General features: G+C 60.3%; 56 protein-coding genes, 2 tRNA genes and 1 riboswitch (2 of these 59 only partly in view). Of the genes, 28 read left to right on the plus strand and 30 right to left on the minus strand.

The features are described from left to right. Positions 1-184: the 3' end of a lysozyme inhibitor LprI family protein gene (locus PW792_09155; GenBank protein ID MDE1162096.1), read on the plus strand. The gene continues 878 nt to the left of window position 1, outside the view; the window shows 184 of its 1,062 coding nt (coding positions 879-1,062); the start codon falls outside the window, past its left edge; its stop codon occupies positions 182-184. Between the two features lie 87 nt (positions 185-271). Here the strand turns inward: PW792_09155 and PW792_09160 are convergent, their stop codons facing one another. Next, entirely contained in the window at positions 272-670 is a 399-nt protein-coding gene (locus tag PW792_09160; protein MDE1162097.1) for a helix-turn-helix transcriptional regulator, read from the minus strand. A 47-nt stretch (positions 671-717) separates the two neighbouring features. Here PW792_09160 and PW792_09165 point away from each other — a divergent pair, with 47 nt between their 5' ends. Together PW792_09165 and PW792_09170 are read left to right on the plus strand one after the other, a co-directional pair. Beyond that, entirely contained in the window at positions 718-1,701 is a 984-nt protein-coding gene (locus PW792_09165; GenBank protein ID MDE1162098.1) for an SDR family NAD(P)-dependent oxidoreductase, read from the plus strand. A 130-nt stretch (positions 1,702-1,831) separates the two neighbouring features. Further along, a complete protein-coding gene (locus PW792_09170) occupies positions 1,832-2,596 on the plus strand; it encodes a GDSL-type esterase/lipase family protein (protein ID MDE1162099.1) in 765 nt (254 codons plus the stop codon). A gap of 45 nt (positions 2,597-2,641) precedes the next feature. On the opposite strand, the gene PW792_09175 is transcribed toward PW792_09170, so the two are convergent. From PW792_09175 to dnaK, 7 genes are all read right to left on the minus strand, one after another. Then, on the minus strand, positions 2,642-2,845 hold the full coding sequence (locus PW792_09175) for a hypothetical protein (GenBank protein MDE1162100.1): 204 nt from the start codon (positions 2,843-2,845) through the stop codon (positions 2,642-2,644). Positions 2,846-2,904: 59 nt separating this feature from the next. Then, entirely contained in the window at positions 2,905-4,128 is a 1,224-nt protein-coding gene (locus PW792_09180) for a J domain-containing protein (protein MDE1162101.1), read from the minus strand. Positions 4,129-4,138: 10 nt separating this feature from the next. Next, a complete protein-coding gene (locus tag PW792_09185; GenBank protein MDE1162102.1) occupies positions 4,139-5,242 on the minus strand; it encodes an acyltransferase in 1,104 nt (367 codons plus the stop codon). A gap of 127 nt (positions 5,243-5,369) precedes the next feature. Beyond that, a complete protein-coding gene (locus PW792_09190; GenBank protein ID MDE1162103.1) occupies positions 5,370-6,470 on the minus strand; it encodes an acyltransferase in 1,101 nt (366 codons plus the stop codon). Between the two features lie 95 nt (positions 6,471-6,565). Beyond that, positions 6,566-7,462, minus strand: coding sequence for an Fpg/Nei family DNA glycosylase (locus tag PW792_09195; protein MDE1162104.1), 897 nt, complete (start codon positions 7,460-7,462; stop codon positions 6,566-6,568). Positions 7,463-7,541: 79 nt separating this feature from the next. Then, positions 7,542-7,799 carry a hypothetical protein gene (locus PW792_09200; protein MDE1162105.1) on the minus strand — a complete coding sequence of 86 codons (258 nt, stop codon included), beginning with the start codon at positions 7,797-7,799 and terminating at the stop codon, positions 7,542-7,544. 166 nt (positions 7,800-7,965) lie between these two features. Further along, entirely contained in the window at positions 7,966-9,870 is a 1,905-nt protein-coding gene (dnaK, locus tag PW792_09205) for a molecular chaperone DnaK (GenBank protein MDE1162106.1), read from the minus strand. A 205-nt stretch (positions 9,871-10,075) separates the two neighbouring features. On the opposite strand from dnaK, the gene PW792_09210 reads away from it, so the two are divergent. From PW792_09210 to PW792_09225, 4 genes are all read left to right on the plus strand, one after another. Then, positions 10,076-10,879, plus strand: a complete 804-nt coding sequence (locus tag PW792_09210; GenBank protein ID MDE1162107.1) for a hypothetical protein — start codon at positions 10,076-10,078, stop codon at positions 10,877-10,879. A 236-nt stretch (positions 10,880-11,115) separates the two neighbouring features. Next, positions 11,116-11,198 (plus strand) — tRNA-Leu (locus tag PW792_09215). A gap of 43 nt (positions 11,199-11,241) precedes the next feature. After that, positions 11,242-11,562, plus strand: coding sequence for a DUF3467 domain-containing protein (locus PW792_09220; protein MDE1162108.1), 321 nt, complete (start codon positions 11,242-11,244; stop codon positions 11,560-11,562). A 127-nt stretch (positions 11,563-11,689) separates the two neighbouring features. After that, complete coding sequence (locus PW792_09225) at positions 11,690-13,258, plus strand: glycosyltransferase family 39 protein (protein MDE1162109.1); 1,569 nt, start codon at positions 11,690-11,692, stop codon at positions 13,256-13,258. 137 nt (positions 13,259-13,395) lie between these two features. Here the strand turns inward: PW792_09225 and PW792_09230 are convergent, their stop codons facing one another. The 7 genes from PW792_09230 to PW792_09260 all read right to left on the minus strand — a co-directional run bounded on the left by PW792_09230 (position 13,396) and on the right by PW792_09260 (position 18,758). After that, positions 13,396-13,866: a GNAT family N-acetyltransferase gene (locus tag PW792_09230; protein ID MDE1162110.1), complete on the minus strand. Its 471-nt coding sequence runs from the start codon at positions 13,864-13,866 to the stop codon at positions 13,396-13,398. Continuing rightward, positions 13,866-14,603 carry a FadR/GntR family transcriptional regulator gene (locus tag PW792_09235; GenBank protein ID MDE1162111.1) on the minus strand — a complete coding sequence of 246 codons (738 nt, stop codon included), beginning with the start codon at positions 14,601-14,603 and terminating at the stop codon, positions 13,866-13,868. The genes PW792_09230 and PW792_09235 overlap by 1 nt, the downstream gene beginning before the upstream one ends. A gap of 417 nt (positions 14,604-15,020) precedes the next feature. Next, a tRNA-Asn gene (locus PW792_09240) sits at positions 15,021-15,095 on the minus strand. 130 nt (positions 15,096-15,225) lie between these two features. Beyond that, complete coding sequence (locus PW792_09245) at positions 15,226-15,981, minus strand: CAP domain-containing protein (GenBank protein ID MDE1162112.1); 756 nt, start codon at positions 15,979-15,981, stop codon at positions 15,226-15,228. A gap of 33 nt (positions 15,982-16,014) precedes the next feature. After that, complete coding sequence (locus tag PW792_09250) at positions 16,015-16,947, minus strand: GDP-L-fucose synthase (GenBank protein MDE1162113.1); 933 nt, start codon at positions 16,945-16,947, stop codon at positions 16,015-16,017. A gap of 38 nt (positions 16,948-16,985) precedes the next feature. Then, the gene (locus PW792_09255) at positions 16,986-17,765 is read right to left on the minus strand and encodes a WecB/TagA/CpsF family glycosyltransferase (protein MDE1162114.1); all 780 of its coding nucleotides are present in this window, start codon (positions 17,763-17,765) and stop codon (positions 16,986-16,988) included. After that, entirely contained in the window at positions 17,766-18,758 is a 993-nt protein-coding gene (locus tag PW792_09260) for an NAD-dependent epimerase/dehydratase family protein (GenBank protein ID MDE1162115.1), read from the minus strand. Positions 18,759-18,880: 122 nt separating this feature from the next. Here PW792_09260 and PW792_09265 point away from each other — a divergent pair, with 122 nt between their 5' ends. Both PW792_09265 and PW792_09270 read left to right on the plus strand, forming a co-directional pair. Beyond that, complete coding sequence (locus PW792_09265) at positions 18,881-19,741, plus strand: ABC transporter permease (GenBank protein MDE1162116.1); 861 nt, start codon at positions 18,881-18,883, stop codon at positions 19,739-19,741. A gap of 7 nt (positions 19,742-19,748) precedes the next feature. Next, complete coding sequence (locus PW792_09270) at positions 19,749-20,207, plus strand: metallophosphoesterase family protein (GenBank protein ID MDE1162117.1); 459 nt, start codon at positions 19,749-19,751, stop codon at positions 20,205-20,207. 137 nt (positions 20,208-20,344) lie between these two features. Here PW792_09270 and PW792_09275 read toward each other — a convergent pair whose 3' ends face one another. The 5 genes from PW792_09275 to thrC (PW792_09295) all read right to left on the minus strand — a co-directional run bounded on the left by PW792_09275 (position 20,345) and on the right by thrC (PW792_09295) (position 25,538). Beyond that, the gene (locus tag PW792_09275; GenBank protein MDE1162118.1) at positions 20,345-21,262 is read right to left on the minus strand and encodes an ABC transporter permease; all 918 of its coding nucleotides are present in this window, start codon (positions 21,260-21,262) and stop codon (positions 20,345-20,347) included. Between the two features lie 26 nt (positions 21,263-21,288). Further along, entirely contained in the window at positions 21,289-22,671 is a 1,383-nt protein-coding gene (locus tag PW792_09280; GenBank protein ID MDE1162119.1) for a hemolysin family protein, read from the minus strand. Positions 22,672-22,775: 104 nt separating this feature from the next. Continuing rightward, complete coding sequence (gene trxA, locus PW792_09285) at positions 22,776-23,108, minus strand: thioredoxin (protein ID MDE1162120.1); 333 nt, start codon at positions 23,106-23,108, stop codon at positions 22,776-22,778. 133 nt (positions 23,109-23,241) lie between these two features. Beyond that, the gene (gene thrB / locus PW792_09290) at positions 23,242-24,159 is read right to left on the minus strand and encodes a homoserine kinase (protein MDE1162121.1); all 918 of its coding nucleotides are present in this window, start codon (positions 24,157-24,159) and stop codon (positions 23,242-23,244) included. Further along, entirely contained in the window at positions 24,156-25,538 is a 1,383-nt protein-coding gene (thrC, locus tag PW792_09295; GenBank protein MDE1162122.1) for a threonine synthase, read from the minus strand. The genes thrB and thrC (PW792_09295) overlap by 4 nt, the downstream gene beginning before the upstream one ends. Here thrC (PW792_09295) and modA point away from each other — a divergent pair. Beyond that, complete coding sequence (modA, locus tag PW792_09300; GenBank protein MDE1162123.1) at positions 25,538-26,344, plus strand: molybdate ABC transporter substrate-binding protein; 807 nt, start codon at positions 25,538-25,540, stop codon at positions 26,342-26,344. The two genes, thrC (PW792_09295) and modA, sit on opposite strands and share 1 nt — an antisense overlap. A 278-nt stretch (positions 26,345-26,622) precedes the next feature. Here the strand turns inward: modA and PW792_09305 are convergent, their stop codons facing one another. Further along, complete coding sequence (locus PW792_09305) at positions 26,623-28,620, minus strand: M1 family metallopeptidase (GenBank protein ID MDE1162124.1); 1,998 nt, start codon at positions 28,618-28,620, stop codon at positions 26,623-26,625. A gap of 58 nt (positions 28,621-28,678) precedes the next feature. Between PW792_09305 and modB the strand changes: the two genes are divergently transcribed. Together modB and PW792_09315 are read left to right on the plus strand one after the other, a co-directional pair. Next, complete coding sequence (gene modB, locus PW792_09310) at positions 28,679-29,350, plus strand: molybdate ABC transporter permease subunit (GenBank protein ID MDE1162125.1); 672 nt, start codon at positions 28,679-28,681, stop codon at positions 29,348-29,350. After that, entirely contained in the window at positions 29,343-30,056 is a 714-nt protein-coding gene (locus tag PW792_09315; GenBank protein MDE1162126.1) for an ATP-binding cassette domain-containing protein, read from the plus strand. Before modB ends, PW792_09315 begins: the two co-directional genes overlap by 8 nt. 18 nt (positions 30,057-30,074) lie before the next feature. Here PW792_09315 and PW792_09320 read toward each other — a convergent pair whose 3' ends face one another. Beyond that, positions 30,075-31,175 carry a UDP-N-acetylmuramate dehydrogenase gene (locus PW792_09320; protein ID MDE1162127.1) on the minus strand — a complete coding sequence of 367 codons (1,101 nt, stop codon included), beginning with the start codon at positions 31,173-31,175 and terminating at the stop codon, positions 30,075-30,077. 96 nt (positions 31,176-31,271) lie between these two features. Between PW792_09320 and PW792_09325 the strand changes: the two genes are divergently transcribed. Together PW792_09325 and PW792_09330 are read left to right on the plus strand one after the other, a co-directional pair. After that, positions 31,272-31,697 (plus strand): BrxA/BrxB family bacilliredoxin, encoded by a 426-nt coding sequence (locus PW792_09325; GenBank protein ID MDE1162128.1) that lies wholly within the window; start codon positions 31,272-31,274, stop codon positions 31,695-31,697. 137 nt (positions 31,698-31,834) lie between these two features. Further along, complete coding sequence (locus PW792_09330; protein MDE1162129.1) at positions 31,835-32,788, plus strand: sigma 54-interacting transcriptional regulator; 954 nt, start codon at positions 31,835-31,837, stop codon at positions 32,786-32,788. Between the two features lie 105 nt (positions 32,789-32,893). Here the strand turns inward: PW792_09330 and PW792_09335 are convergent, their stop codons facing one another. Then, positions 32,894-33,580, minus strand: a complete 687-nt coding sequence (locus tag PW792_09335) for a hypothetical protein (GenBank protein ID MDE1162130.1) — start codon at positions 33,578-33,580, stop codon at positions 32,894-32,896. A gap of 113 nt (positions 33,581-33,693) precedes the next feature. Between PW792_09335 and PW792_09340 the strand changes: the two genes are divergently transcribed. The 3 genes from PW792_09340 to PW792_09350 are packed head-to-tail and all read left to right on the plus strand — an operon-like array spanning position 33,694 to position 36,241. Further along, complete coding sequence (locus PW792_09340; protein ID MDE1162131.1) at positions 33,694-34,947, plus strand: GGDEF domain-containing protein; 1,254 nt, start codon at positions 33,694-33,696, stop codon at positions 34,945-34,947. Positions 34,948-34,975: 28 nt separating this feature from the next. Continuing rightward, a complete protein-coding gene (locus PW792_09345; GenBank protein ID MDE1162132.1) occupies positions 34,976-35,503 on the plus strand; it encodes a carboxymuconolactone decarboxylase family protein in 528 nt (175 codons plus the stop codon). 45 nt (positions 35,504-35,548) lie between these two features. Further along, positions 35,549-36,241 carry an ABC transporter ATP-binding protein gene (locus PW792_09350; protein ID MDE1162133.1) on the plus strand — a complete coding sequence of 231 codons (693 nt, stop codon included), beginning with the start codon at positions 35,549-35,551 and terminating at the stop codon, positions 36,239-36,241. A 3-nt stretch (positions 36,242-36,244) separates the two neighbouring features. On the opposite strand, the gene PW792_09355 is transcribed toward PW792_09350, so the two are convergent. Continuing rightward, a complete protein-coding gene (locus PW792_09355) occupies positions 36,245-36,595 on the minus strand; it encodes a (2Fe-2S) ferredoxin domain-containing protein (GenBank protein ID MDE1162134.1) in 351 nt (116 codons plus the stop codon). 44 nt (positions 36,596-36,639) lie between these two features. Here PW792_09355 and PW792_09360 point away from each other — a divergent pair, with 44 nt between their 5' ends. The 10 genes from PW792_09360 to PW792_09405 all read left to right on the plus strand — a co-directional run bounded on the left by PW792_09360 (position 36,640) and on the right by PW792_09405 (position 48,501). Continuing rightward, positions 36,640-37,101: a hypothetical protein gene (locus PW792_09360; GenBank protein MDE1162135.1), complete on the plus strand. Its 462-nt coding sequence runs from the start codon at positions 36,640-36,642 to the stop codon at positions 37,099-37,101. An 89-nt stretch (positions 37,102-37,190) separates the two neighbouring features. Then, positions 37,191-39,044: a single-stranded-DNA-specific exonuclease RecJ gene (gene recJ, locus PW792_09365; GenBank protein MDE1162136.1), complete on the plus strand. Its 1,854-nt coding sequence runs from the start codon at positions 37,191-37,193 to the stop codon at positions 39,042-39,044. 75 nt (positions 39,045-39,119) lie between these two features. Continuing rightward, the gene (locus tag PW792_09370) at positions 39,120-40,352 is read left to right on the plus strand and encodes an efflux RND transporter periplasmic adaptor subunit (GenBank protein MDE1162137.1); all 1,233 of its coding nucleotides are present in this window, start codon (positions 39,120-39,122) and stop codon (positions 40,350-40,352) included. Between the two features lie 14 nt (positions 40,353-40,366). Next, entirely contained in the window at positions 40,367-41,326 is a 960-nt protein-coding gene (locus PW792_09375; GenBank protein ID MDE1162138.1) for a hypothetical protein, read from the plus strand. A gap of 59 nt (positions 41,327-41,385) precedes the next feature. Next, on the plus strand, positions 41,386-42,723 hold the full coding sequence (locus tag PW792_09380; protein MDE1162139.1) for a TolC family protein: 1,338 nt from the start codon (positions 41,386-41,388) through the stop codon (positions 42,721-42,723). A gap of 75 nt (positions 42,724-42,798) precedes the next feature. Further along, entirely contained in the window at positions 42,799-44,286 is a 1,488-nt protein-coding gene (hpnJ, locus tag PW792_09385; protein ID MDE1162140.1) for a hopanoid biosynthesis associated radical SAM protein HpnJ, read from the plus strand. A 114-nt stretch (positions 44,287-44,400) separates the two neighbouring features. Beyond that, positions 44,401-44,829, plus strand: coding sequence for an EamA family transporter (locus tag PW792_09390; protein MDE1162141.1), 429 nt, complete (start codon positions 44,401-44,403; stop codon positions 44,827-44,829). A 176-nt stretch (positions 44,830-45,005) separates the two neighbouring features. Beyond that, positions 45,006-45,878, plus strand: coding sequence for an XRE family transcriptional regulator (locus tag PW792_09395; GenBank protein ID MDE1162142.1), 873 nt, complete (start codon positions 45,006-45,008; stop codon positions 45,876-45,878). A gap of 94 nt (positions 45,879-45,972) precedes the next feature. Continuing rightward, entirely contained in the window at positions 45,973-47,523 is a 1,551-nt protein-coding gene (locus tag PW792_09400; protein MDE1162143.1) for a CoA-acylating methylmalonate-semialdehyde dehydrogenase, read from the plus strand. A 3-nt stretch (positions 47,524-47,526) separates the two neighbouring features. After that, positions 47,527-48,501, plus strand: coding sequence for a hypothetical protein (locus PW792_09405; protein ID MDE1162144.1), 975 nt, complete (start codon positions 47,527-47,529; stop codon positions 48,499-48,501). A gap of 153 nt (positions 48,502-48,654) precedes the next feature. Here PW792_09405 and PW792_09410 read toward each other — a convergent pair whose 3' ends face one another. The 5 genes from PW792_09410 to PW792_09430 all read right to left on the minus strand — a co-directional run bounded on the left by PW792_09410 (position 48,655) and on the right by PW792_09430 (position 55,073). Next, positions 48,655-48,936, minus strand: a complete 282-nt coding sequence (locus PW792_09410; protein MDE1162145.1) for a MoaD/ThiS family protein — start codon at positions 48,934-48,936, stop codon at positions 48,655-48,657. Further along, entirely contained in the window at positions 48,933-50,237 is a 1,305-nt protein-coding gene (gene thrC / locus PW792_09415) for a threonine synthase (GenBank protein MDE1162146.1), read from the minus strand. The genes PW792_09410 and thrC (PW792_09415) overlap by 4 nt, the downstream gene beginning before the upstream one ends. A 133-nt stretch (positions 50,238-50,370) precedes the next feature. After that, a riboswitch (SAM riboswitch) is annotated at positions 50,371-50,479 on the minus strand. A 209-nt stretch (positions 50,480-50,688) separates the two neighbouring features. Then, positions 50,689-53,370 carry a methionine synthase gene (metH, locus tag PW792_09420; protein ID MDE1162147.1) on the minus strand — a complete coding sequence of 894 codons (2,682 nt, stop codon included), beginning with the start codon at positions 53,368-53,370 and terminating at the stop codon, positions 50,689-50,691. Between the two features lie 5 nt (positions 53,371-53,375). Continuing rightward, positions 53,376-54,473 (minus strand): homocysteine S-methyltransferase family protein, encoded by a 1,098-nt coding sequence (locus PW792_09425; GenBank protein ID MDE1162148.1) that lies wholly within the window; start codon positions 54,471-54,473, stop codon positions 53,376-53,378. Between the two features lie 102 nt (positions 54,474-54,575). Continuing rightward, the gene (locus PW792_09430; GenBank protein ID MDE1162149.1) at positions 54,576-55,073 is read right to left on the minus strand and encodes an NADH-quinone oxidoreductase subunit I; all 498 of its coding nucleotides are present in this window, start codon (positions 55,071-55,073) and stop codon (positions 54,576-54,578) included. 153 nt (positions 55,074-55,226) lie between these two features. On the opposite strand from PW792_09430, the gene PW792_09435 reads away from it, so the two are divergent. Beyond that, positions 55,227-55,775: a hypothetical protein gene (locus tag PW792_09435; protein MDE1162150.1), complete on the plus strand. Its 549-nt coding sequence runs from the start codon at positions 55,227-55,229 to the stop codon at positions 55,773-55,775. A gap of 114 nt (positions 55,776-55,889) precedes the next feature. On the opposite strand, the gene PW792_09440 is transcribed toward PW792_09435, so the two are convergent. Beyond that, a protein-coding gene (locus PW792_09440) for a hypothetical protein (GenBank protein ID MDE1162151.1) crosses the window boundary here: on the minus strand, positions 55,890-56,893 show its 3' portion. The gene runs 604 nt beyond the window's last position; the window shows 1,004 of its 1,608 coding nt (coding positions 605-1,608); the start codon falls outside the window, past its right edge; it ends in the stop codon at positions 55,890-55,892.

Below are 56,893 nucleotides of genomic sequence, written 5' to 3' on the forward strand. Positions count from 1 at the left end.
GTACGAATGGACGCTCTCGTCCAAAGGCTTCACCGTCACCTTCGCCCAGTATCAGGTCGCAGCCTACGTCGCCGGAATGCCGGACATCACCTTCACCTGGCAGGAATTGAAGCCCTACCTCAACCCCAGCTTCGCGCCCTCCGGCCTGCCAAAGCCGACAACCAGCAAGCGCGACAGCCAGTAAGCGAATCCAGCAAACGACAGCGGCCGCTCCCCAGGAGCAGCCGCTTCTTTCTATCTCGAAAATCTAAACAACCGTAATCCCGGGCGATTAGCTTTTCTTCTTCGTCCCAGCCGCAACCACCGTACGCCGCACAGGCACCAACCCTGCCTGTGTAGGCGTCATGCCCTGCTGCATTCTCGCCAGCATCTCGGTGCTTACATAGTCCACGAACCCCTGCATCTGCCGGTTCATCTCTTCCATGCGCTCGCGCATCTGCAGCACCACGGCGATTCCCGCCATGTTTACGCCCAGATCACGCGCCAGATTCAGAATGAACTCCAGCCGTTCCAGATCTTCATCCGTATAAAGCCGTGTGTTGCCGTCCGACCGAGAGGGCCGTAACAGGCCTTCGCGTTCGTACAGTCGCAGTGTCTGCGGATGAATGCTGTACATCTCGCTCACAGACGAGATCATGTACGCGCCCTTGGTTTTACGACGTGTTGCCATCGCCCAAAGAATAACCCGTCCGGCACAACCGTGCATCCTATCCGTACATGAGCGGATTCCTCAAAACCGTCACCCTCGGCTTTTCCGTCGCAGCCGGATGCACAGCCGGAGCCACACTCGCGACCATCGGCGCAGCCTGCTTCGCCGTCAACAAGCTGCGTGCGCAGCCCATTGCGGACAACGCTGTCGTCGTCATCACTGGGGGCTCCCGCGGCCTTGGACTCGCCCTAGCCTCCCGCTTTGCCCGTCGCCCTGTCCGCCTTGTGCTGGCCTCGCGCAAACGCGAAGAGCTCGAACAGGCGCAAGCAACACTGCTTGCCCAGCACCCGCATCTCCAGCCCGAAAGCTTCTATCTCGTCGACGTCGACCTCTCCGAGCAGGAAGGCTGTCAACGCCTCATCGACGAAACCATCGCCCGCTTCGGCCGTATCGACGTTCTCGTGAACAACGCTGGCATCATCGAAGTCGGCCCTGTCGAGTCCATGACGCTCGAAGCCTTTGAAAGCGCCATGCGCATCAACTTCTTCGCCGCGCTGTATACGACCTGGTACGCCCTTCCGTACATGCGCCGCCAGCAGCCCCTGCAAGGCAAACGTCGTGCCGCCGTCGTCAACATCGCCTCCATCGGCGGCAAGTTCTCTGTGCCACACATGCTGCCTTACTCTGCCGCAAAGTTCGCGCTCGTCGGCTTCTCCACCGGCCTCCATGCAGAGCTTCGCGCCAAAGGCATCCGCGTCACCACCATCTGCCCTGGCCTTATGCGTACCGGCGGTGAAGCCCATGCCAAATTTGTCGGTGACATTGCCGCCGAGCAAAAGTGGTTCAACCTCGCCGCAAAAACTCCGGGCATCGCCACCACCACCAGGCACGCAGCCAACAAGATCTACTCTGCCGTCGTCCACGGCCGTGCCGAAGTCACCGTCACACCACAGGCATGGCTCGGCGCACGCTTCGCCGGAGTTTTCCCAGAAACTTTGCAGTGGATGAACGCACTCACCAACCAGCACATCCTCCCGCCTGCCCCTGAATAGCTACTCGCCACACCCCTTTCGCGTCTTCTCCTTGACCTGAGCGCCTCGGCGTCGAAGCGTTCTGTTCGTGGGACCCATCAAATTTGATCGGCCTATGTTAGCGTTATCTGGCTCCACGAAAGGAACCACGATGCGTCTTGCCACTCTTCTTCTCATCGCCTCGACCCTGTCGGCAACAGCCCAGACCAAAGCCCCGGAAGTTCACGAGTCGCAGTACGTCAAGATGCGCGAAGCGCAAAAGGCCGATCCTTCACTGCGCCTGAGCGACTACGCAGGCCTCGGCTTTTACGCCGACGCCAACGCCGCCCTCGCGGCCCCCAAACCCGGTGCTCCGCCACGCGTACTCTTCTTCGGCGACTCCATCACCCATAACTGGGGCAATAAAAACTACTCCGACCTCTTCCAGCGAAAGTCGAATTACATCAACCGCGGCATCGGCGGCCAAACCACCGGCCAAATGCTTCTCCGCTACCGCGACGACGTCCTAGCGCTGCAGCCCAAAGTCGTCGTCCTTCTCGGTGGCACCAACGACCTCGCCAGCTACAAACTCCCGGACGTCGCCGCCTTCATCGAAGGCAACATCCAGTCCCTCGTCGAGCTCATGCAGCTCCACGGCGAACGCGTCATCCTTTGCTCGCTCACTCCGGTCTCCGACGCCATCAAGCCCCAGACCGACCGCCGCGACCCCGCAAAGATCCTCGCACTCAACGCCTGGCTCAAGCAGTACGCCGCAGCAAAGCACATTCCCTTCGTCGACTACTACGATGCCGTTACTGACGGCCACGACCGCATCCAAACCGCGCTCACCATCGATGGACTCCACCCCAACCACGACGGCGTCGCCAAAATGGAACCGCTCGTCGAGGCCGCCATCGCCGCAGAGCTCAAGAAATAAAAAGGGGCCCTTTAAAGAGCCGCTTTCATGTTCTTGGGAATGAATTTAACTAGCCTTTGCGAAAGGCTCCTTGCGCAGCAACCGCCTTAGTGCAGCGTTCATCGACTCCGAGTTTGGAAAGTACTCTAGAAGACCTGCATCGATCACAACAGCATCCTGCGCATGATAAGCGGCGGTATACTTCCCGCGAACACCGCCAGCGAAATCGTACTCCGGCAGCATCTCATCACTATCCTTTTCCAGCTTCATAAGCACTCCTTTCTCTCGCATTCGGGCGTCTGGCGCTAATAATTCGGAACGTATCGTGCTCATGCCCCGCTCAACAACTCCTCACGCGGGTTCGCCGGATTCAGCTTCTCCAACTCGCGCAGAATCTCCTTCGAGCGTTCATCCTGCACCTTCGGCACCACGATCCTGATCTCCACGATCTGATCGCCGCGCACACCTTCGCGCGTTGCGCTTGGCACGCCCTTCTCGCGCATACGAAGCTTCTGCCCCGTCTGCGTGCCCTGTGGAATCTTCAGCATCGACTGCCCCGGCGCAGATCCCTCGCCATCAATCGTCGGCACTTCGATCTTCGCTCCCAGAGCCGCTTCCGTCACGGTCACCGGAACCGTAAGGTGAAGATCATCGCCCGAGCGATGGAAGAGCTTGTGGGCCCCCACCCGAATAATCAGATACAGGTCACCCGCTGGCGCCCCTTCCGTCCCGGCATTGCCCTTGCCCGCCAGGCGAATTCTCTGCCCATCACGCGTTCCCGCCTTCACGCGGAACTCCAGCGGTTCACGGCGTGTCACCACACCAGCACCCGAGCACGTTGAGCATGCGTGCTGCACCTTGCCCGCACCGCCGCAACGCGGGCACTGGATGTTGAACTTCATCCGCCCCCCCATCTGCGTTACCTGGCCCGAGCCATGGCACTCCGGACACTCCATGCTGCCGCCAGTCACCGCGCGACCTTTGCAGGTTGGGCACTGCTCCTGCCGTTGAATCTCCAGCCGCGTCACGCCTCCGCGAATCGAGGTCCAGAAGTCAATCTCCACCTGGTACTCAAGATCGGTTCCCGGCTGCGGTCCACGAGCAGCCCGCGCATTACCGCCATTGAACATCCCGCTGAAGACATCGCGGAAGCTCGAACCAAACCCCTCGCTCGAACGCCCTCCGGCAGCATCGCCACCAAAACCCGAAAAGTCGAAGCCGCCAAAATCAAACGGCACGCCGCCCTGCGACCCACGAGCACCACCGCCGCCCGCCTGTCCCCCACCACGCGCGTATGCTTCGGCCGCTGCCGGGTCGATGTTGTCGGAGTAGAAGCCAAGCTGGTCATAGACCTTCCGCTTCTTCTCATCGCTCAGCACATCGTTCGCTTCCGAAAGCTCTTTGAACTTCTCTTCAGCCTTCTTATCGCCCGGGTTTACATCCGGGTGATACTTGCGCGCAAGCTTACGAAACGCCTTGCGAATCTCTTCCGCAGTCGCCGTCTTCTTGATGCCGAGAGTGCCGTAATAATCCTTCTGCTGATTTGCTGCCATGCCTCACCACTCACTTCGCCAGCTTTGCTGAGAGTCTCTTTCCAACTCGAAGCGCCGGCTCTTCAATCAAGACACAAAATAGATGTGCCAATACAAGGGAAACAATTACGAATAACACCAGCATCCATTCCCAGGAGATCTTCCAATAGAGCACATCGACCAGGAAGAACAATACCGTGCCATGAACCAGGTACAAACTATAAGAGACTCTCCCAAGGTACTCCGCAACCCGGTTCTTCATGAATGCAGACAAGCGACGTGAGTAAAGCGAACTGAGGAGCACGCCACCAGCCCCCAACACTAAAATAATTTCCGGCGCATCTGGAAAATGCCCCCGATAGGTCACACTCCTCACATATCCCCAGTACGCCATGCATGACACTACAGCAAAAACACCGGTGGCAAGCTTGCCTGCACGGTTCCAAAGCCGATGTATCGCAGCCCGGTGCCTGGCCAGCAAGGCGCCGAACAAAAAGACCATCGCAAACTTTACATCTCCCCCCAAACCCAGCGGATCGGCGATGCCATGCTTCAGCAGTGTGACAGAGATGCCGTAAAGAATCAGGATCAGGGATTCGCACACGCCAAAAGGGATTAGCCGTACCACCAGCAACAATGCTGGAAAGAGAATCGACATCAACATTTCGTAATGAAGAGACCAGAATGCTGTATTCATCTCGAAGCTGACCGACATCATCAGATGATGACGGATCATCGAGAAGCTTAAAGGGTGCTGCCATGTCTCGTAGTACCAGGGGGCCAATGGCAAATGCTTCTCTCCCACCAGGAGCATGCCTACGGCCGCTAGCCCAACAGCCGCGACATACGGTACATAGATTCGGAAAATACGTCGAACCAAATAAGCATCATATCGACCGAAAGTGCCCTTATTCCAGAACGGCAAACTGAGCACAAACCCACTCAATACAAAGAACAACAGTACCGCCGAATGGCCTGCAACAAGGGGAAGCAGATAGGGCTTTTCCTTCAGATCGTACATACAGCAGAAGTGATGCAAGATAACGGTGAAAGCAGCGATGCCCCTTAAGCCATCCAGTTCCAGAAATCGAGCGCCGGCCGTGCGTTCACGCAACTGTTCCGGAATCTGAGTCATTGTGCTCTACCCTTTGCACCAGTTTATTTTTAACCGACCATAGCCGCATCAAGGATGCATTACGTCCAGGCTACGACTATGAATTCGAGGGACTTCCTGCACAGCGCACCCACGCTGCACAGTCGCGCTAGGTGAGCCTCGCCCCCACCCGCTTGCCGAGCCGCAGTGCAGGCTCTTCGATCACTCGGCAAAAAACATGAGCCATACCAAAGGAAAGAAGTACATAAGGGACAAAGATTTCTAACAGGTTCAACTTCCCATACAGCAGATTCGTCAAGGCAAAAAGCACCGTGCCATGTAAAAGGTAAAGGCTATACGAGATCCGCCCAAGATACTCTGGCACGCGCATCTCAAAAAACTTACGAAACTGCGACATGCTGAGGCAAAGAACAATAAGCCCAGCCGAGCCCAGCACCAACAGGGGCTCCTGGACAAACGCCAGGGTCGGCGGCTTCAAGTAATGATCGAACGTCCCCCAGAACAACAGAAGTGCAACCACCAGAAGACTACTCTTAGCAGCCATTCCGGAGCGGTTCAGTGCGTTCTTCAGCTGCTCCCGCTGCCGCGCCAACAGTGCTCCAAGGACAAACATCGATCCGAAGCGCATCGTCTCCTGGTAGAGAAAAAAATCTCCATGCACAAAGAGATGGAGCCCTGCACCGACCGCATACAAAGCCACCATGAGCACCAACGAACCGGCCAGCTTCAGGCGATACAGCAGGAATAACAACGCAGGAAACAGGATTGAGATGACAAGCTCATAACGCAACGACCAGAACGCCGTATTCAGATGAGCGCTGGTTCCAAAGAGTAGTTGCACGAAAGCAAACCGTGGCGTGACCTTGTCCTGCCACGTCATGTAATACCAGCCACCGAGCGGAAGATGTCCGCGTCCCCAGAAGTAATCGCCGATCAGAGCAACGATTCGTGCAAAGAAGAGCGGAACATAAATACGGAAGAATCGCCGGGCAAGATAGCTCTTATACGACCCGAGCGTTCCCTTGTTCCAGAACGGCAGGCTGAGCACAAATCCACTCAGGACAAAGAACAGCAGCACCGCCTGCTCACCAGCCAGCAATGGCGTCAAATACCACGGCCTCGGCAGGTCATACATGAAAAAGAAGTGGTGAAACATCACAGTAAACGCCGCGACTCCACGCAAACCGTCCAGCGATACGTAACGCGAACCTGTACTGCGCTCCCGCAGCTCACCCACACTGCTTGTCATCCGAGAAACATCTCCTGCGGTACCCTTCTTTTCTGCACGGTAATGCCGTAAAGGTATCACGCAGTCCCCTGCAAACACCTTCGCCTGACGGCCCCTCAGGCACGCTCACCGGCCTGGCAACTCGGACACCAATAGAGCGTTCTCCCAGCTACATCTTTTTTCAAAACGGTTGCTCCGCAAACGAAGCAAGGCTTGCCATGTCGGCGATAGACATAATGCACCTCTTCCTTCAGAGGTAATCCAGCTTCCTTCGTAGGCCTGTCCTCTGGCTTCGTGGTCACAATGCGACGATCCACCATTCCGGCCGTCATCAAAGGAATCGAATCTGCCCAAATCCGCTGCAAGGACGCAGGCGGCACTTCCCGTCCTTCCGTAAACGGATCCAGCCTCTCGCGAAACAGCAACTCCGCGCGATAGATGTTGCCGATGCCCGCAAACACATCCTGCTCCATCAGTAACTGACCAATCGCCTTCCGGCTCTTGCGAACCTTCGCAAACCCGCGCTCTGGATCATCACCGTTCAGCGGATCAGGTCCCAGACGCTCCGTAAGCTCTTGCCACTTCGCATTCGTGTATACCGAGCAATCCATCGGCCCGCGCAACTCCACCCACGCGACCTGCTCCGGCTCCAGATTCCCCGTCCCATCATCCGACGAGTACCACCCGTGCCGCTTGCTCGCACCCGCCACAGCCGGCAGCTTCACCTTGGACGCACTCCACAGGCGCATCCTCAGCGCCCCGCGCACCTCCGGCAACGCCCCCGAGCCTTCCGTGAAATCTCCCTGCAGACCAAGATGCACGTGCAGGATGCTGTCTTTGCCAAAGTCATAGCCCAGGTGCTTGCCCACCGCCATCACACGCACAAGCTTGCGTCCATCCAGCAGATCGAAGTCCGTAAACCGTCCCTGGGGCCCATCCATCCGCACCGGCTTGCCCGCAAACGCAGCCTCATGCCGAGCAGCCCACCGATGAATCTCATTTCCTTCCGGCAATGCCACATCCCCCTGTGCTCAAACAACGACGGGCTGCGCTCTAGCCATCAGATCGCAGCCCGCCAGCTTCAACCACGGCTTAGTTCCAGACAGTATTGGCCTTGATCGCTTCCACGTTGAACATCTGGTCAGGCTCTGCATTCCGCATCTTGGCCGCAAACGCGTCTGCTTCTTCGCGCGTGCCGAACACGGTGCGGTTATACAGTTGGCCCGCGCGCAGCGCATCGCAGCGCCACAATGTCTGCGTCGCATGAGAACGCCCACTGCCAAGCTCCCAGTGCAGCGAACTCTGCAACACCTCGTCTTTGCCTTCGCTCTGATCTTCCCAGTTCATCATCGCCAGCCGCCTTTCTTTCCACCTGTTTCTTTAGACCCACACCAACCAAAATCGATGCAGACCATCGTTCTCCGCTACACCCCAGGCACCTCCGCCTGAGAACGCAAGAGGAGAGCCTCGATCGAAGCTCTCCTCTTCTAGTACGCAGCAGCTTGAAGTTTGGTTCTTACTTCTCGCTATCTACGTACTCGGCGTCGATCACGCCTTCGTCCTTCTTCGGCTCTTCAGCCGTCGCGCCTGCAGCAGGAGCCGCTTCGCCCGTCGCAGCATTGGCCTTGTACACAGCCTCTGCCAGCTTGTGGCTCGACGTCGTCAGACGCTCACGCGCTGCATCCATCTCGGTCGCCGAAGGATCACCCGACAGAGTCGTCTTCGCGTCAGCAAGGGCAGTTTCTACCTCGCTCTTATCCGCGTCCGCAACCTTGTCACCGCTCTCCTTCAGCATCTTCTCGACGTTGTAAACCATCGAGTCGAGCTGATTGCGGCTTTCGATCTTCTCCTTCACTTCCTTGTCTTCGGCCGCGTGAGCTTCGGCTTCCTTCGCCATCCGCTCAACCTCTTCCTTCGACAAGCCAGACGAACTCGTGATCACAATCTTCGCGTCCTTGCCCGTTGCGTTGTCCTTGGCAAAGACATTCAGAATGCCGTTCGCATCGATATCGAACGTGACCTCGATCTGCGGCACGCCACGCTGCGCCGGCATAATGCCGCCCAGCTTGAACTTGCCCAGCGTACGGTTGCCGTTCGCCATCGGACGCTCACCCTGCATCACGTGAACCTCAACCTCGGTCTGGTTATCAGCCGCCGTCGAGAACGTCTCCGACTTCTTCGTCGGGATCGTCGTGTTGCGCGGGATCATCGGCGTCGCCACTCCACCCATCGTCTCGATCGAGAGCGTCAGAGGAGTCACATCCAGCAGCAGCAGGTCCTTCACATCGCCGGCAAGTACGCCAGCCTGAACCGCTGCACCGATCGCCACAACCTCATCCGGGTTCACACCCTTATGCGGTTCCTTACCGAACAGGTCCTTCACCAGCTTCTGGATCGCCGGCATACGAGTCTGGCCACCGACAAGAACAACCTCGTCGATCTTCGAAGCGTCCACGCCTGCATCCTTCATCGCCTGCTTGCACGGTCCAACCGACTTCTCCAGCAGGTCAGCCACAAGCTGCTCCAGCTTCGCGCGGCTCAGCGTGCGAACCAGGTGCTTCGGTCCCGAGGCATCTGCCGTAATAAACGGCAGGTTGATCTCAGTCTCCTGCGCAGTCGAAAGCTCGATCTTCGCGCGCTCTGCGGCGTCCTTCAAACGCTGCAGCGCCATCTCGTTGCCCTTCGAGCTCAGGTCAAGACCTGACTCGTTCTTGAACTCCGAAATCAGCCACTCCACAATGCGCTGGTCGAGATTGTCGCCGCCCAGGTGAGTATCACCGTTGGTCGACTTCACTTCGATCACGCCATCGCCCACTTCGAGGATCGAGACGTCGAACGTACCGCCACCGAAGTCATACACCACGATGGTTTCGTCCTTCTTCTTGTCCAGGCCGTAGGCCAGCGCAGCCGCAGTCGGCTCGTTGACGATACGCTTCACATCCAGACCGGCAATCTTGCCCGCATCCTTCGTCGCCTGGCGCTGGGCATCGTTGAAGTACGCCGGAACCGTGATCACAGCCTCGGTCACCGAGGTGCCAAGATAGTCTTCCGCAGCCTTCTTGAGCTTCTGCAGGATCATCGCCGAAACTTCAGGCGCCGAGTACTCCTTACCCTGCGCCATGATGCCGACGTTGTCGCCCTGGGCAACAACCTTGTACGGCACCATCTTCATCTCGTCGTTTACTTCGCTCTGACGACGGCCCATGAAGCGCTTCACGGAGTAAATCGTGTTCTCCGGATTCGTAATCGCCTGGCGCTTCGCCACCTGGCCCACCAAACGCTCGCCGTTCTTCGTGAACGCAACGATAGACGGCGTGGTACGACCACCCTCTTCGTTTGCAATCACCTTCGGCTCGCCGCCTTCCATCACAGCGACGCAGCTGTTCGTGGTGCCAAGGTCAATACCAATAATCTTTGCCATTTTGTCGTTTCCCCTGACCGGCCGCTTCCCGAAGCCGGTGAACTGACATCCTCAGTCTCACACTTGAGTGAGTTACTGTCAACTATTTTGATGTACCGGATCACCAAAGGTTGCATCCGTTTCTCACCGGCCCGACGCCCTCGCCGAAAGGCACTCCGCCGAAACCCATCTATGTCAGCCCATCTATGTCAGACTGACAGAACAAATGCGCCGTCAAACCCTCATAGCCCTGCTTCTCGCGCTCTGCACCGCCGCCTCCGCCCAGACAGCCACGCCCGCAGACACCCTCCACCAGGCACTCGCAGACCTCCGCAGCGCCACGAAGGGACAAAACCGCTTCACGTATCGCGACATCCGCAACCAGAGCCTGCTCGACGGCCACGGACGCCGCACCCACAGCACGGCTCGCGACTATGACGTGACCTGGCTCGGCGATAAGCCCTACTACAAGTTGATCGCAGAAGGCGGCCGCGAGTTGACCGGCCATGCCCGCGACGCGGAAGAGAACCGCTACCTCAACGCAGTCGCCACCCGCACCAAGCTCGTCCCAACCGACACCGACATCCAGAACGCCCGTGCTGGCGTCGACCTTTTCCGGGTCATCGACATTGACTACAAACTGAGCGTCCTTAGAACCGAAACCTCCCCCGTCGGCCCGGTTCTGGTCCTACAGGCCACCCCGGAGGCATCCGCAACCCCGGCCACCGAAGGTTCCTGCCACTGGCGCTACACCATCTGGATCGCGCTCACCCCGCACATGCTCCAGCACTACCGTGCCGATGCGCCAGACGACGCTATCGAAGGCTGCAGCACCTCTACAGCGGAAGAGTGGTTCAAAGAACTCGACGGCCTGCCCTACGCCTACCACTTCGAGAGCCACATCACCCACGTCCACAACGGCAAAGACCAGGGCACGACCGTCTCAGAAGACAACATGACCAGCTTCCGCCACTTCCACGCGGTCGCCGACGACTCCGCCCCCGTAGACGCTCCCAGCACCCCAAACTAACCCGGAAAACTCCCCACAAATAGTCGCCACCAGACCAACATCGCTGTCGTTCGAGCAAGAACTCCGTGCCTCTCCGTTCCACCGTGGCCTCCGTGTTCGCTTTTCCGCCAAAACTCGTAGCAAAACTTGGCGTCGTAGCGTCTTGCTTCCCTCCCTTCGGAAAACAAGTCAGCTCCGAGCAATCGAGTGCACACTCGCTTTTCCGCCCCCGAAGTTGTTACCCTAGAAAGCAATCTGCGGGAGTGGTGAAATGGCAGACACGCAGGTCTTAGAAGCCTGTGCCCTAGGCGTGAGGGTTCGAGTCCCTCCTCCCGCACCAAATTTTCTTCTTGCAGCACCTGCTGCGCCTTAGAAAGAGCCTCATGAGCCAGACCATCACGCAGCCGGACAACACCCGCATCGTTCTCGACAAGACCCCCGACTACCGCGACTCCTACGCCAACAGCGTCCAGGTTCGCCTCTCCGTCTGGGACTTCCGCCTCATCTTCGGCACGCTCGAGCAGACCGCAGCAGACCAGGTCAACATCGAGAACTTCCAGGGCATCTACCTGAGCCCGCAGCAGGCCAAGGCCCTGCAGAGCATCCTCGGCCAGAACATCGCGCAGTACGAGCAGAACTTCGGCGAAATCTCGCTCGATCCTCCTGCCGTTCCGCGCCCCGCGAACACCGCAAACTTCAACTAATGCGACGCACACGCTAGAGCCCAGGCCGGCATCAGCCGCCTGGGCTTTGGTGCATCTGGAGCAATACCGCAAACCGGCACTCCAGCTCAAGCCAATTCTCAAATTTGTTCTCCTGAGCCACCTACACTTGACGACGACCTTCCGCACAGCCTCCAGCCGCATCGCCGCGTTGCCCACGCCGCTGCTCTTCGTGCTCCTCTGGGCCACAGTCGCCATCACGCACCTCACGCTGCTGCACCTGCCCTACTACTGGGATGAAGGCGGCTACTACATCCCCGCCGCGCTGGACTTCTACCACCGCTGGACGCTCATCCCCGAGTTCACCAACGCGCACCCGCCGTTGCCCAATGTCGTCCTCGGCCTGCTCTGGCATGTCACCGGATACCATATCCTCGCCACACGCCTCTGCGCCGCAGCCTTCGCCGCTGCGGGGCTTACCGCCGTCTTCCGCATTACCGAACGCCTCCTCAGCGCCCCCGCAGCCATCGCGCTTACGGCCCTCACGGCCGCTTACCCCATCTGGTTCGCGCAGTCCACGCTCGCCCATGCGGACATCTTTGCCGCCGCCTTCACGCTCTGGGCCTTCGCCTTCTACTTCCAGACACTCGACCGCCAGCCGCTGCCCAAGCTCCTCGCCATCGCCGCGCTCTTCTCGCTCGCCGCCCTCAGCAAAGAGACCGCGATCGTTGAACCAGCCGCACTCGCTGCGCTGGAGCTCTATCTTCTGGCCTTCGGCAAACGAGGCTGCCCGCGCCGCTTCGGCGCCCTCAGCTTCCCCGTCATCCCGCTCATCGGCTGGTACCTCTACCACCACCACAAGACCGGCTTCACCTTCGGCAACCCCGAGTACCTGCGCTACAACGCCACCGCGAACTTCACCGTCGCGCACGTCTCAGAAGCACTGCGCTACCGCTTCGTCCACCTGACCTGGCAGCGCAACCTCTGGCTTCCGCTCGTGCTTGCCGCGGCCTGCCTACTGCTCGAACGCAGAACCCGGCCCGCCAACGCGCTCACGCAACCCGCGCTCGTCACCGTTTCCGTTCTCTATGTCGCCAACTGGATTGCTTTCTCCGTCCTCGGCGGCGCTCTGCTTACGCGCTACCTGCTGCCGGTCTATCCGCTCATCCTGCTGGTCTGCATCGACATCTGGCGCCGCCGTACGAACCTCTGGCCGCTCCTCGCCGCCTTCTCGTTCCTGGCCTTCTTCATCGCGATCTGGGTCAACCCCGCCGTCTCCTTCGCCCCGGAAGACAACCTCACCTATCGCGACATGATCGTCGTCCACCAGGACGCCGCCCACTTCGTCGAGCAGCACTTCCCCAACGCTACCGTCCTGACCGCATGGCCCATGGCGGCCGATCTCTTCCGTCCCGAACTCGGCTACGTGCAACACCGCATGAAGGTCACCTCGGTCGATAACTTCTCGTTGCCTGAAATCCAAAAAGCCGCGCAGAAGCCCGGAAGCTTCGACACGGCCATCGTCTTCACCACACACTTCATGTCGCCCGCGCTCGAGCGCTACCTGGCCAGCCACCCTGGCAGTTCCCGCGGCCGCGAGTTCGACAAGGACCGCGACCTCACCCCCGAAGAAATCGCCGCAATGCTAGGCGGCAAAGTCGTCTGGAAAGAGAACCGCGACGGAGAATCCGCCGCCGTCCTCCGCTTCAACCGCATCTACGAAGCCTCTCTCCGCTAACTGCGAAGGCCCCGACACTTGCCACAAGCCAAAGGCGCTGCGAGCCGTAAAGAATCCTTCGCGCAACCTTAGAGCACCTCAGCACTCGTTGCGTCGAAGCTCTTTGCTTCCCGACCACAAACCTTCGGCAGGCAAACCTACCCCAGCCGCTTCCGATACACCATCGCATCCAGCCCGTCGCCATAAAACGCCTCGACGGTATGCCCACGCTCGAACCCCAGCCACTCATAAAACCGAATAGCACCCTCGTTGCCGACGTACACATGCAGCAGCAGCGCCCCGCAGCCAGCCTCACGAGCCACGGTCTCCGCCTGCGACATCAACGCCTGCGCCAGCCCGCGCCGCCGCCACGCCGGAGCCACATCCAGCGTCACCACGTACCCCGCACTTCCGGTTGGAGCCCGCTCTATATGAGTGATCGCAAACCCCGCTAGCGACTCGCCCGCGACCGCCACACCCACACGAGCACGCTTGGCCTCCGCAAACCGCCGCATCGACAGCTTCGAAAAGCGAAACTCCGGCTCAAAGCAAACCTCGTCCAGCCGAAACATCGCCTCAAAGTCGCCCGGCAAATACCCCCGTAACGTTACCCCTTCAGGTAGATCCATCACGAAGCCGGCTGCAGTTTCTTGTCCGTCTTCCTCGTTCGAGGAGTACGCGCCGGAGCCTCCGGCGTATCGTCGCTCGTTAAATGTTCTTCCACATGCTGCAGATGCCGACGCATCGCCCGCCGCGCATCGTTCGGGTTCCGACCGGAGATCGCCGCGTAGATCTCTTCATGGTCCTTCAGCGCCGCCTCCTGGTGCAGGTCCAACCCGGCCCGCTGGCTCAAACGGTGGTACATCGGCGCAAACATTCCAGCCCATAACCCGTCCACGATGGACGCCAGCACAGAATTCTTGGCCGCCTCGCCAATCGCTACATGGAACTGCCGGTCGCTCACCTGGGCGTTCGTCTTCGATTGCACCATCTTGCGCATCTGCTGCAGCGTCTTCTCAATCTTCTGCAGATCGCTCGCCGAAGCGTACAACGCCGCGTCGGCCGCAATCTCACCTTCGATCAGGATTCTCGCCCGCAGCAGCTCAAACGGCCCCGGTCCCGAGTCCAGCACCAGCGACATCGGGTTCACGCTCTCACGAACGTACGCTCCCGACCCTGAGCGAATCTCCAACTCGCCCGCAATCTCCAGCGCCACCATCGCCTCTCGTATCGTGGGGCGACTCACCCCGCATACCTTCGCCAGATCGATCTCACCCGGCAGCCGCGCTCCCGGCTCCAGTCCGTGCTCTGCGATGTAGCGCGAAATGCGAGCGGCTATTTCCTGATATCTGCGTTGGGTCTTCACGAATCGTCTGGTGCTCCTGTCCCGCATATCCTAACTCGCAAATTGCACAACTCGCGAGTCACGAACCCTCAACAGCACACGTTTCTCCGCAATTGGTCGCCATCCCGAGCGCGATGCGGGTTCTCCTGACCACAGCCAAACCCTTCGCGACCCCTTTGCGCTCTTCGCGCCCTCTGCATCGAAGCTCTCCCGCCTTTTGCCACAAGCTCAAATGACATCACAAACTCCGCCAAATCTGTGGAAATCCAGCACAAAACTCGAATAATACACACAGGCGCCCCACCGCAAACCAAGACAGGTCAGCAGGATGCGCTCGATATCTAAACTAGAAACGAAGCCGGAACGGAAAATCCACAGAATAGTCGCAACGCGACCTTCCGGAGAGATAGCACTCTTGATTTTCTGGAAAGAGGAGAATGGCTCCTCAGGTAGGACTCGAACCTACAACCCTTCGATTAACAGTCGAATGCTCTGCCATTGAGCTACTGAGGATCGCGTTTTGACGCTGCAACCAGGCGGCTGCTCCTTCATTTTTATAACACAAATCTTCTTCCACAGGGGCGTTTTTGACCTCACTTTCTACCTGGGGCTACAGCCGATCCACCATATCTTCCTGATTCCACTATGGATAAAGCAGAACCGCAATTTGAAATGCAGTGAACTCCCCTGCTCCATGCGCCGGGCATGCCCCAACCTCCGCCTGCCGGAACTGCCCGCTCGCCAACTTCGCTTTCAGCTGGTCCGGCAATCGCGTCAGATCACCTGCCGTGAAGCGCATCACAAACCACGGCTCACGGCTCCCGGAGTACCCGCTCTGCATCGCGCAGGTCGCCCTGGCGTCCGCAGCATCCGGCAGCAGGAGAACGTCCTGGTTGGCCTGTGAGACCAGCGCAGCCACCTGCTGCTCCTGCTCCTCCAGACTCAGGTTCTTCACCGTGCGCTCGAAGTCTTCCACCGCATAGAGCTCACCATCGCGCTCCAGAACCCGGATCGCCACCGCATCCACCCGACTATCCAGAATGTTCTCTCGATGATGCGGCGAGTTCATCCACGCCTCGTGAATTCGAACCGCCGTCGGAGCCATCGCCACATTCTCCGCTATCGTCGAGAAATGCGCCCCCACCAGCCGCCCTCGCGCCGACAAATCGGGCTCCCCCGCGTACTGGTGCGAGATCGACCGCCGCTCCGCCATCTCTCGCGCGTGGTTCTCTGCCGCGCGATACAGCGTGTCGTCCCAGCGCAACGGTTGCAGCCCAACCTGCGTCCGCTCGGCATTGACCGCCTGGAACAGGTAGCGCTCCGAAACCGTGCGCTGCGCCTCAGCAGAGAGCGCCAGACCAGCCAGCAGGACTACCCCAATCAGAGCCCGAATCCTCATACCGGTATAGACCCAATCTCTCGCAAAAAGCTGCTACAGGCGATCTCGAACCGCCGCGTACGTCCTGCGCAACCCGTCTTCTAACCTTACGCCACTACACCATCCAAGATTAGATAAGCCACTACATTCCAGCAGTTTACAAGGAGAACCATCAGGCTTACTTGAATCAAATTCAAGCCTGCCAGTAAAGCCCACCACCCGGCAGACCATCTCTGCCAGCTCCCGAATCGTGTCATCCTCACCCACCCCGACGTTCAACAGCGGAAGCACCTCCCCAGCGACCAACGGAGCCCACCGCTCCTCGGGGAGCCCCAGCAGATGCACACAGGCCTCGGCAAAGTCATCAGCGAAGAGCAGCTCACGGCGCGGTGTTCCGCTGCCCCACACCTCCATGGACGCCTCCCCCGCCAGCTTCGCGCGATGCGCCTTTCGCAGCAGGCTCGCCAGCACCTGCGACCTCTCCGGCTCAAAGTGATCGTCCGGCCCGTAGAGGTTCGACGGCGCCAGCGCCAGGAACTGCGTCCCATACTGCCGGTTCATCGCCCAGCACTGCTCAATCCCTGCGATCTTTGCCAGCGCGTACGGCCTCACCGTCGGCTCCAGCTCCCCGGTCAACAGGTGTTCCTCGCGCATCGGCTGCGGACACTCCCTCGGATAGATCGCCGAGGAGGCCACAAACAGCAGACGCCGTACCCCACTCTGCCGCGCTGCCTGCAGCACCGAATCCTGAATCAGCAGATTGTCCGTCAAAAACTCCGTCGGCGCGCTGCGCATGATGCCCAACCCGCCAACTTTCGCCGCAGCCAGAATCACCCACTCCGGCCTCTCAGACGCAAAAAACGCCGAGGTAGCCTCGGCGTTTCTCAAATCCAGTTCGTCATGCGAGCGCAGCAGCAGATTGTCGTAGCCCTGAGCCCCCAGCACACGAAGCAGAGCACGCCCCACCAACCCACGGTGCCCCGCCACGAAGATCCGAGCGCTACGATCTGCAGCCAGCCCCATCGCTACCGCATCGCCGGCAGGCGGTCACGGTAGCGCACCATCAGCCCAAACAACTTGCGAGCATCCCAGTACCGCGGAATGAACCGTTTCGGGTCATCCATCGACCGGAAGAACCAGCCCAGGTACAACTTGTCAGCCCACATCGGAATATGAACCTGATCGCCTGAAAGAAACGCAATAGCCGCGCCAATGCAATGAATTCCAGGCAAATAGCTCAAGTTGCGCTTTAGGTATAGCCCAAGCCGTTCCTGCGTTCCGCCTCCAACCGCGATCACGACGTGCTGCGGTCGAATGCGTTCCAGCAACTCCAGCAGAGGCTTGTCTTCAATCTCTTTGCCGTACATGGGCGCGAGCACCACGCACTCGTCAGGCACAACCGCACCCTGGGTCTTCAGATACGCCAGATTCCGCTCGGCGCTCTCTTTGCCTGGCATAATCCAGACGACGTTGCCGGGCTTGCCCGCATCGCGCCGCTTCAGCAGAAACAGCAGATACTCCAGTCCGGAAACGCGATGGATCTTGCGTCCACGCGTGATGAGGTTCCACACCAGAACCATGAACGAAGAGTCCGTGATCGCGAGGTCTGCCTCAAGCAGAGCCTCGCGATACGCGGCGTTTCGGTCAATGTCCTTCAGGGCGGGGGCAGCCGGAACGACCAGCAAACCACCTTTGCTGATGTGATCTACGGCCTCCAGGGCAGTTCCATGAAAGAACTTTACGCCCAGGATAGTCGTGAACTTAGCAGCGTCTGCTTCTCTTCGCCAGGCGTCGGACGATCCCATTTATTTGCTCTGTGACCCCGTTGCGATTTCGTTTTCAATCCAGCGATACGTCTTCTCGAGACCGTTCCTCAGCTTCACGGAAGGCTCCCAGCTTAAACGATCGAGGATCAGCGTGTTATCGCTATTACGTCCGTTAACGCCCTTTGGCGCGTTCAGGTTGTATGTGCGCTTCAACTTCACGCCACCAATCTCTTCCGCCAGGTCAACCAGCTGGTTGATCGTCACCAGTTCATCCGAGCCAAGGTTGATCGGCTCGTCGATCTCGCTCGCCATGATCATGTGCGTACCCTTCACGCAATCATCGATGTACATGAACGAGCGCGTCTGGTTGCCATCGCCCCAGATGTTGATCTCGAGGTTGCCCGAGTTCTTGGCCTCGATCACCTTGCGGCAGATCGCCGCCGGAGCCTTTTCGCGACCACCCTGCCATGTGCCCTCGGGGCCATAGACGTTGTGGTAGCGGGCCACGCGTGTGGTCAGGCCGTAATCTTCTTCGAAGTGGCGGCACATGCGCTCAGAGAAAAGCTTCTCCCAGCCATAGCCGTCTTCCGGCAGAGCAGGATACGCATCAGCTTCCTTCAAAGGAATCACGTTTGCGTCCGTCTGCTTGTCGCCGTTGTACACACAGGCCGACGAAGAGTAGAAGAAGCGCTTCACGCCCTGCTCCTTCGCTGCCATCAGCATGTGGGTGTTGGTCAACACGCTCAGCATGCAAAGTGCCTTGTTGTTCTCGATGAAGCCCATGCCGCCCATGTCGGCTGCAAGCTGGTACACCAGTTCCGTGCCGTCGGCCGCCTGCATGCAGGAGTCCTTGTCCTTCAGGTCGAGAGAGAGGCTCTCAACACCTTCAGAAACCTGGTACCAGTCTTCAAGAGGTTTAATGTCTACTGCACGGACCACGTTCACGCCGATGCTGCGGAGATAGGAGACAAGGTGACCGCCGATAAACCCACCGGCACCGCAAACAACGGCCTTTTGGCCTTTCAGATCCATGCAAAAACCCCAGATTTTATTGGTAGGAGCAACTTCAGGCTAGCGGCCTATCCTCGTTACTGTCAAGGGATGCAACCAGTTACCAAGGTGTATAGACCAGGACTATCATCGCCACAGAGCTCATGCCATCAGGACGTAAAAACTCGCTGCTGAAGATTGCAAAACAACACCCAACAGCCTTCGTCGGCGCCTTTATTTTGCTGGCCATCGGTCTCGCGGCGACGCTCGCTCCGTGGCTCACGCACTATGATCCGGCGCAGATACATCTGCTCACGCGCCTTCAGCCACCCTCGCGTGCGCACCTCTTCGGTACAGACGAACTCGGTCGCGACGTCTTCGCCCGCACGCTCTACGGCGCACGCATCTCGCTCGCCGTTGCCACAGCTGTCGTCTCCCTCTCTCTCGCAGCAGGTCTACTGCTCGGCTCCATCGCCGGCTTCTACGGCGGCCTCGCCGACACAGCCATCAACCTCTACCTCTCGAACGCTTTCCTTGCGCTTCCGGGAATCCTTCTCGCAGTCGCCTTCGTGGCTTTCCTCGGACCTTCGCTCGTCAACCTTGTGCTGGCGCTCGCACTCTCCGGCTGGGTCAACTACGCACGCCTTGTCCGTGCCCAGGTCATGAGCGTGAAAGAGCGTGAGTTCCTCCAGGCCGCCCGCTCGCTCGGCGCCAGCGACACCCGCCTGCTTCTGCGCCACATCCTGCCCAACATCGTGCAACCGCTCATCGTGCAGGCCGCCGTCGGCATGGCAGGCGCGGTGCTCGCGGAAGCCACACTCAGCTTCCTCGGCCTCGGCGTGCAGCCCCCCACCGCCACCTGGGGAGCCATGCTCAACGACGCCCGCTCGCACCTCTTCGAGTCACCCTACCTCATCGCCTTCCCAGCCGCTGCCGTCGCACTCTGCGTGCTCAGCTTCAACCTCATCGGCGACGGCCTGCGCGACGCCCTCGACCCACGCTCACGCCTCCGCGAAGGACTCTAGCCACGCCATGCGCATCGCCGTCGTCTCTGACACCCACTCACAGCTTCGTCCAGAGCTTCTTCCCGCCCTCGCCGAGGCCGAACACATCCTCCACGCCGGAGACCTCGGCGACGGCCGCATCCTCGAAGCCCTGCAGGCAATCGCTCCCACCACAGCGATCCGAGGCAACGTCGACCTCTACGGCGAAACAGCTCTGCTGCCCGCCACAGAAGCCATCGAACTCGGCGGCCACTTCGTTTACATGCTGCACTCGGTGCACGATCTCGACCTGAAGCCCGAAGCTGCAGGCATCTCGGTCGTCATCAGCGGCCACTCGCACAAGCCTGGGATCGAGTCGCGCAACGGCGTGCTCTACCTGAACCCCGGCTCCTGCGGTCCACGCCGCTTCTCGCTCCCGGTCACCTTTGCCTGGCTCAGCCTGACGCCCGGCCAGCCACCACACGCCGAGATCGTTGCGCTTCTCTAGGACGCTTTCCCCGCTTTTGCCTTTGGACGCATCCTGCCTTCCACCATCAGCAGCGCCCCAAAAATCTTCGCGTAACTTTGCGCCCGTAGCAGCCTTTGCGTCGAAGCTTTCACGTTGCAGGAGCCAACAGAATCTACCTACTTCCGCATTCGCGGATCAGCCAGCGCATACACCGCATCGGTCAACAGGTTCACCGCAACGTACGTCAACCCGATCGCCAGAATGCAGCCCTGCACCAACGCATAATCGCGGTTACTGATCGCCGACAACGTCAGCCGTCCCAACCCCGGCCAGCCGAAGATCGTCTCCGTCACGATCGCCCCCGCCAGTAGCGAGCCGAACTGCAATCCCATCACCGTCAGCACCGGGTTCAAGGCGTTCCGCAGCGCGTGGCGATAGACCACCGTGTTCTCACTCAGGCCCTTCGCTCTTGCCGTGCGGATGTAATCCTGCCCCAGCTCTTCGAGCATCGACGTCCGCACCATGCGCGTCAGAATCGCCGCCAACCCCATGCCAAGCGTGATCGCGGGCAGGACAAGATGAGCGAGAAAACTCCCCACGCCATCCCCCGCACCCGACACCGGCAGCCATCCCAGCGCGATCGAGAAGATCAGAATCAGCACCGGTCCCAGCGCAAAGTTCGGAAAACTCAGCCCCACCAGGCTGACCACGCCCAGCGTGCGGTCCGTCGCGCTGCCCTTGCGCCGCGCAGAAGCCACCCCTGCAGGGATCGCCAGTGCCGAGCCGATCAGCATCGCTGCCACCGTCAGCGCCAGCGTGTACGGATACCGCTGGGCGATCAGGTGCAGCACCGAATCATGCAGCCGCAGTGACTGCCCAAACTCCGCACGGGCCACACCGTGCCAGTAATGCGCATACTGCTGCCACAAAGGCTGGTCGAAGCCGTACTGGTGTCGCAATGCGCTGATGTCCGACGCCGTCGCACCTTCTCCCAGCATCTGGGCAATCGGATCGCCCGGCACAAGATGGATCAGCAGAAACACGACCGACACCACCAGCCACAACACCGGCAGCGTCACCACAACACGCTTCATCGCGAGCCAGCCTGCACTTCCCCGCTTCACTCGCTTTCTACCTCGTCCATCAAAGCCGCAGCCGTCTCTTTGGAAACATCAGGCTCCACGAGCACGTTGGCAATGCGGTTCCCGTCCATCTCCGTCACCGTAAAGCGACGACCATCCAACTCCACGCTCTCACCCACCGCCGGGATATGTCCAAGCTGCACCAGGATCAGCCCGGCAATCGTCTCTACGCCCGCTTCCCGGGGCAGCTTCCACCGAAGCTGCGTCACCAGGTCACGCAGGCTCACCGAGCCCTCCAGCTCAATCGTCGCGCCTTCCGGCAGCGGCGAGAGCTGGCGCCCGACATCAAACTCGTCTTCCAACTCGCCGACGATCTGCTCCAGCACGTCTTCGGCCGTGATCAACCCAAGCGTCGAGCCGAACTCGTCCACCACAATCGCCATCTGCCGACGCCGTTCCTTGAACTCCCCAAGCAACTCCACCGCCAGCTTGGTCTCCGGTACCACCAACGCCTCGCGCATCACCTGCCGCAGCGTCATGCCGCTCGCAGAGCGCGTCCCGGCCAGCGCGCGGAAGTGCATCAACCGCGACACGTCCTTCTCATGCACGATGCCGATGATGTGGTCGCGCCCCAGCGTCACGTCGTAGACCGGCACGCGCGAGTGCTGGTCCTCCACCATGCGACTGCTCGCCGTTTCGAGCGGCATATCCGCAGGCAGCGAGAAGATCTTGCCGCGCGGCGTCATCACCTCGCTCACGGTGACGTGGCTTAGCTCAATCGCGCGGTGAATCATCTCTTCCTGCACCGCAGGCAACAGGCCGGAACGACGTGTCGCCGTCGCCATCAGTTTCAATTCTTCGGGCGTGTGCGCTGCGGACTCACCCTGCAAAGGAGCACGAAAGACCTTCAACACAAACGCAGCGGAGGCGTTCATCACCTTGATTGCCGGACGCGTCATGCGGATGAAGACTTCCATCGGCCCGGCAACGGCCACCGCAATGCGTTCGGCCCGTTGCAGCGCCAGCGACTTCGGCACAAGCTCGCCCAGCAGCACTTCAAAGTAAGTGATGATGGCAAACGCAATCACCGCCGCAATCGAGTGCGCGTACACCGCAGGGTGCGCTCCACCAAAGCCCCAGTAGCGCATCACGTCCAGCAAGCCATCCGCAATCGCAGGCTCGCCTAGACCACCCAGCGCGAGGCTCGCCAGTGTCACGCCAAACTGTACGGCTGGCAGAAACTCATCGATGTTGTTTTTGAGCGCCAGCACCGTACGAGCGCCGGGTTTGTTCTGTTCGATCATCTGCTGAATGCGCGTCTCGCGCACACTCACCATCGCGAACTCAGCGGCCACAAAGAAGCTATTCGCCAAAATGAAAAAGGCGATCAGGCTTCCGTGAACGAGCATCCATTCCAGCATCAGTGCCTTCCAGCCTAGCAAACCCTTCGTGGGAAGTTCTTCTGCACAAAGTAGAACGCCCGCACATTTGTGCGGGCGTTCCTAATCCAAAAAGAGGAAACAGCTTATGCGAGCACCCGCGTCAGCGCCTGATCGATGTGCTCCTTCGGCACAAAGCCGACGATCTGCTCGGCAACCTTGCCACCCTTGAAAACGAGCAATGCAGGAATACCACGGATGCCGTAACGGCCGGGCGTCATGTTGTTCTTGTCGACGTCCATCTTCATGACCTTGAGCTTGCCGTTGTACTCGGTTGCCACTTGGTCAACCACGGGAGCGAGCGCACGGCACGGACCGCACCAGGTTGCCCAGAAATCTACCAGGACCGGCGTCTCGGACTGGAGCACCTGTGCTTCAAACTCCGCGTCGGTCACGTCGTGTACAAACTCATTCGCCATTGCCTTACTCTCCTCTGCCGACGGTCATTACCGCGGGCCATTTGTCAACCACAAAATCATAGATGCCTGCTGGGTGGAAAACGGTTCATTTCACCACGATCGAAGTATCCAGCGTATCCAGCAGATATCGAAACTACTGCAGCACAAGAACTTCCGCGCCGCCAGCAACATTTACAGGAATCATTTCCACCTCTGTGCCGACCAGACCTGAAACTCGGGTTTCTGCGGCCAGAAGTGTGGTGCCTTCGTTCAGAACGAGCAGAACGGAAGGCCCTGCGCCGCTCAGAGCGACTCCTGCTATCTCCGGCTCGGAGGCCAGCGGGAGCAGGGATTTCAGCAGTGGGCATGCGTCCTGACGATATGGCTGGTGGATTCTGTCGGCCATTCCAGCGCGCAGCAGATCGAGCCGGTTTGCCGCGAAAGCACTGACCAGCAAGGACATACGCTGCACATTGAAGACCGCGTCTGCCTTCGAGTAGGTGTCGGGCAGAAGGGCGCGAGCTTTCTTGGTGGCGAGCGAGGTGGCCTGCACCGCGAGCAGCATCTGCCAGGTGGAATCCTTGCCGAAGGTGGCCGTTTCGACCCCCTGCTCGGTCTCCGCTGAAACGGTAAAACCGCCCAGCCAACACGCCGCAACATTGTCCGGATGACCCTCGCGACGGGAGGCTTCTGCGACGATTTCTGCGTCGTTCCAGCCGAGGCTTCCGAAGTGATTTGCCAGCGCTACGCCTGCACAAAGTGCTGCTGCCGACGATCCGCAACCCATCCCCAGGGGGATCTCGTTATGGATCGTGAGCTTGAGCGCGGGCGTGTCGACTTCGAACGCTTTCAACACACTCTGAAACGTTTCAACGACGAGGTTATTTTCGAGGGCGCCGACGAGATCGGCGTTGCGACCGGTGGCATGAATCTGCCACACGGGAGCAACGTGTGCCTCGACAGTCAGGTGCATGGACATCGCCAGTCCGGCCGCGTCGAACCCCGGGCCGAGGTTGGCCGAGGTTGCGGGAAGCTTCAGACGGACACCTTTGGTCTGCGTGACGCGCTTCAAGCAGGCTGCCCCGCTGCTGCTTCCAGCGTACGAAGAACCTGATCGACTTCGGCGTCGAGAACAAGAGGGGCCTGCTGCAGCGAAGCCATCTGGCTGCGATCCGCTTCCGGCATCGCCTGCACTTCGGCGTCGTTCAGCAGCTGGCCACGGTGGAAGTCGATGGTGTACTGCGGGTCCTTGAGGGTGTGGCCGGTGAGGAGGAGAACGGCTGTCTCTTCGCGACCGACGTGGCCCTTGGCGACCAGCTTCTTCAGGCCAGCGAGCGTGACGGCGGAGGCGGGTTCGCAACCAATGCCTTCGGCACCGATTTCGGCCTTGGCGAGCGCGATCTCCTGCTCGTTGACCTGTTCGACCCAACCGCCGGTCTGTGCGAGGATCTTGACGGCCTTCTTCCAGCTTGCGGGGTTGCCGATGCGGATGGCGCTGGCACGAGTGTCGGCGATGACGGGTTCGAGTTCGGTGCCTCCACTCTTCTGCATGGAGAGGTAGAGCGGGTTGGCGCCTTCGGCCTGGATGACGCTGATCTTCGGCACACGGTTGATGAAGCCGAGGTGCTTGAGTTCGCCGAAGCCCTTGCCGAGGGCCGAGCAGTTGGCAAGGTTGCCGCCGGGAACGATGATGTGGTGCGGGACCTGCCAGTCCATCTGCTCGAGGATTTCAAAGGCCGGGGTCTTCTGGCCTTCGAGGCGGTAGGGGTTCACCGAGTTGAGCAGGTAGACCGGAGCGCGCTGCACGATCTCGTTCAGGACGCGGACGCAGCCGTCAAAGTCGGTGCGGAGTTGCACGGTCATGGAGCCGTAGTCCATGGACTGCGAGAGCTTGCCCCAGGCGATCTTGCCTTCCGGGATAAGCACCATGGAGCGCAGGCCGGCGCGGGCAGCGTAAGCCGCCATCGCAGCCGAGGTGTTGCCGGTGGACGCGCAGGCGACCCAGTCGAAGCCACGCGAGGCGGCGACGGAGAGGGCGGCGGTCATGCCGGTGTCCTTGAAGCTGCCGGTGGGGTTCATTCCCTGATGCTTGGCGAGCAGCCAGTTGAGGCCGAGCTTTGCGGCACAACGGGGCAGCTCGAAGAGCGGGGTGTTGCCTTCGCGCAGAGTGATGATCTTGTCGTCCGGCACGATGGGAAAGAGGTCGCGGAAGCGCCAGACGCCAGACTGGTCTATCGACAGCGTGGAGGTGCGGCGCTCGTTCCAGAGGTGGCGGAGGGCGGAAGGGTTCGGGCTGAACGCAGTCTCCGACTTTGGAGCGGTTGCGCTCCACGGATACTCGACCTCAAACAAATCGCCGCAGGAACGACAACGAAAATTGCTCGCGGCTTCACTACCGGCGATTCTTTCGCCACATCCCGTGCATCGAAGACTATGTGCTGAAACATTCATTGGACTTTCCTCTAGGGTATCGCACCGCGAAGTGTGCGGGGCTGACAATCGCGGTACTTTGTGCGTTTTTCGCTGGAAAAACGGCTCTCGCACAGAATGCGCACGGGCCCAAGCCTGTATTGCATGTGGCGGCGGCGGCGGACCTGACTCCTGTGATGCCGGTGCTGGCGGCCGAGTATGAAAAGCAGACAGGGGTGCATATCGAGGCCTCCTTCGGTTCTTCGGCCACGCTGACAACGCAGTTGCAGAACGGTGCCCCGTTTGATGTGTTTCTCTCCGCCGACATGGCCCATCCGCAGCAGTTGGCGGATGCAAAACTGACGGAAGCCGGTCCTGTGCCGTATGCGCACGGTGTGCTGGTGGTGTGGGCGCGCAAGGATTCTCCAGCCCAGCCTGTCTCTTTGCAGTCGCTGCAGAAGGCGAGCGTGACGCGGATCGCGATGGCGAACCCGGCTCATGCGCCCTATGGTCTGGCGGCTAAGCAGTATCTGCAACATGAGCATCTGTTCGCGGTGGTTGGGACGAAGCTGGTGACGGCGGAGAACATTGCGCAGACGGCGCAGTTTGTCGAGAGCGGGAACGCGCAGGTGGGGCTGATCTCGCTGACGACGGCTTCGACGGAGCACTTCCGGGAGCTGGGGAGTTATGTTCTGGTGCCGGTAGAGAGCTATGCCCCGCTGGTGCAGGCGGGTGTTGTGTTGAAGGCTTCGCATGAGGTGCCGGTGGCACAGGCGTTTCTGAAGTGGCTGACGTCGGCTGGCGTGCAGGCGCAGATGAAGGGCTTTGGGTTGGAAGCGGCTAAGTAGATGGTAGTAGTGGCGTTGGGAGTGAAAGCTTCGACGCAAAGGTCGCTACGGGCGCAAAGTTACGCGAAGGGTTTTTGGGCGCTGCTGATGATGGTGGAAGGCAGGATGCGTTCAAAGGCAAAAGCGGGAACGTCTTCAAAGGTAACCATGCGTTCAAAGGCAGAAGCGGGGACGCCTACAGACGAACGAGAAGGCGCAGCTAGACTAGAGTCGCTAATTCGACCTGCCTGCACCTTCTCATTCCCTGCTTCCTACTTCCTACTGACAACTGTCTCCACTCACCTGACATCCATGGCGTCGTTGGAGCGGTCGCTGTCGGGGACGCGGTGGTCGGGGTCGAGGAGTGCTCGGGTGGCCTTTGCCGGGGTGGGAATGGTGAAGGTGTGGGTCGTGCTGCGCATCCAGGTTTCGGCAGGGACGTCGATGTCGATGTGCTGGCCACCTTCGAGCTCTACGCGCAGCGTGCAGGGCAGAACGAGTTTGTCGCGGTTTTCGACCGTGATCTTGACGCTCCTCGCCGGTTGCTGAGGATCGGTGTACGTGGCCGCCGTGATGGCGACGTCACGCTGCCAGTTTTCGAAGTACCAGCCACGCCAGAAGTAGGTGAGGTCTTCCCCACCCTCGCTCTCCATGGTGCGGAAGAAGTCGCTGGGTGATGGGTGTTTGTAGGCCCAGTCGTTGATGTAACGGCGGAAGGCGCGGTCAAAGCGTTCGGGGCCGAGAATCTGCTCGCGCAGGAGCGTGAGGCCGAAGGCCGCCTTGAAGTAAGTGACCGGGTGGCGGTACTTGTCGCCGACGAGGTCGGAACGCATCATGAGCGACGGCGCGTTGGGGTCGGCAAGGATTTTGACGATCTGGTCGGCGGGGGTACCACCGTCCTTGGCCGGGGCGTACTCACCGTCGCGCTTGGGGCCGTACTCGCCGTGGTTGAAGTCGTTGCTTTCATAGACGTCGATGAAGGTGTTGAAGCCTTCGTCCATCCAGCCATGAGTGCGTTCGTTGGAGCCGACGATCATGGGAAACCAGGTATGCCCGATTTCATGCGCGCCGATGTAGAAGAGGACGTCTTTGCGTTCGGCGGGGCCGTCGAAGACGATGCCGGGGTACTCCATGCCTTCGGTGGGGCCGGCGACGTTGATGGCGTTGGGGTAGGGGTACGGATACCACCGGTTGGAGAAGCGTTCGACCGCGTCCTTGATGTACTCGGTGGAGCGCGACCAAGCGTCCTGGCCTGCGGCTTCGGCGGGGTAGACGCTTTGTGCGAGCGCGGTTTTGCCGCCGGGGAGGTTGATGCGGGCGGCGTCCCAGACGAAGACGGGCGAGGCCGTGAAGGCGACGTCGCGGGTGTTGTGCATGACGAAGTGCCAGGTTCTGGTCGTCGTGGGCTTGAACGCGGAGGCTGCGGCTGCTTCTTCCGGCGTGCGGAGGATGACGGTCTTGTCGCTGTGGCGCGCAGCGGCGAGGCGGGTGCGTTCGACGGTAGTCAGGACGGCATCAGGGTTGACGAGGTCGCCGGAGCCGGAGACAAGGAAGTTCGACGGAACGGTGACGAAGTAGCTGTAGTCGCCGTAGTCGAGGAAGAACTCGTTGGCGAGGTAGGGCTCCGTGTTCCAGCCGCGGAGGTCGTCGTAGACGCACAGGCGTGGGAACCACTGGGCGATGTCGAAGATCTCGCCCTGCGCGGATTTGCCCCAGGAGGTGCGGCCGCCCCATTCGCCGGGGACGGTGTAGTGGTAACTGATGCGGAGGCGGGTGCTGGCGCCGGGCTGGAGCGAGGTGGGGAGTTCGACCCGCATGCGGGTGTCGCTGACGACGTACTTCGCCGTGACAGGCTTGGCGGCTTTGCCTGCGGGGAGAAGTTCGACGGTGGAGAGAATGTAGCCGTCGGTGGAGGTGGCCTCGGTGCGCATGCGATGGCCGCCGTTGGCGAAGGCGCTGGAGCGCGAGCCCATGCGGTAGGTGTTTTGCTCGAGGTTGAGCCAGAGGACGTCGAGGGTGTCGGGGGAGTGGTTGGTGTAGGTGATGGTCTCGGTCGCGGTGATGGTTTTGGCGGCGGGGTCGAGGGAGGCGTGGATCTCGTAGCTGGCGCGGTTCTGCCAGTAGTGCGCTCCGGGCGAGCCGGAGGCGGAGCGGAAGTCGTTGACAGACTGCGGGAAAGCGAGCGGAGCGAAGGTCTCAAGGGGCTTGTAGTTGCCGGGTGCCAGGGCGGTTTGCGCGGTGGCGGAGAGGCACGCTGCGGCGAGGGCAGCGCTGGAGAGTCGCTGAAGCAGGTTCATGGAGTGATCTTAGCGTGAACTTCGCCGTGGATTGATGCATCTACACTGAGCACAGCCGATGGACTTTTCTGCACTGCATCTGACGCTTCGACTGGCCGCGCTGACGACCGCGCTACTGCTGTGCGTGGCCGTGCCGCTGGCGGCGTGGCTGGCGGAGAAAGCGACGCTGGCGAGGCGGCTGGTGCAGGCTGTCGTAGCGCTGCCGCTGGTGCTGCCGCCGACGGTACTGGGGTTCTATCTGCTGGTGGGGATGGGGCCAACGACGGTGCTGGGGCGAGCGTACATCGCAGTGATGGGGCATACGCTGGCGTTTACGTTTCCGGGGCTGGTGGTGGGGTCGATGGTGTACTCGCTGCCGTTTGCGGTGCAGCCGTTGACCGTGGCGTTTGCGGGTGTGCCGGAGTCGCTGCGCGAGGTGGCGAGAGTGCTGGGAGCGACGCCGTGGGTGGTGTTTCGGCGGGTGACGCTGCCGCTGGCGAAGCAGGGTTTGTTGACTGCAGCGATTTTGACGTTTGCCCACACGGTGGGCGAGTTTGGCGTGGTGTTGATGCTGGGTGGAGATATTCCTGGGTCCACGCGGACGGCGTCGATTGCGATCTTCGACCGCGTGCAGGAGGGCAACTACGCGGCGGCGAACCGAATGTCCGTGGCGCTGATTGCGTTGTCGTTCGTGGCGCTGCTGGTGGTGTATGCGCGTGGGATGTGGCGGAAGGAGTCGCAGCTTGGCTGAGTTCCCTGTTCATCATCTGGCGGTGCGGGCTGATGTGGGTGGCCTGAAAGTTTCTGCAGAGTTGCGGCTGCATGAGCCGTGGACGGTGCTGTTCGGGCCTTCGGGCAGCGGCAAAAGCACGGTATTGCGAGCAGCGGCGGGGTTGATCCCACAGGCTGAGGTGAAGTTTTCAAGGGTGGAGGATGGTGGCACCGTTGAGCTGGCGGGGCTGGTTCCGGAGAAGCGCGGGTTGAGCTATGCGCCGCAGGGGGCGGCGCTGTTTCCCCACATGAGCGTGCGCGAAAACGTCTGGTTTGGGCTGCTGGCGTGTGATGATCCGCTGGGGTTTGCGGTGTTGCCGGAGCAGTCGGCGAGTTTGTTGCGGGTGCATGTGTTGCGTGATCGCAGGCCGAGCGAGCTTTCAGGCGGCGAACGGCAGCGGGTGGCGTTGGCGAGGGCGTTTGCCAAGCCGCAGACGAAGCTGTTGTTGCTGGATGAACCGTTTGCGGGGCTGGATCGGGCGATGCGCGATGAGTTGCTGCCGGAGATGCTGGCGTGGACGCGCGAGCGTGGGATCGCGGTGCTGTCCGTAACGCACGATGTGGACGAGGCCCTGCTGCTGGGGGCGCAGGTGCTGCAGATGGACTCCGGCAAGATTATTGCCGCAGGCCCTGCGCGAGAGGTGCTGGCGGAAGAGCGGGAACGCGTGCTGCGAGCGCTTCGTTAGAGCGTAGAGGGGTAGAGTTTAGAGCGTAGAGACGCCGTCTACGCTCGACTGTCTATCCTCTACAACCTGCATGGTCACCGGTTCGCGGATGAGGGTGACGCCGAAGCGGGCCTGGACTGCGGCGGTGATTTCCTGCTGAAAGGCTGCGACGTCAGCGAAGGTGGCGTGGCCGCGGTTGACGACGGCAAGCGTGTGCTTGGTGGAGATGCCGACGGGGCCGGCGCCAAAGCCTTTGACGAAGCCTGCGCGCTCCAGCAACCAGGCGGCGGGGAGCTTGAGGAGGCCGGGACCGGCGGGCCAGTTGGGGACGGCGGCGGTGTCGAGGCCGACAGCGGCGGCAATTTGTGGCAGCAACGCGGCGTCAACGATGGCGTTTTTGAAGAAGGAGCCTGCGCTGCGGACGTCGGGGTCTCCGGCAACAAGGAGCATTCCCTTGGAACGGCGAATCTCGCGGACGGCCGCGGCGACCTGCTGAACGGTGGGGAGAGGCGTTTCGGCGGTGGAGCCGTCGAGACCGAAGTGGCGGCGAAGGTCGGCGTAACGAAGGTTCGGCTGGCCGTTGGGCTGGAGCCGGAAGGTGACGCGGGTGACGAGGAAGCGGCTGGGTTCTTCGATGTTGAAACGGCTTTCGCGGTAGCGGAAGTGGCAGTCTGCGGCGGAGAGCCAGACGAAGGTTCCCTGCTCGCGGTCATAGGCGCGGACGCTTTCGATGACCTCGGAGACCTCCTGGCCGTAGGCCCCGACGTTCTGGACGGGGGTTCCGCCGACGGAGCCGGGGATGCCTGCGAGGCATTCGACGCCAGCGTACCCGGCGCTGACGACGCGGGAGACGAAGTCGTCCCAAAGGACGCCTGCACCGACATTGAAGAGGTCGGCACTGCGGGGCTCGATGCCGGTGATCTGCATGTGCAGAACGAGGCCCGGGAAGCCTTCATCGTCGACGAGGAGGTTGCTGCCGCCGCCGAGGACGAAGACGGGGATGCTGCGCGAAGAGGCCCAGTTTAGGGCTTCGAGGAGGTCTTCTTCGCTGCGGATGGGGGCCAGCCAGCGGGCGTTGCCGCCAACGCCGAAGGTGGTGAGGGGCGCGAGCGGAACGTTTTCATGGAGTTCAAAACTCATCGGTTTGAGCCTATCGCGAACGAAGTGGGATTTTCCGCATCCGTACGCGAGTCGTACAATCAAATACACGAGTAGTACCCAGGAGAACAACGTTTTATGTACCCAGAGCTGATGATCATTCCGATGCGCGAAGAACTGACCCGCGCAGGCATCCTCGAAGCACGCACGAGCGAAGACGTCGATCAGGCGATCGCGAAGCCGGGGACGACCATGGTGGTCGTTAACTCGATCTGCGGTTGCGCCGCAGGCAAGATGCGTCCGGGCGTTCGCCTGGCGCTGCAGCACACGGTGAAGCCGGACCAGTCGGTGACTGTGTTTGCCGGACAGGACCGCGAAGCGACCGATCGCGCTCGCGCGAACTTCGGTGGACACCCGCCGACCTCGCCGTCGATTGCGATCTTCCGCGATGGACAGCTTGTGTACCTGATGCAGCGTTCGGCGATCGAAGGTTCGACCGCACCGGCGATTGCACAGGAACTGACCCGCGCGTTCGAAGCTTACTGCGGAACACCAGCGGCGTAGCAAACAGTAGAGCGTAGACAGTAGAAAGAACAGAGGGTGGTGCGGCATTTTGCTGCGCCACTTTTTTTGTTTTGGGCAAGGCTTATTTGTTTGAACGAAAGCCTCAACTTCGGCGGTGGCTGGCCGATAGAGAGGGTATGTCCTCGACGCCCCATGTGCTCGCTTTTCGTCCTGCCGGTCCTTCTCGCGCGACGGCGGCAGCTATTCCGACGCACCGTCCTCCGTATGTTCTGCTTGGCCCCAGCCCTGCGATGGCGCGGGTGTGGCAGCAGGTTCGCCGAGTGGCTCCCTACTTCCGCACGGCGCTGTTGACGGGCGAGCGCGGGACAGGCGTTGAGGCCGTGGCGCAGGCGTTGCATGTTCTTTCTCCGTTGCGCGATGAGCCGTTTACGGCGCTGCCTCCGTCGGACGCCGAGGTGCGGTTGGCGACGGTTTCGATGAAGCAGCTTGCGGCGGGAACGTACTACTTTCCCGAGGTGGATTGCCTGTCTCCGGCAGCGCAACTTGGGTTGCTGCGGATGCTGCGTGTGCGGCGGCCACAGCAGGTGAGCGTAATTGCGTCGGCGAGCACGGAGTTGCGGCCACTGGTTTCGGCGGGAGGCTTTTCTGCGGAGCTGGCGAGTGCGCTTTCTGCACTGCAGCTTGCGGTGCCACCGTTGCGGGATCGTCGCGAGGATATTCCTACGCTGGCGGCTGCGGTGCTCGAAGTCGAGAACAAGCGTCGTGAGGAAGCGCGCGAGATGCCGCCGGAGCTCTTCGAGCGGCTAGCGAAGGAGGCCTGGCCGGGGAATCTGCCGCAGATGCAGAGCGTGATCCGGCTGGTGCTGGAACGGTTTCCGGCTGGTTCCGAGATGGCCGAAGAGGATTTAGAGAAGCTGATTGCAAGCACGCTGCCGAAGGTGGAAGCAGAGGCCGAGCCGGTCCCCTTGCTAAAGCTCGATCAGGTGGTGCATGAGCATATTCGGGCGGTGCTGCTGCGTTGCAATGGGAACAAGCTGCGTGCGGCAGAGGTGCTGGGGATCAGCCGGTCGACACTGTATCGGATGCTGGATGCGAACGCAGTCAACGGCGGTCTTTCGATCGCGAGTTAGTGCGAAGTCGTTGCGGTTCGAGGCTGTTCCAAAGTTTCTTCCACGAACGACTTTATCGATTGCGATAGCCTAAGCTGCGCTGTCCCTTGTGCTCTATCGAGCAGCTTAGTGAGTAACGGGGTCACTTGAGAACTTTGTCGCATGCCAGAAGGCGAGTACCTTTGTCGGCCATGCGCCTTCGTGCTTTACGAAGCTGTACTTTGCGGTTCCGTCTTCGAAGTTATGAGCGCCTGCCTGGGTGGTTTCGGGGCCCTCTTCGCGGAGTTGAGCTTCACTCTTCAGCGAGGGGCGGACGATGGCGATGTGGCCGGGTTTGCTGGCGATTGGATTGATGTAATCCAGCACAACGAGATCGCCTTCGTTGGCGTGACGCTGGGCTTCTTCAAACGTCTTGATCTGTTGCCAGCCTTCCCTGCGGCCGTCGGATGAGGCAAACCAGCGACCTTGCGCGCTAGCCAGGAACGACTGTTTGTGGTCCGGTGGGCGGAGCATGTAGACGCCGATTCGCTCGCCCACGGCGGCGGCAAAGGCAGAGCAGTGAGTGTGTCCGCGGAGGTCTCCCGCGCCCAGTGGATTGCCGTTCTTCCAGTCCACCTTGAGGCCGGAGACCCAGTGGTGCTCCACGTCCATGTCGTTCAGAAGCTTCAACAATTGCAGGCCGCCCGGCGTGATGGGCCCGCAGCACGCGGGTGGCGGAAGAGGCCTGGCAGCTTCGGTAGAGGTGACTTCCTGCGCACGGACGCCTGCGCTAACCGCTGCGAGCATCAAGACGAACACAAACCACGGCTTCATGCAGCCCATCGTACCGGATCGCAGGTTCTGTGGAATCACTGCTTTGCTATTCTCTGCACAGGCCCCCGTTGTGTTTGTTCGAGGTCATCCCTTCTTGCGCGGCATAGAGACTGATGAACCAACATCTCCAGCGACTGCAGGACCAGTTAGGCTTCGCGCCTAACATTCTTGCGTTGCTGTTGATCGTCGCGACCCTGCTGCATCTGCAGAAGAGACGTCCGAGAATTGCCACCAGAAGCTGGCTGCTCGCGCTGGCGTTCCTCATCCTTGAGCAATGTGTCTGGCTCTTCATAGAGCCGATCGGCGTGGCTTATCGAGTGGGCCATACGATCACGCTGGAGTGCAATCTTGGCGTCGCGGTGGCTCTGTTCTTTCATCGCGGCGGCGAGGCCAGGCCTGCTCTGGCGCGGCCCCTTCTCTGGCTGAACGCTCTGCCTGCTGTGGCGATGGTCGCACTTTACGGTGCAGGGGTTCCGCTTGCGTGGCCGTACTACGTTTGCGCGGTAGTGGGCGCTGGCGTCGCACTGTCTACGTTTCACTCCCGCGGATATGGCCGATGGACCGGGACTTTGCTGGCCCTGTGCTGGCTGAGCCTGCTGCTACCAGCGTCGACGGGAGATCTTCGCGGCGTGGCGTATCGGACTCTCGGGTTTACCTATGGAGCTGCGGCCATTGATCTGTGGCGACGGATGTACAAGGGGAGCGGACGGCTGGCGATGTGTGCCAGCCTTGCTGTTGGTGTGGTGACATTTTTCACTCATTCGTGGGTGATCGCGCATCGATTCTACCAGCCGCTGGGGGAAGAGATCTGGACGCTGCAACGGTTTGTGCTGCCGATCGGAATGCTCATCGTGCTGCTGGAGGGAGAGATCAATAAGAGCGAGCGGCTGGCGCTCTTCGACATGCTGACCGGGGTGGCGAACCGGCGGTACTTTGAGGAAAAGTTCGCGGTGGCGACGAAACACGGGGCGGCGTCCCTGCTGCTGCTCGACCTGAACGGCTTCAAGCAGGTGAACGATACGTTTGGGCACAGCGTTGGAGATGAGTTACTGCAGATTATCGCGCAGCGGTTGCTCCCGCTGGCGGCAGACGACGAGGTTCTTTGCCGTCTGGGTGGCGATGAGTTTGCGTTTCTGTCGCCTCGCCCGCTGGACCACCTTCGAGAAAAGGTTCGCTCTGCGGTTCGGCAACCTGTCCGCCTGGCGAATACTCAGGTGCAGGTGGCGGCGAGTATCGGCGTGGCGACGTTGTCGACGGACTGCACCGCGATTCAAGGGCAGGATGTTGCCCGCAGTCTCTTTCACCTTGCAGATTCCCGCATGTACGAAGACAAACAGCGGCTGCCTCTTTCGCGTCAAAGCAACTGACAGAGCTTGCCACGGAAAAGAGGAACCTATGCCGGAACGGCTGCGCTACCCGGAGTTTTCCCCCGAGATTTACAGCAAACTGCAGGCATTTGGACATTCGATCGCCATTGCATCGAGCCTGGAGCCGGTGCTGAAAGCCTTTATTGAACTGCGTGCCTCGCAGATGAACGGCTGCGAATTCTGCGTGGCAGCGCATGAGGCCGACCTGCGCAAGCATCATGAGCCAGAGAGCCGTATCGCGGCGTTGGTGGAGTTTCGGGGATCCGAGGCGTTTACGGCGCGCGAGAAAGCAGCGCTGGCGTGGACCGAAGTGCTGACTGACCTGGTCAGCGGCTCCCATGCTTCCGATGCTGATTACGAGGCCGTGCGCGAGTTCTTCGACGGCAAAGAGCTTGTCGATCTGAGCTTTGCGATTGCGAATATCAATGCCTGGAATCGGCTTGGGGTGGCGTTTCAACCGAAGTACAAGACAAAGGCCGAACTTGCTGCCGAAAAGGGTGAGCCGCCGATGCAGGATGCGGTGGGCGAGGATGGCGGCAAGGTCTCCACGGATTAGTCGTGTGGCGTTCCGCAGCCGCAGAATGCGGTAGCCTTGAGGACGATGCCGCCACTGCTCCAAGCCGAAGCCCTGACCAAGCGTTACGCCGCACTCGGCCCAAACACGCCGGGGCTGGAGCTTTTTCGCGATCTGATGCTGGTGGTGGAGCCGGGCGAGATGGTCGCAATTGTGGGCGAGTCGGGCGCAGGCAAGAGTTCCCTGCTGCACCTGCTGGCAGCGCTGGAGAAGCCCACTTCAGGCAGCATCAACGTCGACGGTCGCGAGGTTACGAAGCTGAACGCCGCACAGGCAGCGACGTTTCGCAACGCGGAGATCGGCTACGTCTGGCAGTTCCACTACCTGCTGCCGGAGTTTTCGGCGCTGGAAAACATTGCGCTTCCGCTGCTGGCGCGCGGTATGGCACGCAAGGTGGCGCTGGAACGTGCAGGTGAGTGGCTGAACCGCGTGGGGCTGGCTTCGCGAGCGCACCACCGCTCGGGCGAGCTTTCAGGTGGCGAACAGCAACGTATTTCGATCGCCCGTGCACTTGTCACGGAACCGAAGCTGCTGCTGGCGGACGAGCCGACGGGCGATCTGGACAATACGACCGCAGAACGCATCTTCGCGCTGCTGCAGGAGCTTCACGCAGAGCGTGCGCTGACCACGGTGATGGTGACGCACAACCTGGATTTCGCCGGGCGCTGCGACCGGATGCTACGCCTGCGCGAGGCGCGGCTGGTCGAAGCGAACGGCTAAACGCTACTTGCGGTGCGGGCAGTGCTCGGTGTTGAGGCAGGTGTCCGGCAGACGGAGACGCTCGACCGGAACGCCGCCAGCGAGGTGTTTTTCGGCGATTTCCTGAATATCGTCGACTCCGACGAAGCCGTACCAGACGGCTTCCGGATAGACCACGACGACCGGGCCGTGCTCACACTGCTCCAGGCAGCCGGTCTCCTGTACACGGACTCGGCCTTTGGCTCCGGCCTTCTTTACGGCGTCTTTGAAGAGGCCTTTGTACTTCTTGCTGCCCTCGTGGGCGCAGCTGGGACGCTTGGCATCGGGGCCTCGCTCGTTGGTGCAAATAAAGACGTGATGATCAAACTTCGGCATATCTGTTTGGATGCTTGCACTTGTATCTGCGAAAATCAAACCCTATGCTCGTTGACGACCTTTCCACCACTAAAGACGACATGGTGGCCTTCATCGCCGGCCACGGCCTTCGCTCCATGAAGGCGTTTGTGCCCGAAGACGTTCCCTCCATCCTGTTCGAAGATGAAGATCCAGACTCCTGGAAAGACTTTGTCGAACACGCCAAGTCCGCGTCAGTTCCCTTCCTCACGATGAGCGAAGTCGTGCTCGAACCGGAAGACGTCGCAACGCTCATCGGCCAGGTTCGCGATCAGAACTATCCCGACCACGACCCCGAAGAGCTCGAAGAGGCACGGGATTTGACACAGCATGTGGGCAAGATCGGCTACATTCAGCTCGGCTTCAGCACGGGCGGGGTGGTGTACCTGTACGAGGCAGCGACGGAGTGGTACGACCGCTTCCAGGAGCTTCTCGACAGCGTGTCCGAGATTGGCCGAATCATGCTCGACGACCAGGACGACGACTAAGCTCGACCGTTGGAAAGCGAAGAGGCATGGCCGCGATGCGGTCATGCCTCTTCGCTTTTCCACCACCGGGGAGCGCATGCTGGAAACACATGCCGCAGTCCACGGAACACAGGCCAACAGAACGCTGGCTGACGCTCGCTGAACCGAATGAAGCCTCCGCCGACCTGGCGCGTGAGCTTGGCCTGCCCGAGCAGATTGCCGCGCTGCTGGTTTGCCGGGGGTTGGATACGCCGTCGAAGATCGCCTGGTTTCTGCACCCGACGGCGGCACAACTCCATTCCCCGCTGTTGATGCTGGGCATGAGCACGGCCGTAAAACGCCTGCGTGCCGCGCTGCTGGCGAGCCAGCCCATCCTGATCTATGGCGACTATGACGTCGATGGCACGGTTGCCACAGTCCTGCTGAAGACCGCGATTGAACGCGCCGCGGTGTCGTTGAACGTGAGCGCCGACGTGCGATATCACATCCCGCACCGCATTCGCGAAGGCTATGGGATCCAGAGTTCGCGGCTGACGGACGCTTATGAAGAAGGGGTTCGGCTGGTGGTTTCCGTGGATACCGGCATCCGCGCCTTTGCGGCAGCGGAGGAGGCCAAGCGGCTGGGGCTGGACCTGATCGTTACCGACCATCACCTGCCCGACGGCGCGGAAGGCGTACCCGAAGCGGTTGCGGTGTTGAATCCCAACCAGCCAGGCTGCCCGTATCCGTACAAAGAGCTTTGTGGCGCGGCGGTCAGCTTCAAGCTGGCGCAGGCCCTGCTGGAGTCTGCGGCGCGAGACGATGAGGAGCTGGCACGGCTACGGACGAAGACGCTGCCGAGCTTTCTGAAGCTGCTCGCGGTTGCGACGATCGCCGACGCGGTGCCGCTGAACGGAGAGAATCGGGTGATCGCCTCGCTGGGGTTGGAGGAGCTGCGCAAGCCCTCGCAGTCCGGCCTGCGGACGCTGATGGAACTGGCTTCGATTGACCTCTCGCGGCCAATTTCAGGCTTTGATGTGGGTTTCCGTATTGCTCCACGGATTAACGCTGCAGGCCGCATGGACATTGCCTCTGACGTCGTGGAGATGTTCCTGACCCGCGACGCGGCGCTGGCTCGGAGCCTGGCGGAGAAGCTTCACCAGTTGAACGATGAGCGCAAGACGACCGAGGCCGATGCGCTGCGAGAGATTGAGGCGCGACTCGATGCGATGGCGGCATCCGAAGAGGGGCTGGCAGCGGCGCTAGTACTGGATGATGCCGAAGCGGCGGCACCGTGGCATCGTGGCGTGCTGGGGATTCTTGCTTCGCGGGTGGTCGACCGCACGGCCACGCCTGCGCTGGTGCTGACCCATGAGCCTTCCGGTGATGCTCACGGCTCGGGGCGCTCGGTCGCAGGCTTTCACCTGCTGGATGCGATTACGGCCGCACACAACGACCACCGCGACACGACCGCAGAACCACTCTTTCATCGCTTTGGAGGCCATGCCCACGCGGTTGGGTTCTCGCTGCCCAGCACGAACGTTGCCGCGTTGCGAGAGCGGCTGACGGCCTATGCGGCAACCCACGCGCCGGTCGCGCCCGAGGTAGAAACCCGCGAATGCGACCTTGAGCTTTCGCTCGACGACCTGACTCAGCCGTTTTTCGATGCCCTGGAGCAGCTTGGGCCGTTCGGTAACGGGAATACGGAGCCGCTGTTTCTGACGCGGAACGTTCGGCTGGCCTCTGCGATTCGCGTGATCAAGGAGCGCCACCTGCGGTTGCAATTCGAGGATGTGGACAGCGGACGCCGTATCGGCGGCATGGCGTGGTCGCGTGCGAGAACGGATTTTCCAGAGTTAGCGCGGGAACGGCAGTGGGCCCAGGGCTCTCCGCTGGACGTGGTGTATCGCCTGCGCCGCAACTGGCACCCCGATTTTGGTGGCTGGGAGATGGAAGTGTTATCGCTTCGCGATGCGACCGTTTGATACCTGCAGAAAACCCCTAAGCTTTTTGCGACCACGAACCAGCTAACCCCGTCTTATATACTGACTTTCGAACTCATGGCTGCAAACGGAACAAAATCGTCTCGCCTCTGGCTTTGGATTGTGCTGACCATCGCCATTCTCGCAGCCATCTTCTATTCCACGCGCGACCGTGACATCGTCACGGTACGAACCGCGACCGTGGAACGCCAAAACCTGCTTTCTACCATCTCGACCAATGGCAAAGTGGAACCTGTTGAAGACTTTCAGGCCCATGCTCCCGCCCCCGGCGTGGTGGAGAAGATGTACGTCTCGCTGGGCCAGCGTGTTGGCGCGAACCAGCCGTTGCTGCTGCTGAACGCCTCGGACGCAACCAACAAGGTCGCTTCGGCACAGGCGTCTGTGGCGCAGGCTGAAAACGCGCTGAAGAACATGCAGCACGGTGGCTCGCAGGAAGAGTTGCTGGCGTCGCAGTCAGACCTGAACACCGCAACGCAGCAGGCTAACGCTTCTGCCGCATCATTGAAGACGATGCAGGAGCTTCTGGCCAAGGGTTCGGTTTCCCCGGCAGAGGTTGCGCAGGCCCGACAGCATTCGGCGGATGCCAATGCTCGTCTGGCAGCTCTGAAGGCCCGGTCGACCTCCCGTTACAGTGCAGCCGATATGTCGACACAGCGCTCGCAACTGGCGCAGTCGCAGGCAGCGTTGTCGTCGGCGCAAAACGATTACAAGAGCTATGCCATCCGCGCTCCGTTTGCCGGAACGGTATACTCCCTGCCCGTTGCGCAGTATGACTTTGTGAATTCCGGCGAAGCACTGCTGGATGTCGCCGACCTTTCGCACCTGCAGGTTCGCGCGTACTTCGACGAGCCGGAGATTGGTAAGCTCGCAACAAATCAGCCGGTGAAGATCGTATGGGATGCCCGTCTGAACCGTACGTGGCATGGACACATCTCGCAGGCCCCAACGACGGTCATCACCTATGGCACGCGCAATGTCGGCGAATGCCTGATCACAGTGGACGATACCGACGGCGAACTGCTGCCGAACACGAACGTCACCGTGACGGTAACGACCTCCGAGCGCAAGGACGCGGTAAGCGTTCCGCGTGAAGCGCTGCACACCGAGGGCCTCACAAACTTTGTTTATCGGATCATCGAGGGACGCCTTGTACGCACGGTGGTTCAGGTCGGCATTGTGAACCTGACGCGCGTGGAGATTCTCGGCGGCCTCAACGAACATGACATCGTCGCCCTGGGCGCGACCACACAGGCCGACCTCAGCGACGGTCTGCATGTGAAGACGCAGTAACCGTTCACACTGTATTGACTCTGACGCAAACAATTCGATCTGCTGCCCTGCTGGCTGCGCTCTCTGCACTGACAGCAGCGGCGTCGGCGGCTGACTATGGCTCGGCCGAGAGGCTGATTCTGCATGGCAACCTGGATGAAGCCATCGCGCAACTGGATGCTATGCCAGCGACGGCAGCGCAGAAGCTTTTGCTGTGCCGGGCACACTACGCGGCTCAGCATATTGACCAGGCGGTTGCAGCCTGTGACGCGGCCGTAGCAGCGCACAACTCCACGGTCACGGTCGATTGGCTGGGCCGGGCGTATGGTGTGCAAGCTGACCATGCTGGTCCATTTGCCGGAATGAAGCTCGCATCGAAGGTGCGGTCATCGTTCGAAACTGCGGTCAATCTTGATCCGGCCTACTCGCCTGCGGTCAACGACCTCACCGATTTCTACGTTGGCGCTCCGAGCCTTGTGGGTGGCGGCACGGACAAGGCTCGCGCGTTGGCGCAGCGTGTTGCTGCAGCCCTGCCCGAGTCGGCGCATCGCACCGAAGCACTTGCTGCAGAGAAAGACCACGACTACGGCACAGCCGAGCGCGAGTTTCGTTCCGCGGTGACTGTCCGTAACGATTCCGGCGCATGGACCGATCTCGCGCAGTACCTTGGACGCCGCAAGCAGTACGATGCCAGCTTTGATGCGCTGCGCAAAGCAGTCGCCGCAGCACATAACTCCGGACCATCGCTGGTGGATTCTGCCGAGATCCTCATCGATCAGAAGCGGCATCTTGACCTTGCGGAGCAGTGGCTGCGCCTGTACCTGAACACGCCTGCAGGGCAGACCGATGAACAACCTGTGGCGAAGGTTCACGTCTCCCTGGGCAAATTGCTGGCAAAAAAAGGCGATGCAAATGGTGCGCGAAACGAATACAACGCGGCACTGGCCCTAGTTGCCCATTTCGAACCGGCCCAAAAAGCCCTAAACTCTCTTTAAGCCGAGTCCCGGCGGCAATCCGGGGCATCAGACGGAAACCGAGGCCAACACCGCAACCGATGTCATCACGCCTGCTCAACGCCGCGCTTGCAATCGCTTCCGTCGCGGCCTTCGCTTCTTCCGCCGCTCATGCGCAGCTATCGCTGACCTCTGCGGTGGGTCTTGCTTTGCGCTCTGACCCTCGCGTCAGCGCCGCGCAGGCTGATGTCGACAAGGCCCGCGCCCAGCTTGCCGAAGCCAAGGATGCGTATGTTCCTGTCGTCGGCGCTGTGGGTGGCGTCGGCAAGTCAACCGGTGTTCCGCTTTCCGTCCCCACTATTTTTACGATCTCTGCACAGTCGCTGGTGATGAACTGGTCGCAGCTTGACTATGTTCGCTCGGCGCATGTCGGTTGGAACGCCACGCAGTTTGCTCTGCAGCAGGCGGAAGACGACGTTGCAGAAGACGTCATCGTCACCTATCTCGCGCTAAACAATGCGCAACAGCGTAAAGCCGCGGCTCAGCAGGCGTTGGATCACGCGCAGAAGTTGCTAAGCATTACTCAGGATCGTGTCGCGTCCGGTGTTGACGCCCATATCGAAATCCCGCGTGCACACCGCACTGTGGTCAGCATCCAGTTACAGATGCTCTCGATCGACAGCGATATCGCGACATACTCCGACCACCTGGAGCACATGACAGGGCTTGTTGGTGCGATACCTGCGACCTCTACCAGCAGCATTCCTGCCCTGCCCGATGTCGCGACGCTTACCAGCGAGACGATGCCTCCGGCGACGATCAGCCCTGCCCTGCAGGCGGCGCTGGCCAACGAAACGGCCAAACTGGAGCAGGCGCACGGCGATGCACGCTACCTCTACCTGCCCCAGATGAGCTTCGGCGCCAGCTACGCTCGCATTACGACAGATTTTTCCAGCTACGCCACCTATTACCCGGCGTTCGATAATCCCAGCCTCAGCCGCAATGCGCTTTCTCTCGGCATCCAGATCAATCTTCCGCTGCTGGACCAGGCGCACCGCGCTAAGGCCCGCCAGTCAGCGGCTGACGCTCGCCGCGCCCACGCCGAGGTGGTCCGGGCCCGGAACCAGTTCCTCGAAGGCCGCCTGAAGTTAGAGCACTCGGCGACCGAACTGGAGTTGAATACCGAAGCCGCGCAGGATGATGTGGAAGAGGCCCGCGACTCGCTTCAGGCCGTATTGATCCAGCTTCAGCCCAGCGCCGGCGCGGTCAACAACGGACAACAGCCGCTCTCGCCTAAGGATGAACAGAAGGCGCGGTTGAATATTTCGCAGAAGGAACTTGATCTTCTGCATGCCCGTCAACAGCTTTTGCAGGTTGAAATCTCTCTCATGCGCCAGACCGGTCAGCTTTCGGCCTGGCTTCACACCGTCCACCCGTAGACCTGTCAAGCAGGAAACGGACCCGTACCTACCCGGAATCCCCCACCCCCGAACGTTGCCAAAGTGGTAAAATCTATGTCTGTGAAGCCCCTCAAAACACTGCTGCTCAACCCCCCTTCCTTCGAAAACTTCGACGGCGGCGCCAGCTCCCGTTGGCCTGCTACCCGCGAGATCGAGTCGTACTGGTATCCCGTCTGGCTGACCTACCCTGCAGGCCTGCTCGAAGGCTCACGCCTTCTCGACGCTCCGCCGCACCATGTGTCGGCCGATGAGACGATCCAGATCGCCAAGGACTACGAGTTTCTCGTACTCTTCACCTCGACCGTGGGCTGGGCCAGCGATCATGGCCTTGCACAGGCCATCAAGGCTGCGCATCCCACCATCAAGATCGCCTTCGTCGGACCGCCGGTTACCACCGATCCTGATCGCGCTCTGAACGAGTGCAGCGCTATCGACTTCATCTGCCGTCGCGAGTTCGACTACACGATCGTCGATTATGCGAACCGCAAGCCGATCAACGAGATCCTCGGCCTCTCCTACAAGGATGAGAACGGCGTGATCCAGCACAACCCGGATCGTCCGCAGGTCGAAGATCTGGACGCGATGCCGTGGGCGACGAAGATCTACAAGCGCGACCTCGATGTGACGCGTTACAACGTGCCCTTCCTGCTGCACCCGTATGTCTCGTTGTACTCGACGCGCGGCTGCCCGGCGCAGTGCACGTTCTGCCTGTGGCCGCAGACGCTTTCGGGCCATGCGTGGCGCAAGCGTTCGAGCGACGACGTTGCCGCTGAAATGAAGTGGGCGAAGGAAAACTTCCCGCATGTGAAGGAGTTCTTCTTCGACGACGATACCTTCAACATTCAGCAGGCTCGTACCATCGAGCTTTGCGAGAAGCTGAAGCCGCTCGGCCTGACGTGGTCCTGCACCTCGCGTGTAACGACCAGCTACGACACGCTGAAGGCCATGAAGGAAGCGGGCTGCCGCCTGCTGATCGTGGGCTTCGAGTCGGGCGATCCGCAGATTCTGAAGAACATCAAGAAGGGTGCCACCGTTGAGCGCGCGCGTGAGTTCGTCAAGAACTGCCACGACCTCGGCCTTGTCATCCACGCTGACTTCATCCTCGGCCTGCCCGGTGAGACGAAGGATTCGATCCGCAATACGATTGAGTTCGCCAAGCAGCTCGATTGCGAAACCATCCAGGTTTCCATCGCGCACGCGTTCCCCGGCACCGAGTTCTACGACTTCGCGGCGAAGAACAACTACATCACCAACGAGAACATGAACGATCACGGCGGACATCAGATGGCTCACATCGAGTACCCTGGCCTGCCGACCGACTACGTCATGGAGATGGTGCACAAGTTCTACGACGAGTATTACTTCCGCCCAAAGGCCGCGTTCCGCGTGGTCTGGAAGGCAGTGGTCAACCGCGACGTTCCGCGTCTCTACGAGGAAGCCAAGAGCTACATGAAGCTGCGCAAGGAGCGCAACCAAATGGTGCGCAAGGCCCGCGAAGACGCAGCAGCGAAGCAGCAGGAATCGGTTTCGATGAACGCGTAACCCGCGCTCTCGTCCGCTTCACAATAACGGTCAGCCTTCGGGCTGGCCGTTGTGCTTTCTATGGCCTGCCGGGGCTGAATCTACGCGGCAAAAAGGTACACTGGAAGAGTAACGATGAAGCACGCGCTCAAGCCTTCGCAGTACGCCGTTCTGATAGCCATCATGCTCACCGCCTCGGTGGGTGATTCGCTGTTGGCGCGTGGTATGGAGCAGGTTGGCTCCGTAGACTTTCAGCACCTCGGTCTACTCTGGAAGGCGCTCTTCAATCCGTTCATCGATGGCGGCATTCTGCTGCTCATCGGCTTCTTTGCCAGCTACATGACTGCGCTCTCGTGGGCCGATCTGACGTTTGTGATGCCTGCCACGGCGTTTGGTTACGTCGTGGTGGCGCTGCTCTCGCACTTCTGGCTGCATGAGCATCTGAGCCTCTCACGCTGGGCAGGAATCGTGCTCATCACGTGCGCGGTCGGCTTTGTAGCCAACGGCCCGAGCCGTACGGAGCATCCCGCCGAAGCGATTCTCGACCAAAATACCGGGCGCTAATCCGGCTTTCGAGCTCGTTTTGCTACCGGGACTTATGGCTGTGCGTCTTGATAGACTCCCTGCGAAAACTATGTCTCCAGCAATCCTTTTCCGGATCTGCGACGTACTTTCTAAGAACGGATAAACGGGTCCCGGGCCACTAAGAAGAAACTCCGTTCGTTTTCCCGGCAGATAAGGTGACGGACACCGCTTCTCCCTTACCGTCCGTCGCCTGCTCCGGGCAGAGCAACAATCTTTCCTGGCGACGAAACTCCGCCGATTCCCCTCAAACCACGTTCCCACAACGTAGTCCTTCGAAATTGCATCAGAAGGGACAAGGGAGAATGTTAGTGAGCAAGGTTACACCCACTGCAAAATCGACACAGAACGATACACTTCGTCCCTCCGAGCAGGTTCAGGCTCCCTCGTCAATTGACCCTGAAGCTGCAGAAGGACTACTCTCCGCTGCCCAGTTAGGCCAGCGGATTAAGCGGCTGCGACTCAAGCGTTCTATGGGACTTGTAGAGCTAGGTAAGCAGACCGGATTGTCTGCCAGCTTTCTTTCGCAGCTGGAAACCGGGCGTGTGATTCCGACGCTGAGAAATCTGGCTCGAATCTCCATCGTTTTCAGCAAGGATCTTAGCTACTTTTTCGAGTCGGGAGACCAAAGCGTCTTCCGAATTCAGCGCAAAAAGAACCGGGTTCGACTGCCGATGGGATTATCGTCCGTCACGCCGGATTACATTGCGGAAAGCTTCGGAATCCTTGTGCCCGAAGGTGGTTTGCGCCCATGTATGGCTGAGTTTCTCCCAGGCGAAGAACGAAACCCCTTTCATCCGGAGCTTCATCCCGGAGTCGAGATGGTGTATGTCCTTTCCGGTCAGCTTCAGTTAAAGCGTAAAGGCGAGTCTCATCTGCTGGAACCGCGTGATGTCCTGTATATCTCCAGCGAGACACAGCGGACGTATCAGGCGTCGGGCAACGAAGCAGCACAGGCGCTCATCATCAGCTTTGAGCATGAGCCAACGGAGATACGACGAGCTCCAAAGCGTTTGCAGGCAGACGCCTGAGTCAGGACACAGAAGCACGGTTGCGGGGGATGCAGGCGAGGCGATCTGGTGCTACCATAGCGTTTTCCTCTTGAGACCCTGAAGGAGTACGCCCATGGCCGCCATTGCCACCGCACCCGATTCCACCACCACCGCTACAGCCCTGCCTGAGATTCCCCATTGGGTGAACGGCAAGCGTGTTGCAGGCACATCCGGCCGTGTCACTGACGTCTTCAATCCCGCGACAGGCCAGAAGCAGGCCCATATTCAGCTCGCAACAGACGCTGAAGTGGACGCAGCCGTAGCTGCTGCTGCCGCGGCCTTCCCGGAGTGGTCGAACTGGCCGCCACTGCGTCGCGCACGCGTGATGTTCCGCTTCCGCGAGATCTTTGAGGCTCGCATTGACGAGTTGGCCGCAGCCATTACCCGCGAGCATGGCAAGGTCTTCTCCGATGCAAAGGGCGAATGCACGCGTGGGCTCGAAAATATTGAGTTCGCCACGGGCATTCCGCAGCTTTTGAAGGGTGAGTTCACCGAGCAGGTGGGCACGAACATCGACAGCTACAGCGTGCGGCAACCGCTTGGTGTCGTGGCCGGCATTACGCCGTTCAACTTCCCTGCGATGGTTCCGATGTGGATGGCGCCGATGGCGTTGGCGTGCGGCAATACCTTCATCCTGAAGCCCTCCGAGCGTGACCCCTCTGCGGCAATTTTGATTGCGGAGATGCTGAAAGAAGCTGGCCTGCCCGATGGTGTCTTCAACGTCGTGCATGGCGATAAGACCTCGGTTGACCGCATTCTGCAGCACCCGACGATCAAGGCTGTCAGCTTCGTTGGCTCCACGCCGATCGCGGAGTATGTGTACAGCGAAGGCACCAAGCACGGCAAGCGCGTGCAGGCTTTGGGTGGTGCGAAGAACCACATGATCGTGATGCCGGACGCCGATCTCGACCAGGCGGCAGACGCACTGGTTGGTGCCGCGTATGGCTCGGCTGGCGAGCGCTGCATGGCGATCTCAGTGGCCGTTACGGTCGGCAAGGAAACCGCCGACAACCTGATTGGCAAGCTGCAGTCACGCATCGCTGATCTGCGCCTTGGCGATGGTGCGAAGTCGTCGGAGAAAGAACCCGATCTGGGCCCGCTGGTGACCAGGCAGCACCTCGACCGCGTAGCCGGATACGTTGACCTCGGCAAGACCGAAGGCGCAGACCTGATCGTCGACGGGCGTACAATAGCATTGCCCGCAGGCGACGGTTTCTTCCTCGGCGCTTGCCTGTTCGACCATGTAAAGCCCGAGATGAAGATCTACAAAGAAGAGATCTTTGGACCGGTGCTGGGAATCGTTCGGACGAATACCTTTGAGACCGCGCTCGAACTCATCAACGAGCATGAGTTCGGCAATGGCACCTCGATCTTCACGCGAGACGGCGATACTGCACGCGACTTCGCACGGCGTGTGCAGGCGGGTATGGTCGGCATCAACGTGCCGATTCCCGTGCCGATGGCGTTCCACTCGTTTGGCGGCTGGAAGCGTTCGCTCTTCGGCGATCACAGCATCTACGGCCCCGAAGGCATGCGTTTCTATACGCGCATCAAGACGGTGACGGCGCGATGGCCGACGGGTATTCGGACGGGTGTGGACACGACCATGCCCACGCTCGGATAACGAATGCGTAGCTTTTTTGCGAGGGGGCGAGCGATCGCCCCCCTCGCTCTCTTCGGCATCCCCCTCCTGGGCAGCACGGCATCCTGCCTGGCTGATTCCAAGCCCTCCAAAATGCCGCATGTCGCCGCCGCGCTCCACTCCGCGCAGAGCATTTGCCTGTTGGAAGAGGATGACAATGTATTGCACGATCAGAAGCCGAGTCAGGGCTTTCTATCGCTCTATCGCGACATCGCAGCGCTCAACCGTTTCGAATTTATGGCAACCGCACGCGGCTGCGATGTGGTCCTCGCCTACCGAGCGTCCAGTGGTCCCGCGAACGCAGATCTAATCGACGTCATAAACCCAAAGGCCTACTCGCTACTCGGAACGATCAAAGCCTCGAGCGGAATCCTGCCGACCAACAAGAACGCGATTAAGATCTCTAAAAAGCTTACGCAGCAGATCGCGGCCATGAGCGGCCCGCCAAAGAGCCCCAGCGTTCCAGCGGCGCCTGCTCCGCCTGAAAGCGCTCGAATCCCCTTCACTCCCTCCGAAGCAGCGGAACGTCTGCGCATGGCATCGACCGTATTCGTTGACGATGAAGGCGTGATTAAGGGTTTCCAAAAAGGCTTCGATATCCCCTGGGTCCCCAAGGAGCTGAGCCAGACGTTTCTTCGCTTCCTCGGGAACTCGCGCGCTCCGCTCAGGCAAGTCGACTCGCCCCAGGACGCAGACGTGATCCTGAAGATCTCCGGCTACATCGATCAGGAAACCACCGTCACCGCGACCCATGTCCATCGGGCAGACGAGACCTCCACCACAGAAATACCCACGCTCTACGTTCTCTTTGTCGATCCGATGACGCTCATGCCTCTCTGTCAGACAGACACGACGCGCCTCCCGAGTCGCGGCCATGGGCAGTCTTTCGACACACACACTCTTATCCTGCGCGAACTGGCAGGCGACTTTGTGAGCAAGTGCCTGTACTTGCAACGCTAGAAGCGTCCTGATGAAGCGTTCCATCGCCAGGTATTTGTCGATAGCGGTGAAGCCGCGTCCAAGGAAACCGAATCCGATGCTCAACGCGGAGAAGAAAAGGGCGGAGAGCCAAAGCTCGCCACCCTTTTACTTCTTGTTACTTACAGCTTGAAGTTACCGGCTTCCGCCAGCTATCGACGGGATCAACATAATCTCATCGCCCTCTTCGAACTCGTGCGAGTCGCCGCCGAGGAAGCGGATGTCTTCGTCGTTGATATAGACGTTGATGAAGCGCCGTAGCTTGCCGTTCTCATCCGTTACGTTCTCCGCAAGCGCGGGAAACTTCTCGTTAAACTCTGCGATCAGTCCTGGCAGGTTCTTTGCTTCCGACGTAAACGTCTTCTGTCCGTCTGTGTGTCGCGCCAACGCCGTTGGCAAAACTACTTTAATACTCACTTCGATCCTCCAACTAACTCCAGTTGCTCGTTTCCTGCTACGTCCGTAATGAGCGACGCGTCCGTCTCGCGCAGGTAAGCGTCAAACTCTGCCAGACGCGGCTTCACCGCGCGCTCCTGCTCGTACTTGTCGACCAGTGCATCGGTGGTCTTCAGGCCGTTGCCCGTGATCACCGAGACGGTCAGTTCGTCGGCTCCGATGCGCCCCTGAGCGTAAAGCTTCGCGGTCACAGCCGTGGTTACACCACCGGCGGTTTCCGTGAAGATGCCTTCGGTCTCTGCAAGCTCCTGGATACCGCTGACGATTTCGATGTCGCTGACGTCTTCGGCATAGCCGCCCGTCGCCTGAATCATCTTCGACGCTGCCGGGCCATCAGCCGGATTGCCGATCGCGAGCGAACGAGCGATCGTGTTCGGACGCTGCGGTTCGATATCGTCCCAGCCGTTCTTGACCGAATGCGAGATCGGCGAGCATCCGGTCGCCTGTGCACCGAAGAACTTCACAGGCTTGTCTTCCACCAGACCCAGCGCAACAAGCTCTGCAAACGCCTTCTTGATCTTGCGGATCAGCGATCCACCAGCCATCGGGCAGACGATATTGTCAGGAAGCTTCCAGCCAAGCTGCTCGGCGATCTCGTAGCCAACGGTCTTCGAACCTTCTGCGTAGTACGGGCGAAGGTTGACGTTGACGAAGCCCCACTTATACTCGTCTGCGATCAACGTACAGAGGCGGTTGACGTGGTCGTAGTTCCCTTCGATGCGCACGAGCTTTGCGCCGTAGACGAGCGTGTTCAGGATCTTTGCCGGCTCTAGGTCGCTCGGGACAAGGATGCAGGCGCGCAGACCGAGACGTGTCGACTGCGCAGCCACCGCGTTTGCCAGATTACCCGTTGAAGAGCAACCGACGACGTCAAAACCAAAGTGCTGTGCGTTCGCCAGCGCCACCGCGACCACGCGATCCTTGAAGCTCAGCGTTGGGAAGCAGACGGCATCGTTCTTAACGTAGAGGTTGTTTGCGCCAATGCGCTTACCGAGACGGTTCGCCTTCACCAGCGGCGTAAAGCCAACCGGCAAATCAGGCTGATGGCCCGCCGGGATAGGAAGCAGTTCCTTATAACGCCAGATACTCGCCGGGCCGGCTGCAACCGACTCCTTGGTGAAGCGTCCGCGCACGCTCTCGAGGTCATACTGCACTTCGAGGGGCGCCAGGCAATCAGGGCAGGCCGACATCGGCACATTTCCAAAGCCCTTCTTGCACTCAGGGCACTTCAGCTCATAAACCGTACACGACGAATCCGACATCGAACATCCTCCCAGCAAATAATGCCTGGGAACGTTGCTGAGACTAACTTTCTCTTGGAGAGGGCCGCCGCGTTCAGCCAGTGGTATATGAATACGCGGGATGCAGTCCGTCAGGACGAGGCTGCGACACCGAATCTCATGTACCCTGCGACTTCCAGGAGAGAGGTGACACCGGTACGCACTTGTACTGTCCGGTTGTCGTGGCGTCTCAGGGCTCGTCCCTCAGCCACTCTGCATGAAATCCGCCCACTTGCGTGGGTGAATAAGGTAGTTATAACACCGCGTTGACTACACTGCAAACACACTGTGGATATTTCTTGACAAGCATTCTTCCGCGGGCATTTGCTTCTGCACGCAGCTTTAGGAGGCCGCCATGAAACTCCTTAAACTTATCGTGCAAACACTGATCGTTGCCCTTACCTTTGGCCACTTCTGCCGCTGGTAAGGGAGATCAAGCACCCGGCTCATACCCCAGATTCGGCCCCAGCCAACGCTCTACCTCAGCCAGCGTCCAGCCCTTGCGCGCGGCGTAGTCCTCTGCCTGATCGCGATCGATCTTGCCCAGCGACAGATACCTCGCCTCCGGGTGCGCGAAGTAGATGCCCGAGATGCTCGACCCCGGCCACATCGCAAAGCTTTCGGTAAGCACAATGCCCGTCTGCGCCTCGACATCCAACTGCTTCCAGATCGTGCCCTTCTCCGTGTGGTCCGGGCAGGCGGGATAGCCCGGCGCCGGACGAATGCCCCGATAGCCTTCGCGAATCAGTTCCTCGGGCGTGAGGTTCTCGGTCAAGCCAAAGCCCCACTCATCGCGCACGATCTTGTGCAGACGCTCTGCAAACGCCTCTGCCAGACGATCCGCAATCGCCTCTGCCATGATCGCGCTGTAGTCGTCATGCTCCGCGCGAAAGCGCTCAACGATCTCCTTCAACCCGATGCCGCTGGTAACCGCGAACATGCCAATCGAGTCCTTCAGGCCCGTCTCACGCGGCGCAATGAAGTCCGACAACGCACGGCACACATCACCCTCGCGCGCTGTCTGCTGACGCAGGAAGAAGAGCTTCGTTCCATCCGCCAGCACTACATCATCGCCCTCAGCATTGGCCTCGAACAAGCCATACACACCGCGCGCCTGCACCCACTTCTCGCGCACCATGAGATCGAGCATCGCCTGCCCGTCCGCGAACAACTTCGTCGCCTCCGAGCCCTGCTTCTCATCACTCAAAATGCGCGGATACAAACCACGCAAGCCCCACGCGTGGAAGAACGGCGACCAGTCCACATACGGCACCAACTCTTCCAGCGGAAAGCCTTCCAACACGCGCACGCCCGTAAACGAGGGCTTCGCCAGATCTTCTTCACGCCACTCAATCGGGGTGCGAAGCTTGCGCGCCTTCTCAATCGGCAGCAGCTTCTGTTGCGGTGCGGAGTGCTGCTGACGCACGGCCTCATACTCGGCCGCATGCTGCAGTTTGAACGCCTCCGAGCTCTCTTCGCTCAGCAACGAAGTCGTCACCGGCACCGCACGCGAAGCATCGGTGACGTGCACGACAGGCTGCGAGTAATGCGGCGCAATCTTGATCGCCGTATGCGCACGACTCGTTGTCGCGCCACCGATCAACAGCGGCACCTTGAAGCCCTGGCGCTCCATCTCACGCGCAACATGCACCATCTCATCAAGCGATGGCGTAATCAGGCCGCTGAGGCCGATGATGTCTGCGCGAACTTCCTTCGCACGCTCGAGGATCTTCTCCGCAGGCACCATGACGCCCATGTCGATGACCTCGTAGTTATTGCAGGCCAGCACCACGCCGACGATGTTCTTGCCGATATCGTGGACGTCGCCCTTGACGGTCGCGAGCACGATCTTGCCCTGCGCCTTCACCTCGATACCCGCAGCAGCCAGCGCAGCCTTTTCCTCCTCCATAAACGGAGTGAGATACGCGACGGCTTTCTTCATCACGCGTGCCGACTTTACGACTTGCGGAAGGAACATTTTGCCTGCGCCGAAGAGGTCGCCGACGACGCTCATGCCTGCCATCAACGGGCCTTCGATCACCAGCAGGGGGCGCCCCAGCTTGGCGCGAGCCTCTTCGGTGTCTTCGTCGATATAGGTGTCAATGCCCTTCACCAGCGCGTGCGACAAGCGGGCTTCCACCGTGCCCGAGCGCCACTCCTCGACCTTCTTCTCTTCGGCCGCGCTTGTCCCGGCGCCAGCAGCCTTCAACGCTTCACCAAAGTCGACAAGGCGTTCGGTCGCATCGTCGCGACGGTTCAATAGAACATCTTCCACTAGAACTTTCAGTTCCGGTTCGATCTCCTCGTAGACCTCGAGCATTCCGGCGTTGACGATGCCCATGTCCATGCCTGCGGAGATCGCGTGATAGAGGAACGCCGAGTGCATCGCCTCGCGGACCTTGTTATTGCCGCGGAAGCTGAACGAGATGTTGGATACGCCACCCGACACCTTGGCGTGCGGCAGGTTCTGTTTGATCCATCGTGTCGCGTTGATGAAGTCGAGCGCGTAGTTGTTGTGCTCCTCCATGCCCGTCGCGACGGTCAGGATGTTTGGGTCGAAGATGATGTCTTCCGGGGGGAAGCCGATCTCATCGACGAGCAAGCGATACGCGCGTTCGCAGATGCGGATCTTGTCCTCATACGTCGCCGCCTGGCCATCCTCATCGAAAGCCATCACGACAACTGCGGCGCCGTACTTCAGCACCGTGCGGGCGTTTGCGCGGAACTTATCCTCGCCTTCCTTCAGCGAGATGGAGTTGACGATTCCCTTGCCCTGCAGGCACTTCAGGCCTGCCTCGATGACCTCCCACTTGGAGGAGTCCACCATGAAGGGAACCTTTGCCACTTCGGGCTCGCTGGCGAGCAGAAGAAGAAAGCGCGACATCGCGGCGACGCCGTCGATCATGCCTTCGTCCATGCAGATGTCGATGACGTTCGCGCCGTTCTCCACCTGCTGACGCGCAACGCTTACCGCGTCTTCGTACTTCCCTTCTTTGATCAGCTTGGCGAACTTGGGTGATCCCGCTACGTTCGTGCGCTCGCCGATCATCAGGTACACGCCGGGCTGCTGCGTAAATGGCTGCGAGCCCGACAGCCGCAAGGGCTTTGTTTCCACTACACTCACGCCGTCACCAACTCTCGTCCATAAACACGCGGGGCGACACCCTTCACCGCGTTCGCAATCGCTGCGATGTGCTCGGGCGTGTTGCCGCAGCAACCGCCTGCAATATTGATCAACCCATCCTGCGCAAAACCACCAAGAAAGCGGCCCATGTCCTCCGGACCAAGGTCAAAGCCGGTCTCCGACAAAGGGTTCGGCAGACCGGCATTCGGGTAAGCCGATACAGCCGAGGTCTTCGCTTTTGCCGAAAGCTCCGTCAAGAACGGGAACATAAGATCCGGCCCAAGCGAGCAGTTCAACCCGACGCTCAAAGGATTTACATGCGCCACCGCGTTCCAGAAAGCTTCCGTCGTCTGCGCCGAGATCAACGTCTCGCCACCACGGCCGACAGCAGCAGAAATCTGCACCGGCAGTTCGAGGCCGTCTTCATCGAAGACCTCGCGAATCGCGACGAGCGCGGCCTTGGCGTTCAAGCTGTCGAAGATCGTCTCCACGAGCAGCGTGTCGACACCGCCTGCGATGAGTGCACGGGTCTGCTCCTTGTAGGCGACGAGCACCTGATCGAAGCTCACCACGCGGAAGCCCGGGTCATCGGCGTCGGGCGAGTTCGATAGCGAGACGGTCAATGGGCCAATCGCGCCCGCGACAAAGCGCTGTATGCCGGTGTCGTTGCCGACGCGGTCGGCCCACTCGCGGCATTGGCGCGCACTGGTTTCGTTGATCTCCCACGCCAAATCGCGAAGCATAGGGTTTTCGAGCACCTCTTGATAGAACGCAGGGTCCTTGCGTCCGCCACGCTCTCGCGGGTCTTCGACGAAGAACTCGCTCTGCGAAATGCTCGTTGCGCCGAAGGTATTGGTCTCGATGATGTCCGCGCCGGCTTCCAGAAAGCGGCGATGAATGTCACCGATCATCTTCGGCTGCGTCAGCGAGAACATATCCCCGTTATTCAGCAGATCCTTCTCCGTATTCGCCCAGCGCTCTCCACGAATGTCCTTCTCGGTCATGCCATAGGTGCGAATCGTCGTCCCCATCGCACCATCGATGATCGCGATGCGCTCTTCCATCAACTTTGCCAGCGCGTGCTTTTCAGCCATCGTTCTAATCCTTCCAAGCAAAAGGCGAGCCCTGAAGGCTCGCCACTCGCGGGGTGTTTCCACTCCATGAACCCTGGGCCCGAAGCCCTGGACCCTGATTCGTTACGCCAGCACTTCGGCCTGTTCCTGATTCGACTTCGGAAGCCCCACCGGAATCTGCACCAGCAGGTCTTCCTTACGCATGACCATGGTGGTCGCGTTCAGGCTGGCCAGCTCAAAGCCGTGTCCGTGCGTGATCGCATCGGTCGGGCAGGCTTCCACACAGTAGCCGCAGAAGATGCAGCGGTTGTAATCAATGTTGTAGACCTTCGCATAGCGCTCGGCCGACGAGATGCGCTGCTCAGCCGTGTTGTCCGCAGCCTCGATATAAATGCAGTTCGACGGACAGGCAGCCGCGCAGAGGAAGCAGGCTACGCACTTTTCGAGCCCGTTCTCATCGCGCTGCAACTGATGCTTGCCACGAAAACGCTCCTGAAGCACTGCACCGCGCAGCGGTCCCTTGCCGTCCGGGTAGTTCTCTACCTCAGTCGGCTTGAAGGCTTCGCCCAACGTAATGGACATGCCCTTGGCAATAGCACCGATATTGCGAACGATCGACATGGCAACAGTATACGTCTTCTGCCTTTTGATTTGTCATCCTCACGCAATGCAGACTGGCTGGCCTACCCGCGATGAGCCCCTGACATCCAAGGAAGCAAAGGCCTATCGGCACAATCTACCGACACAACCAAGGAAAGGCGTACCCTGTACCCCATGAAACTCAAGCTTGCCACGCCAGCCCTTCTCGCAGCACTCCTCATCGCCGCTCCTCTCGTCGCCCAGGAGCATCACGACGAGACAGCGCCGATGCCCATGCACAAGCCCGTTCCGGCCTCCCACAGCCTGAACATCACCTTTCAGGGCCGCGTGACCAACCTGACGGTCGAAGATCTGCTGGCGCTGCCGCAACACACCCTGCACGTCCACAATGCTCATCGCAACACGGACGAGGATTACTCCGGCCCGCTGCTGATCGACGTGCTGGCCAAGGCGGGGTTGACCGTCAATGCCGAGACCGAACCGCTGATCAAGCACTCTGCACTGATCGCAACCGGCACCGACCAGTACTACGTGGTCTATGCAGCGATGGAGGCAGTTCCGTCGTTTTCCAAGGGACAGGTCATCGTAGCGGTCATGAAGTCCGGCCTGCCCGATACCGAAGGCGGCCTCATCCAGCTCATTAACGATAGTGACAAAAAGCCCGCGCGCTGGGTGCATGGACTGGCAAATATCAACCTGATGACCGTTGCTCAGAGTAAGTAGGGCCAGGGCTTAGGGTGCAGGGCTTAAGGTTTAGAAAAACAACATAGCTACAGAAGAAGGGCCGCAAGTTTGGATGCTCGCGGCCCTTCTCTATTCGGTAACTCTGACAGCCCGTTACTTCACCAATGCAGCTTTCATGACGCCGAACTCGCCCAGCCAGTTCGACAACCCTTCGATGAGGCCATGGCCTTCAACCGGGAGCGTTGTGGCCTGCATCATCGGACCGCTGCCGGTCGGGTTCGCGGCCTCTGCCTGCTCGCGAAGCTGACGCGCCAACGCCAGGTCAAAGCCCTCGCTCACCCATACCGAGTTGCCCGTGTGGACCAGCAGAACATCGCCTTCGCGTGTGGAGAAGACTCGCTCGTTCTCGTCCTTCTCGTCCGCCTGGCGGCGCTGCAGACCGTTGTACTGACGCGACATCTGCTGCTCAAAGACCTGGAAAAAGCTTGCGGCAGAGTCCGCGTTCTTCCAGCGCGAGAGGTACATCAGGCCGATCGACTTCGTCGTTCCCTTATCAGCTTCGCTGGCGTCCTTCTTCTGAGCGGCCAGGTAGATGCCACCAGCCCAGTTCGGTGCCAGCGCTTCCGCCAACGGACGGCCACCGAAGAGCTCCGTCGTCATGCGCACGTCCAACTCCCCCATTACGCCGACGTCGTAAGGCAGCCAACCGGCTTTGGTCAGCTCAGGATGAACGTCCGGCAGACGTAGCACCGGCATCGGCGCGTTCGCCAGATAGACGTCCGGGTGCAGGATCTGCGCGCTCGCCGACGGTGGAGCGTCCAAGACTCCGGCAAATGCTTTTTCCGTGCCACCAGATGCCAGGACCTTCGCCTCAAACACCAGGCCTTCGCGATACGGAAACAACAGCGCCTGCTGCAGTACGAGCGGAGCGCGTCCCAGCACGGGCGAGTCAGAGGAATCTCCTGCGCCGTTGGCCAGCATGTCGCCCATCTGCGGCACGTCGCGCAGCGTCTTGCCCCTGTAACCGTGAGTGTCCAGATAGTAGTCGGCGAAGGTCACCATCGCCTGCCCTTCGAGCACGGCCTCACGAGCGGTTCCGGCCTCGTCCGTCGCGATGTGCTCGTTATCTTCCTTCACGTTCTTCGCAACGCCTTCGG

The sequence above is a fragment of the Acidobacteriaceae bacterium genome (genome assembly GCA_028283655.1).
GTDB lineage: Bacteria > Acidobacteriota > Terriglobia > Terriglobales > Acidobacteriaceae > Granulicella.

Coding starts and splice junctions, on each gene's coding strand:
- PW792_09160 (MDE1162097.1), bottom strand. CDS start 670: ATGGCAACACGTCGTAAAACCAAGGGCGCGTACATGATCTCGTCTGTG.
- PW792_09165 (MDE1162098.1), top strand. CDS start 718: ATGAGCGGATTCCTCAAAACCGTCACCCTCGGCTTTTCCGTCGCAGCC.
- PW792_09170 (MDE1162099.1), top strand. CDS start 1,832: ATGCGTCTTGCCACTCTTCTTCTCATCGCCTCGACCCTGTCGGCAACA.
- PW792_09175 (MDE1162100.1), bottom strand. CDS start 2,845: ATGAAGCTGGAAAAGGATAGTGATGAGATGCTGCCGGAGTACGATTTC.
- PW792_09180 (MDE1162101.1), bottom strand. CDS start 4,128: ATGGCAGCAAATCAGCAGAAGGATTATTACGGCACTCTCGGCATCAAG.
- PW792_09185 (MDE1162102.1), bottom strand. CDS start 5,242: ATGACTCAGATTCCGGAACAGTTGCGTGAACGCACGGCCGGCGCTCGA.
- PW792_09190 (MDE1162103.1), bottom strand. CDS start 6,470: ATGACAAGCAGTGTGGGTGAGCTGCGGGAGCGCAGTACAGGTTCGCGT.
- PW792_09200 (MDE1162105.1), bottom strand. CDS start 7,799: ATGATGAACTGGGAAGATCAGAGCGAAGGCAAAGACGAGGTGTTGCAG.
- dnaK (MDE1162106.1), bottom strand. CDS start 9,870: ATGGCAAAGATTATTGGTATTGACCTTGGCACCACGAACAGCTGCGTC.
- PW792_09210 (MDE1162107.1), top strand. CDS start 10,076: ATGCGCCGTCAAACCCTCATAGCCCTGCTTCTCGCGCTCTGCACCGCC.
- PW792_09220 (MDE1162108.1), top strand. CDS start 11,242: ATGAGCCAGACCATCACGCAGCCGGACAACACCCGCATCGTTCTCGAC.
- PW792_09230 (MDE1162110.1), bottom strand. CDS start 13,866: ATGGATCTACCTGAAGGGGTAACGTTACGGGGGTATTTGCCGGGCGAC.
- PW792_09245 (MDE1162112.1), bottom strand. CDS start 15,981: ATGAGGATTCGGGCTCTGATTGGGGTAGTCCTGCTGGCTGGTCTGGCG.
- PW792_09255 (MDE1162114.1), bottom strand. CDS start 17,765: ATGGGATCGTCCGACGCCTGGCGAAGAGAAGCAGACGCTGCTAAGTTC.
- PW792_09260 (MDE1162115.1), bottom strand. CDS start 18,758: ATGGATCTGAAAGGCCAAAAGGCCGTTGTTTGCGGTGCCGGTGGGTTT.
- PW792_09265 (MDE1162116.1), top strand. CDS start 18,881: ATGCCATCAGGACGTAAAAACTCGCTGCTGAAGATTGCAAAACAACAC.
- PW792_09270 (MDE1162117.1), top strand. CDS start 19,749: ATGCGCATCGCCGTCGTCTCTGACACCCACTCACAGCTTCGTCCAGAG.
- PW792_09275 (MDE1162118.1), bottom strand. CDS start 21,262: ATGAAGCGTGTTGTGGTGACGCTGCCGGTGTTGTGGCTGGTGGTGTCG.
- PW792_09280 (MDE1162119.1), bottom strand. CDS start 22,671: ATGCTGGAATGGATGCTCGTTCACGGAAGCCTGATCGCCTTTTTCATT.
- trxA (MDE1162120.1), bottom strand. CDS start 23,108: ATGGCGAATGAGTTTGTACACGACGTGACCGACGCGGAGTTTGAAGCA.
- thrC (MDE1162122.1), bottom strand. CDS start 25,538: ATGAATGTTTCAGCACATAGTCTTCGATGCACGGGATGTGGCGAAAGA.
- PW792_09305 (MDE1162124.1), bottom strand. CDS start 28,620: ATGAACCTGCTTCAGCGACTCTCCAGCGCTGCCCTCGCCGCAGCGTGC.
- modB (MDE1162125.1), top strand. CDS start 28,679: ATGGACTTTTCTGCACTGCATCTGACGCTTCGACTGGCCGCGCTGACG.
- PW792_09320 (MDE1162127.1), bottom strand. CDS start 31,175: ATGAGTTTTGAACTCCATGAAAACGTTCCGCTCGCGCCCCTCACCACC.
- PW792_09325 (MDE1162128.1), top strand. CDS start 31,272: ATGTACCCAGAGCTGATGATCATTCCGATGCGCGAAGAACTGACCCGC.
- PW792_09330 (MDE1162129.1), top strand. CDS start 31,835: ATGTCCTCGACGCCCCATGTGCTCGCTTTTCGTCCTGCCGGTCCTTCT.
- PW792_09335 (MDE1162130.1), bottom strand. CDS start 33,580: ATGAAGCCGTGGTTTGTGTTCGTCTTGATGCTCGCAGCGGTTAGCGCA.
- PW792_09340 (MDE1162131.1), top strand. CDS start 33,694: ATGAACCAACATCTCCAGCGACTGCAGGACCAGTTAGGCTTCGCGCCT.
- PW792_09345 (MDE1162132.1), top strand. CDS start 34,976: ATGCCGGAACGGCTGCGCTACCCGGAGTTTTCCCCCGAGATTTACAGC.
- PW792_09350 (MDE1162133.1), top strand. CDS start 35,549: ATGCCGCCACTGCTCCAAGCCGAAGCCCTGACCAAGCGTTACGCCGCA.
- PW792_09355 (MDE1162134.1), bottom strand. CDS start 36,595: ATGCCGAAGTTTGATCATCACGTCTTTATTTGCACCAACGAGCGAGGC.
- PW792_09360 (MDE1162135.1), top strand. CDS start 36,640: ATGCTCGTTGACGACCTTTCCACCACTAAAGACGACATGGTGGCCTTC.
- recJ (MDE1162136.1), top strand. CDS start 37,191: ATGCCGCAGTCCACGGAACACAGGCCAACAGAACGCTGGCTGACGCTC.
- PW792_09370 (MDE1162137.1), top strand. CDS start 39,120: ATGGCTGCAAACGGAACAAAATCGTCTCGCCTCTGGCTTTGGATTGTG.
- PW792_09380 (MDE1162139.1), top strand. CDS start 41,386: ATGTCATCACGCCTGCTCAACGCCGCGCTTGCAATCGCTTCCGTCGCG.
- hpnJ (MDE1162140.1), top strand. CDS start 42,799: ATGTCTGTGAAGCCCCTCAAAACACTGCTGCTCAACCCCCCTTCCTTC.
- PW792_09390 (MDE1162141.1), top strand. CDS start 44,401: ATGAAGCACGCGCTCAAGCCTTCGCAGTACGCCGTTCTGATAGCCATC.
- PW792_09400 (MDE1162143.1), top strand. CDS start 45,973: ATGGCCGCCATTGCCACCGCACCCGATTCCACCACCACCGCTACAGCC.
- PW792_09405 (MDE1162144.1), top strand. CDS start 47,527: ATGCGTAGCTTTTTTGCGAGGGGGCGAGCGATCGCCCCCCTCGCTCTC.
- thrC (MDE1162146.1), bottom strand. CDS start 50,237: ATGTCGGATTCGTCGTGTACGGTTTATGAGCTGAAGTGCCCTGAGTGC.
- PW792_09425 (MDE1162148.1), bottom strand. CDS start 54,473: ATGGCTGAAAAGCACGCGCTGGCAAAGTTGATGGAAGAGCGCATCGCG.
- PW792_09430 (MDE1162149.1), bottom strand. CDS start 55,073: ATGTCGATCGTTCGCAATATCGGTGCTATTGCCAAGGGCATGTCCATT.
- PW792_09435 (MDE1162150.1), top strand. CDS start 55,227: ATGAAACTCAAGCTTGCCACGCCAGCCCTTCTCGCAGCACTCCTCATC.